54 protein-coding genes and 2 pseudogenes (2 of these 56 only partly in view) are annotated in these 57671 nt (G+C 46.5%); 15 read left to right on the forward strand and 41 right to left on the reverse strand.

From position 1 onward, the window contains the following. The 4 genes from BN6465_RS20580 to BN6465_RS18360 all read right to left on the reverse strand — a co-directional run. Window positions 1-422, reverse strand: the 5' portion of a protein-coding gene (locus tag BN6465_RS20580; protein ID WP_082891786.1) for a spore coat protein CotJB. It extends 40 nt beyond the left edge of the window; 422 of the gene's 462 nt are visible here — the first part of the coding sequence; it begins with the start codon at window positions 420-422; its stop codon lies off the left edge, out of view. Between the two features lie 102 nt (window positions 423-524). Next, a complete protein-coding gene (locus BN6465_RS18350; protein ID WP_066737931.1) occupies window positions 525-881 on the reverse strand; it encodes an MGMT family protein in 357 nt (118 codons plus the stop codon). A 32-nt stretch (window positions 882-913) separates the two neighbouring features. After that, window positions 914-2200 (reverse strand): MFS transporter, encoded by a 1287-nt coding sequence (locus tag BN6465_RS18355; protein ID WP_066737933.1) that lies wholly within the window; start codon window positions 2198-2200, stop codon window positions 914-916. 79 nt (window positions 2201-2279) lie between these two features. Then, window positions 2280-2936 carry a TetR/AcrR family transcriptional regulator gene (locus tag BN6465_RS18360; RefSeq protein ID WP_066737935.1) on the reverse strand — a complete coding sequence of 219 codons (657 nt, stop codon included), beginning with the start codon at window positions 2934-2936 and terminating at the stop codon, window positions 2280-2282. Window positions 2937-3102: 166 nt separating this feature from the next. On the opposite strand from BN6465_RS18360, the gene BN6465_RS18365 reads away from it, so the two are divergent. Further along, window positions 3103-4452 carry an MATE family efflux transporter gene (locus BN6465_RS18365; protein ID WP_066738784.1) on the forward strand — a complete coding sequence of 450 codons (1350 nt, stop codon included), beginning with the start codon at window positions 3103-3105 and terminating at the stop codon, window positions 4450-4452. Window positions 4453-4537: 85 nt separating this feature from the next. Here the strand turns inward: BN6465_RS18365 and BN6465_RS18370 are convergent, their stop codons facing one another. Continuing rightward, a complete protein-coding gene (locus BN6465_RS18370) occupies window positions 4538-5173 on the reverse strand; it encodes an endonuclease III domain-containing protein (protein WP_066737937.1) in 636 nt (211 codons plus the stop codon). Between the two features lie 231 nt (window positions 5174-5404). On the opposite strand from BN6465_RS18370, the gene BN6465_RS18375 reads away from it, so the two are divergent. From BN6465_RS18375 to BN6465_RS18405, 7 genes are all read left to right on the forward strand, one after another. Further along, the gene (locus BN6465_RS18375) at window positions 5405-5623 is read left to right on the forward strand and encodes a helix-turn-helix transcriptional regulator (protein WP_066737938.1); all 219 of its coding nucleotides are present in this window, start codon (window positions 5405-5407) and stop codon (window positions 5621-5623) included. Next, window positions 5604-6059, forward strand: a complete 456-nt coding sequence (locus BN6465_RS18380; RefSeq protein ID WP_066737940.1) for a DUF6773 family protein — start codon at window positions 5604-5606, stop codon at window positions 6057-6059. Before BN6465_RS18375 ends, BN6465_RS18380 begins: the two co-directional genes overlap by 20 nt. Before the next feature lie 47 nt (window positions 6060-6106). Continuing rightward, on the forward strand, window positions 6107-6499 hold the full coding sequence (locus tag BN6465_RS18385) for a DUF6483 family protein (RefSeq protein ID WP_066737942.1): 393 nt from the start codon (window positions 6107-6109) through the stop codon (window positions 6497-6499). A gap of 52 nt (window positions 6500-6551) precedes the next feature. Beyond that, a complete protein-coding gene (locus BN6465_RS18390; RefSeq protein WP_066737944.1) occupies window positions 6552-7238 on the forward strand; it encodes a response regulator transcription factor in 687 nt (228 codons plus the stop codon). After that, window positions 7225-8214, forward strand: coding sequence for a sensor histidine kinase (locus BN6465_RS18395; RefSeq protein ID WP_066737946.1), 990 nt, complete (start codon window positions 7225-7227; stop codon window positions 8212-8214). The genes BN6465_RS18390 and BN6465_RS18395 overlap by 14 nt, the downstream gene beginning before the upstream one ends. 127 nt (window positions 8215-8341) lie before the next feature. Beyond that, entirely contained in the window at window positions 8342-9031 is a 690-nt protein-coding gene (locus tag BN6465_RS18400; protein WP_066737948.1) for an ABC transporter ATP-binding protein, read from the forward strand. Beyond that, a complete protein-coding gene (locus BN6465_RS18405; protein WP_066737950.1) occupies window positions 9028-11613 on the forward strand; it encodes an ABC transporter permease in 2586 nt (861 codons plus the stop codon). Before BN6465_RS18400 ends, BN6465_RS18405 begins: the two co-directional genes overlap by 4 nt. Window positions 11614-11673: 60 nt before the next feature. Here BN6465_RS18405 and BN6465_RS18410 read toward each other — a convergent pair whose 3' ends face one another. Genes BN6465_RS18410 through BN6465_RS18425 form a run of 4 tightly spaced genes read right to left on the reverse strand, consistent with a single transcriptional unit; the run spans window position 11674 to window position 14298 of the window. Continuing rightward, a complete protein-coding gene (locus tag BN6465_RS18410; RefSeq protein WP_066737952.1) occupies window positions 11674-12129 on the reverse strand; it encodes a hypothetical protein in 456 nt (151 codons plus the stop codon). Window positions 12130-12152: 23 nt separating this feature from the next. Then, window positions 12153-12629, reverse strand: a complete 477-nt coding sequence (locus BN6465_RS18415; protein WP_066737954.1) for a peptide deformylase — start codon at window positions 12627-12629, stop codon at window positions 12153-12155. Between the two features lie 18 nt (window positions 12630-12647). Further along, window positions 12648-13523 carry an SPL family radical SAM protein gene (locus BN6465_RS18420; protein ID WP_066737956.1) on the reverse strand — a complete coding sequence of 292 codons (876 nt, stop codon included), beginning with the start codon at window positions 13521-13523 and terminating at the stop codon, window positions 12648-12650. A 4-nt stretch (window positions 13524-13527) separates the two neighbouring features. Next, the gene (locus tag BN6465_RS18425) at window positions 13528-14298 is read right to left on the reverse strand and encodes a GNAT family N-acetyltransferase (RefSeq protein WP_066737958.1); all 771 of its coding nucleotides are present in this window, start codon (window positions 14296-14298) and stop codon (window positions 13528-13530) included. A gap of 177 nt (window positions 14299-14475) precedes the next feature. Between BN6465_RS18425 and BN6465_RS18430 the strand changes: the two genes are divergently transcribed. The 4 genes from BN6465_RS18430 to BN6465_RS18445 all read left to right on the forward strand — a co-directional run bounded on the left by BN6465_RS18430 (window position 14476) and on the right by BN6465_RS18445 (window position 17830). Beyond that, the gene (locus tag BN6465_RS18430) at window positions 14476-14889 is read left to right on the forward strand and encodes a DUF4430 domain-containing protein (protein WP_066737960.1); all 414 of its coding nucleotides are present in this window, start codon (window positions 14476-14478) and stop codon (window positions 14887-14889) included. A gap of 16 nt (window positions 14890-14905) precedes the next feature. Next, the gene (locus BN6465_RS18435) at window positions 14906-15403 is read left to right on the forward strand and encodes a hypothetical protein (protein WP_066737962.1); all 498 of its coding nucleotides are present in this window, start codon (window positions 14906-14908) and stop codon (window positions 15401-15403) included. 22 nt (window positions 15404-15425) lie between these two features. Continuing rightward, on the forward strand, window positions 15426-16328 hold the full coding sequence (locus BN6465_RS18440) for a LysR family transcriptional regulator (RefSeq protein ID WP_066737964.1): 903 nt from the start codon (window positions 15426-15428) through the stop codon (window positions 16326-16328). A gap of 200 nt (window positions 16329-16528) precedes the next feature. Continuing rightward, window positions 16529-17830: an MFS transporter gene (locus BN6465_RS18445; RefSeq protein WP_066737965.1), complete on the forward strand. Its 1302-nt coding sequence runs from the start codon at window positions 16529-16531 to the stop codon at window positions 17828-17830. Between the two features lie 51 nt (window positions 17831-17881). Here BN6465_RS18445 and BN6465_RS18450 read toward each other — a convergent pair whose 3' ends face one another. The 8 genes and pseudogenes from BN6465_RS18450 to BN6465_RS18485 all read right to left on the reverse strand — a co-directional run bounded on the left by BN6465_RS18450 (window position 17882) and on the right by BN6465_RS18485 (window position 25461). After that, window positions 17882-18694, reverse strand: a complete 813-nt coding sequence (locus BN6465_RS18450; protein WP_066737966.1) for a DNA-3-methyladenine glycosylase family protein — start codon at window positions 18692-18694, stop codon at window positions 17882-17884. 9 nt (window positions 18695-18703) lie between these two features. After that, window positions 18704-19459 (reverse strand): peroxide stress protein YaaA, encoded by a 756-nt coding sequence (yaaA, locus tag BN6465_RS18455; RefSeq protein WP_066737968.1) that lies wholly within the window; start codon window positions 19457-19459, stop codon window positions 18704-18706. Between the two features lie 24 nt (window positions 19460-19483). Then, a pseudogene (locus tag BN6465_RS18460) lies at window positions 19484-19738 on the reverse strand (TfoX/Sxy family protein). A gap of 39 nt (window positions 19739-19777) precedes the next feature. Beyond that, complete coding sequence (locus tag BN6465_RS18465) at window positions 19778-20380, reverse strand: class I SAM-dependent DNA methyltransferase (RefSeq protein WP_066737973.1); 603 nt, start codon at window positions 20378-20380, stop codon at window positions 19778-19780. Between the two features lie 150 nt (window positions 20381-20530). Next, the gene (locus BN6465_RS18470) at window positions 20531-20962 is read right to left on the reverse strand and encodes a hypothetical protein (RefSeq protein WP_066737975.1); all 432 of its coding nucleotides are present in this window, start codon (window positions 20960-20962) and stop codon (window positions 20531-20533) included. Between the two features lie 79 nt (window positions 20963-21041). Continuing rightward, a complete protein-coding gene (locus BN6465_RS18475; RefSeq protein ID WP_066737977.1) occupies window positions 21042-21707 on the reverse strand; it encodes a YkgJ family cysteine cluster protein in 666 nt (221 codons plus the stop codon). Next, complete coding sequence (locus BN6465_RS18480; RefSeq protein ID WP_199882862.1) at window positions 21704-22156, reverse strand: NUDIX hydrolase; 453 nt, start codon at window positions 22154-22156, stop codon at window positions 21704-21706. The genes BN6465_RS18475 and BN6465_RS18480 overlap by 4 nt, the downstream gene beginning before the upstream one ends. An 11-nt stretch (window positions 22157-22167) precedes the next feature. After that, entirely contained in the window at window positions 22168-25461 is a 3294-nt protein-coding gene (locus BN6465_RS18485; RefSeq protein ID WP_066737979.1) for a DEAD/DEAH box helicase, read from the reverse strand. 468 nt (window positions 25462-25929) lie between these two features. Between BN6465_RS18485 and BN6465_RS18490 the strand changes: the two genes are divergently transcribed. Then, window positions 25930-27378: a 4Fe-4S dicluster domain-containing protein gene (locus BN6465_RS18490; RefSeq protein ID WP_066737981.1), complete on the forward strand. Its 1449-nt coding sequence runs from the start codon at window positions 25930-25932 to the stop codon at window positions 27376-27378. A gap of 58 nt (window positions 27379-27436) precedes the next feature. On the opposite strand, the gene BN6465_RS18495 is transcribed toward BN6465_RS18490, so the two are convergent. The 23 genes and pseudogenes from BN6465_RS18495 to BN6465_RS18600 form a co-directional block, all read right to left on the reverse strand. Further along, on the reverse strand, window positions 27437-27748 hold the full coding sequence (locus BN6465_RS18495) for a hypothetical protein (protein ID WP_066737983.1): 312 nt from the start codon (window positions 27746-27748) through the stop codon (window positions 27437-27439). Continuing rightward, window positions 27745-28221, reverse strand: a complete 477-nt coding sequence (locus BN6465_RS18500; protein WP_066737985.1) for a helix-turn-helix transcriptional regulator — start codon at window positions 28219-28221, stop codon at window positions 27745-27747. The genes BN6465_RS18495 and BN6465_RS18500 overlap by 4 nt, the downstream gene beginning before the upstream one ends. A gap of 120 nt (window positions 28222-28341) precedes the next feature. Continuing rightward, window positions 28342-28938 carry an HD domain-containing protein gene (locus BN6465_RS18505; RefSeq protein WP_066737987.1) on the reverse strand — a complete coding sequence of 199 codons (597 nt, stop codon included), beginning with the start codon at window positions 28936-28938 and terminating at the stop codon, window positions 28342-28344. Between the two features lie 43 nt (window positions 28939-28981). Beyond that, a complete protein-coding gene (locus BN6465_RS18510) occupies window positions 28982-29398 on the reverse strand; it encodes a YjdF family protein (RefSeq protein WP_066737989.1) in 417 nt (138 codons plus the stop codon). 302 nt (window positions 29399-29700) lie between these two features. Then, complete coding sequence (locus BN6465_RS18515; RefSeq protein WP_066737990.1) at window positions 29701-31707, reverse strand: amino acid permease; 2007 nt, start codon at window positions 31705-31707, stop codon at window positions 29701-29703. A gap of 114 nt (window positions 31708-31821) precedes the next feature. Beyond that, entirely contained in the window at window positions 31822-32586 is a 765-nt protein-coding gene (locus tag BN6465_RS18520) for a MerR family transcriptional regulator (RefSeq protein WP_066737992.1), read from the reverse strand. 197 nt (window positions 32587-32783) lie between these two features. Next, the gene (locus BN6465_RS18525; protein WP_066737994.1) at window positions 32784-33524 is read right to left on the reverse strand and encodes a peptidylprolyl isomerase; all 741 of its coding nucleotides are present in this window, start codon (window positions 33522-33524) and stop codon (window positions 32784-32786) included. A gap of 80 nt (window positions 33525-33604) precedes the next feature. Further along, complete coding sequence (locus BN6465_RS18530; RefSeq protein WP_066737995.1) at window positions 33605-34009, reverse strand: GtrA family protein; 405 nt, start codon at window positions 34007-34009, stop codon at window positions 33605-33607. Continuing rightward, a complete protein-coding gene (locus tag BN6465_RS21280) occupies window positions 33984-36440 on the reverse strand; it encodes a YfhO family protein (RefSeq protein WP_066737996.1) in 2457 nt (818 codons plus the stop codon). The genes BN6465_RS18530 and BN6465_RS21280 overlap by 26 nt, the downstream gene beginning before the upstream one ends. Next, the gene (locus BN6465_RS18540; RefSeq protein ID WP_066737997.1) at window positions 36382-37440 is read right to left on the reverse strand and encodes a glycosyltransferase family 2 protein; all 1059 of its coding nucleotides are present in this window, start codon (window positions 37438-37440) and stop codon (window positions 36382-36384) included. The genes BN6465_RS21280 and BN6465_RS18540 overlap by 59 nt, the downstream gene beginning before the upstream one ends. A 237-nt stretch (window positions 37441-37677) precedes the next feature. Beyond that, a complete protein-coding gene (locus BN6465_RS18545; protein ID WP_154670292.1) occupies window positions 37678-38115 on the reverse strand; it encodes a MazG family protein in 438 nt (145 codons plus the stop codon). A 5-nt stretch (window positions 38116-38120) separates the two neighbouring features. Further along, entirely contained in the window at window positions 38121-39119 is a 999-nt protein-coding gene (locus BN6465_RS18550) for a reverse transcriptase family protein (RefSeq protein WP_066738000.1), read from the reverse strand. A 293-nt stretch (window positions 39120-39412) separates the two neighbouring features. Beyond that, window positions 39413-40210 (reverse strand): 7alpha-hydroxysteroid dehydrogenase, encoded by a 798-nt coding sequence (hdhA, locus tag BN6465_RS18555; RefSeq protein ID WP_066738002.1) that lies wholly within the window; start codon window positions 40208-40210, stop codon window positions 39413-39415. A 56-nt stretch (window positions 40211-40266) separates the two neighbouring features. Then, entirely contained in the window at window positions 40267-41949 is a 1683-nt protein-coding gene (locus BN6465_RS18560) for an ABC transporter ATP-binding protein (RefSeq protein ID WP_227183772.1), read from the reverse strand. A gap of 269 nt (window positions 41950-42218) precedes the next feature. Beyond that, a complete protein-coding gene (locus BN6465_RS18565; RefSeq protein WP_066738791.1) occupies window positions 42219-42692 on the reverse strand; it encodes an LURP-one-related/scramblase family protein in 474 nt (157 codons plus the stop codon). A 167-nt stretch (window positions 42693-42859) separates the two neighbouring features. Then, window positions 42860-45112 (reverse strand): glycogen/starch/alpha-glucan phosphorylase, encoded by a 2253-nt coding sequence (locus BN6465_RS21655; RefSeq protein ID WP_066738795.1) that lies wholly within the window; start codon window positions 45110-45112, stop codon window positions 42860-42862. 45 nt (window positions 45113-45157) lie between these two features. Continuing rightward, window positions 45158-46630 (reverse strand): annotated as a pseudogene (malQ, locus tag BN6465_RS21660) (4-alpha-glucanotransferase); the annotation flags it as partial. Between the two features lie 27 nt (window positions 46631-46657). Beyond that, a complete protein-coding gene (locus tag BN6465_RS18575) occupies window positions 46658-47497 on the reverse strand; it encodes a carbohydrate ABC transporter permease (RefSeq protein WP_066738004.1) in 840 nt (279 codons plus the stop codon). Then, entirely contained in the window at window positions 47498-48340 is an 843-nt protein-coding gene (locus BN6465_RS18580) for a carbohydrate ABC transporter permease (protein ID WP_066738006.1), read from the reverse strand. 80 nt (window positions 48341-48420) lie between these two features. Beyond that, window positions 48421-49719 (reverse strand): ABC transporter substrate-binding protein, encoded by a 1299-nt coding sequence (locus BN6465_RS18585; RefSeq protein ID WP_066738008.1) that lies wholly within the window; start codon window positions 49717-49719, stop codon window positions 48421-48423. Window positions 49720-49849: 130 nt separating this feature from the next. Further along, on the reverse strand, window positions 49850-51133 hold the full coding sequence (locus BN6465_RS18590; protein ID WP_227201219.1) for an ABC transporter substrate-binding protein: 1284 nt from the start codon (window positions 51131-51133) through the stop codon (window positions 49850-49852). After that, window positions 51120-52895, reverse strand: a complete 1776-nt coding sequence (locus tag BN6465_RS18595) for a sensor histidine kinase (protein WP_066738012.1) — start codon at window positions 52893-52895, stop codon at window positions 51120-51122. Before BN6465_RS18595 ends, BN6465_RS18590 begins: the two co-directional genes overlap by 14 nt. Further along, complete coding sequence (locus tag BN6465_RS18600) at window positions 52892-54481, reverse strand: response regulator (protein WP_066738797.1); 1590 nt, start codon at window positions 54479-54481, stop codon at window positions 52892-52894. Before BN6465_RS18600 ends, BN6465_RS18595 begins: the two co-directional genes overlap by 4 nt. A 143-nt stretch (window positions 54482-54624) precedes the next feature. Here BN6465_RS18600 and BN6465_RS18605 point away from each other — a divergent pair, with 143 nt between their 5' ends. Beyond that, the gene (locus BN6465_RS18605) at window positions 54625-56286 is read left to right on the forward strand and encodes a DUF885 family protein (protein ID WP_066738014.1); all 1662 of its coding nucleotides are present in this window, start codon (window positions 54625-54627) and stop codon (window positions 56284-56286) included. 117 nt (window positions 56287-56403) lie between these two features. Next, window positions 56404-57105, forward strand: coding sequence for a helix-turn-helix domain-containing protein (locus BN6465_RS18610; protein ID WP_066738016.1), 702 nt, complete (start codon window positions 56404-56406; stop codon window positions 57103-57105). Window positions 57106-57195: 90 nt separating this feature from the next. Here BN6465_RS18610 and BN6465_RS18615 read toward each other — a convergent pair whose 3' ends face one another. Further along, window positions 57196-57671, reverse strand: partial view of an ABC transporter ATP-binding protein gene (locus BN6465_RS18615; protein ID WP_066738018.1) — the end only. The gene runs 496 nt beyond the window's last position; 476 of the gene's 972 nt are visible here — the last part of the coding sequence; its start codon lies off the right edge, out of view — the gene reads right to left on this strand; it ends in the stop codon at window positions 57196-57198.

Genomic DNA, 57671 nt, shown 5'->3' on the forward strand with positions numbered 1-57671 from the left:
CAACAGAAATGTTCTTCATTAGGACACTCACTGTAAAGGATACATGGACGTCCAAGTGGATAAAATTTTTCTGCGAATTCCTTTTTTAAGGCTTCCGCCTCCTGAAGTTTCTCCCGGTATAATTCTTTTGCCTTACTTTCTGTCTCATGTGTGTCCAGATAAAGCGTCAAATCATCCAGCGCAAAGCATGTCTGCGCGATTTTCCGCATCATATCTTCCCGCTCCTTCTGCTCGGCCGGTTCTTGTGTTAAAACAGAACTTTTTTCCCTTTCAGCAGGTTCTCCTAGCATACCGGAAGCCGCAAAAAACGGTTTATTCAAATCTTTAAAAATAGTGCCGGCATGGAGCGCTTCTTTGTCATCATAAATTTCTCCCCATTGCTGAAACGGGACAGAAGCAATGGCTAATTGTTGTTCTGACATAATTTTCTCCCTTCTTACATATACTAAAGTTACATCATTAGTATCTGCATTAAAGAGTGTTCTATTTTGTCAATAATTGTCGAATCTCCTAGAATTGCCAGTCTATTTTTTTAACATGGCATGGAAACGCACAGCGTCTTCCATTGTATGTTTCCACCCAAATTTTTTCAGATCTACACGCCATCCATCCTTCTCCCAAAAGACTTCGACTCCCTCCGATTCCAGAAGCTGCTTTTGCATGTCGGGAGTGTCAAACGATGCCGCCCCGCTCAGAATCCCTCTAGAGTTCACCACCCGGTGGGCCGGCGCGCCTTTTCCTGCCAGCCCGCGGTTCAGTGCATAACCGACCTGACGGGAATTCTTCGGTCTGCCGCACAAAAGAGCAATCTGCCCGTAGGTAGCCACTCTGCCCTCCGGAATCTCCGCTAAAATTATTTTAACCCGCTCATAAAAGTCCATACCTGCCTCCATCCAATAAAGCTCACATACCCTTAACCATTTTGTGGTACATCTGCAGCATAAACCTCTCCTACCGTTTCAATCTCACTGCAGATTCTGCGATTGAAGAAGGAAACTCCCACCGATACGAAAGCCGCTCCGTAGAAAATCCATTCCGCATGTGACTGCAGGGCCTCAAAAAGAAATCCGTAAATAATCTGGCCCGCCGGCTGTGCACATGTGGAGATTCCCAAAATCCAGGCAATGACTTTTCCAATCAGTTCCTTTGGCGTTACTATTTGAATATAAGACATTACTTGTATTGTGTAAAGGGAAGAACATATCATTAATAAAAAACTGCTGAATAAGAGAATGCCGTAAGCCAAATAAGGTGGAATCCCCTTCGTCAGTGCGGCTCCCATGGGAAGCAGCAATACAGTGCAGGCAAAAAATATTTTGTAGCTTTTCTGGATATCCAGCTTACCGCTCAGAACGCCAGCTAGCATGCCGCCTGTCAGACCGCCCACGGCCAGCGCCGCCTGAAGATATCCATACAGTTCGTTGGCCCTGTCTGCGGGCAGCTTGAGTATCTGCATCACAACGACCGGAAGTCCGATAACTATCAGTGCGGATAAGAACAGATTGATGCCTGCACAGCAAAGGGTAAGTTTGCCGATAGCCGGCTTTCTTTTTACGATAAAGGATAAACTTTCTTTCAAATCATTTTTTGCTTCCGAGAGGATAGAGCCTCCTGCTTCCCGCTCTATCATCGGTATCCGGATAAATATCTCCATGACCGCAGATACGAAAAAGCAGCCGATGCATGTATATAGAATCGGCATAATGCCCCACATACTGTAGGCAATGCCGCCCAACGCCGGCCCCAAAAGGGAAGATAATGAGGAGACTATATTGATGGCCGCGTTCCCTGCCATGACTTTTTCCGGTGCGACCAGAAGGGGAATACTGGACTGTACCGAGGGCTGGTACGCCCCGGAAATGCCATACAGCATAAAGAGCATCACCAAAATCAAAGTCACTAGATTCACCTTGCCATGCAGTATGGTGAATATAAGTACCAGCGCAGACGTGAAAAAATCCAGAACCACCATGATACTGCGCTTATTTACCCTGTCCGCTATCAGGCCCCCGATAGGCGACATGACCGCCAGCGGAAGAAATGCAAACCCACTTACTATCCCCAATAGTCTGGGAGAACCGGTGACATTGAGCAGATGAAGCGGCAGCGCGAACCTCATGACCGCATTCCCGAACAATGATATAATCTGTCCCAGCAGAACTAAAATAAAATCCCTTGAAAATCCTTGTTTTTCTTTCATAAAATCCTCCTTCGATACCGACCGTCGGTATGTATTAAGTTAAAATGATAGGCGCCGTGCTTTTTGCCGACGCCTTGTGTTAGCGCTCCCTGCGTTCCTCGTAGATTTCCGTATATTTCTTTAATTGTACAAAAATATCGTCCTCAACAATGTCCATCCCAAGCTGCTTCAGCACATGCTGATAATACTTCATCTTCCGCATAGTCTCCTCGGGGCTGCACTGGTAAATCATGGGGTTCAGCCAGATATTTCCCAGAAGCATAAATACTTCCGCCAGTTCTTTTGGATATTCCGTCTGGATAGAGCCGTCGGCTACCCCTTCCTCAATCAGCGGCTCTATGATTTCAGGAACCTCCTTCTGAAGCTGGAGCAAATATAATGACAAGAGCTTAGGGTTGTGCAGAATGTCCGGAGCCGCAGTGAAAACCATCTCCTGCGCCGGGGCAAAAAATGAGATATACAACATCTGCTTAATCTTTTCTCTGCCGTTGATATCTGTGCGTTTACAGATTTCCTCCATCTTCCTATCCGCTTCCTCAAAGAATTTGTCGGAGGCCGCATTCATTATGTCTTCCTTGGACTTAAAGTGATGATAAATAGCCCCCTTGCTAAGTCCGCCCAAATTGTCGATAATATCCTGCACTGACGTATTGTCATATCCTTTGTCTATGAATAGCTTCGCCGCCGTGTCTATGATTAAGTTCCGGGTTTCCTCCGGGTATTTGTTTCGTGCCATACTGTCCTCCCAGCGATACATACTATCGGTATGTTCATTATACATACCACCAGTATGTATGTCAACTATTATTTTATATGACATTTTTCGCTCTTGCCTGTTGATTTTCTGCGCTCTCGTACCTATACTATTTAATAGAGACTATGAAATGGGGGAAATTGTGCAAATGTCAAAAAAATTAGGGGCCACTTTAATGACGGAGGGGTCTATCTGGAAGCGCATCATCACCTTTGCGGTTCCTCTTTTTTGGGGTAATCTTTTTCAACAGCTATATAACACGGCCGACTCTTTGATTGTGGGAAACTTTCTGGGAAGCACCGCTCTTGCCGCCGTCAGCTCATCCGGCAATCTCATCTTTTTGCTCGTGGGATTCTTTAACGGTATCGCTATGGGTTCCGGTGTCGTCGTAGCCAAATATTACGGTGCAAGGGACACGGACAGACTGCAGAGGGTCATCCACACAACCATCGCCTTCGGCCTGATATCCGGCATCATACTTACGGTGGTCGGCGTGATTGCCGCACCTCAGATTCTGGTGCTGATGGGAACACCCGCAGAGGTTCTGCCGAACTCTCTTGTGTATTTCCGCATCTATTTTTCAGGCTCTTTATCCTTTGTAATGTACAATTTCTTTGTAGGAATCCTGCAGTCGGTAGGTGACAGCCGGCATCCGCTTATGTATCTGGTCATCTCCTCTGTCACCAACGTTATTTTAGACTTGGTGTTGATAGCCGGTTTCCACTTCGGTGTAGGCGCGGCGGCTTTAGCCACGGTAATCTCTCAGTTCCTCAGCGCTTTTCTCTGTCTGGCGCAGCTGATGAGGAGTCCGGAAGAGTTTCGCGTGCATCTTAAAAAAATCCGGCTCGACAAGGAGATGGTTGGTCAGATTGTATCCAACGGTGTCCCCACCGGTATACAGAATTCCATCATCTCTGTAGCCAATGTATTTGTCCAGACCAATATCAACAGTTTCGGTCAGATGGCGGTGGCTGGATGCGGCTCTTATTCTAAGATAGAGGGATTCGGGTTTCTGCCTGTGACGTGTTTTTCCATGGCTCTGGCCACCTTCATCAGCCAGAATCTGGGAGCCAAAAAATATGAGCGTGCCAAGAAAGGGGCTGTCTTCGGCGTGCTTTGCTCCATCACAACCGCAGAAGTTATCGGTATCTGCATCTACATACTTGCCCCCAAGCTAATCGCCGCATTCAACGGGACTGCGGAAGTCGTATCCTACGGGACGACCCATGCCAGAACCGTCACCCTCTTCTATTTTCTTCTGGCCTTCTCCCACTGTATGGCCGGTATCATGAGAGGAGCCGGAAAGGCGACTATCCCCATGCTCGTCATGATGGTGTGCTGGTGTGTCATCCGTGTAAGTTACATCACCATCATTGTCAAATTCATTCCGGTCATCAATGTAATTTTTTGGGCTTACCCCCTGACATGGACATTGAGCTCTATCGTGTTCGCCATTTACTATCTAAAATCGGATTGGATTCATGGATTGGAAAAATAAAACCGAAAATGTGCTTCATTAAAAAAGAAAGCTCGTGCATCGTATGGTCAGCACGGGCTTTCTCCTATTTTTCTATTATCGCCGGCTAGATACCGACTTTTTTACAGATATCTGCCAGACAGCATTTATCACAATACGGTTTTGTCCGTGCAGTACAGACGTCCCTTCCGTGAAATACTAACCGGTGGCAGAAATCGCTGCCCTCTTTGGGCGGTATGATTTTCCACAATGCCATCTCTACCTTTTTTGGCTCTTTTATTTTATCCACCAGACCGATTCGGTTCGTCAGGCGGATGCAGTGCGTGTCCGTGACGATAGCCGGTTCGCCGAACACATCGCCCATGATAAGGTTCGCACTCTTCCTGCCTACACCCGGCAGCTTCAGCAGGGCGTCAAAGTCCTTCGGTACATTTCCGCCATACTCATCCCGCAGAATCTTCATGCAGGCGCTGATATCTCTGGCCTTGCTTTTTCCCAGCCCGCAAGGTCTTACAATTTCTTCTATATCATCTACCTCAGCCTCTGCAAGCGCATCCACGCTGGGGTACTTTCCATACAAATCCTCCACGACCACATTCACTCTGGCATCTGTACACTGGGCGGCCAGACGGACGCTCACCAAAAGCTTCCATGCCTGATCATAGTCCAATGTACAGCCCGCATCCGGGTACTCCTTCTTTAGCCGCTCTATCACTTCTAATGCTAATTGTTTCTTTGTCATCTCAATCTTCCTTCCTTTGTAAATTCACTCATGCCCTTCCGAGACGGACACCCGCCGGCAAACCACACCTGCTCAGTATCCGCTGTCTTATATGGATTGTATCATATTTTTAACCGGTGTGGGGTGGAATAATTTGCAAATTATAATTGTCGAAATGCAAAATATAGTTGACATCAAAATTTCAATGAATTATACTGCAATCAAGAAACTAATTCTGATGTGGAGGTATGTATGAGGAATCAGAGGATGAGGATGGCGCGCCTGCGGCTGGATATGTCTCAGGAGGACTTGGCCCTGCAGGTAGACGTTACCCGGCAGACGATTGGTATGATTGAAACTGGCAAATTTAACCCTTCGCTGAGGCTCTGTATAGCGATATGCAGAGCATTGGAAGTGACGCTGAATGATATATTCTGGGAGGAGGATGAAGATGAAAAAAGTTGTAGATGAACGGCAAGAATTGGAGTTGATGAAGGTGGAGAGACTGGGCTTCTGGGTTCTCTATGCCGCAGTGGCCGTTGATATTATTTTGAAAGTTATTTTTGTAGGTTATTCCCACAGACTGCTTCTCGGCGAGACGGCCGCCTTTACTCTTGGCTCCCTTGTAGTCCTTGTCGGCTGTACCAGAAAGGGGCTTTGGAACTATCACGCGGTTCCCACACTGAGGGGACACCTTTTATACAGCACCATATTTTCTGTGATATTCGGTATCGTTTTTTACGTGGCAGTGTATTCTAAAAACAGTAAATATGCCTTGCCGGCTGCTCTTATATTCACGGTGTCTATGTTTGCCATTTTGTTTCTCACGCTGCTGCTTCTCGGCAGCTATACTCGGAAGCGGCAAGAGAAACTGAATCAGGTGTTCAGTGACGAAGATTCTCTTTAGCTCTGAGACAGGCGGTTTACCCGTCAAAAAATGTGGAGGTGACTGTTTTGGATTTTGAAAAAGACTATTTTATGCGGATGATACAGAATATGGTGCGTTTCCTTGTTCAGCTCATTACCGGCAAGACACAATTCGACTATGAAATAAAAGATACTGAGAATCCCACGGCCTGCGACGATACCTATGCCCGCATCATCGCTATGGCAGATTCCGGGCGCATCAACGAGGCCGAAAACCTGCTGTACCAAAACCTTGAACCCAACAATCAGGACTATCTTCTGATGGGAATTTCTTTTTACAATCATATCAATGGTTACACAGATGAATTTCTTGCAGAACATAATTATACCCGTGGGGAGATTGAGACGGGCATTCAGAACCTTGCCGGAGAATACGGAATTACCGGTCTGGAGCTTTTTGTCCAGTCATTTAGCGGATAGCCCCACAGTGTACTGCTGCACAAAAATAATAAAATCAGGGAGGTAAAAACAATTGAAACGGATATTTTTGGTTGAAGACGACCACGCAATCGCCAAGAACCTTATACTTTTGCTCCGCTCGGAGGGATTTACAGTCACGCACGCTTCCACACGGCGGGAAGCGCTTGCCGCGCTCGACGGGAATAGGTTCGACTTGGCACTGGTGGATATCTCTCTGCCCGACGGAAATGGATTTACCGTCTGTACGGAGGTCAAAGAAACTCAGGATATTCCCGTGATTTTCCTGACCGCCTCCGGTGACGAGGCAAGTGTGGTTACCGGTCTTAACATAGGGGCTGACGACTATATCACCAAGCCATTCCGTCCCCGGGAATTAATCGCCAGAATCAAAGCCGCCATGCGGAAAAACGGGCAGGCCCCGTCAGCTTTTGAAGTCTGTGGTCTCCATGTGGATACGGCAAGCGGCGTAGTGAAAAAGAATGGGAATGAAGTTTTTCTCTCCGCCTTAGAATACCGCCTTCTTCTGGTGTTTCTCGGCAATCCCAAAAGCGTCGTGACAAGGGGGCGTCTTCTCGACGAGTTGTGGGATGCTGCCGGGGAATTTGTCAATGACAATACTTTGACCGTATATATCAAGCGCCTGCGGGAGAAGATTGAGGACGATCCTGCAAATCCACAGATTATTCTGACGGTGCGGGGCACAGGCTATAGATTGGGGGACGCATATGCTTCGGAATAAAGAGTTCCGCTATTTTCTCATCTTATTTTCCCTGACAGCTGCCGCCTCAATAGCTGCTGGGTTCGCAATCAATATACGAGCCGGGATTCTTATCACCTTCTGCACTGCCGCCTTCGGGACATTATTTGTCCTGTTTACCAAGGCACGTTACAAAAGCATTGCCCGGATTTCGGAGCAGATCGACCTTGTACTTCACAACGCTGACCGGCTGTATATCGGGGAAGAGGAGGAGGGTGAGCTCTCGATACTCCACAGCGAAATCACAAAAATGACGCTTCGCATCCGTGAGCAGAATGATGCTTTAAAAAGGGACAAACAATATCTGGCCGATTCGCTGGCGGATATCGCCCATCAGCTTCGCACACCGCTCACCTCGGTAAATCTCATTCTGTCTTTGCTGGAGAACACTTCCGATGAGCGTGAGCGCAAAGAGCTGTTGAGGGAAACAGAAGACCTGCTCGTGCGGATGGACTGGCTGATCACCTCCCTATTAAAGTTATCCCGTTTGGACGCGGGAATCGTAACTTTCCAGACGGAACCACTTGAAGTGGAGCATCTGCTCCGAAGCGCTCTCCGGCCACTCTTAATCCCGCTGGAACTGCACAATATTACTTTAAAGCTGGACATCCCCCACGGGATTGTCATCCAAGGTGATTCCGGCTGGCTTTCGGAAGCGCTTCAAAACATCCTGAAAAACTGTATGGAGAGTGCGGGTGATAATGGGAAAATTATGATTGCCTGCGAAGATAACCCACTTTTTACCGAGATTATGATTCACGACAGCGGCTCCGGCTTTAAATCCGAAGACCTGCCCTATCTGTTCGACCGGTATTACCGCGGGAAAAATACGAGTACGGCCGGTTACGGCATCGGCCTATCCCTTGCCAAGATGATTATAACCCGTCAAGGCGGGACGATTAAGGCCAAGAACCACCTCCAAGGCGGTGCAGTCTTCCTTATCCGTTTTTCAAAGTGACGAATCTCTCACCTAAAAGTCACGGAAATGTAAGCTGAAGATTCTATTATATGGGTAAGTTCAGATACTGCCTAACAAGGCAGCCCGGACTGATTCTGAAAATTAATCAAGAAAGGAGACTCACATAATGGGGTTTTTAAAAATCGATGACTTGTGTAAAATCTACGGCAAAGGGGAGAATCAAGTCACTGCCCTCGACCATGTTTCACTGACAATTGAAAAAGGAGAATTTACCGCAATTACAGGTTCCTCTGGTTCCGGCAAGTCTACCTTGCTTCATATCATCGCGGGGGTGGATGTCCCTACGAGTGGAAAGGTATTTTTGAACGGTCAAGATATCTATGCCGGGAGCAATGAAAAGCTGGCTATTTTCCGCAGACGGCAAGTCGGCCTGATCTACCAGTTCCACAATCTCATACCTACTCTAAATGTAGTCGAAAACATAACGCTGCCTATATTGATGGACAAACGCAAGGTCAACAAGGAGCGTCTGAACGACCTGCTTGAACTTCTGGGACTGGAGGACCGCCGTACCCACCTTCCCAATCAGCTTTCCGGAGGCCAGCAGCAAAGAGTTTCCATCGGACGCGCCCTGATGAATGCACCGGCCGTCATGCTTGCCGATGAGCCTACGGGAAGTTTGGACAGCAAAAACGGCCATGAGATTATGAATCTGTTGAAATTGAGCCATGAAAGATACAACCAGACACTGGTTGTCGTCACCCACGATGAAAACATTGCCCTGCAGGCGGACCGCATTATCTGCATAGCGGACGGGAAGGTGACGCGGGACGAAAGAAGGGGGGCGCAGTTATGAACATCTTTAACAAGGTGTCCCTTCAGACCATGAAGAAGAGCCGTACCCGAACGCTGGTAACGATTATCGGGGTCGTTCTATCCTCGGCCATGATTACTGCGATCGCCACCTGTGCCGTCTCTCTGCAAAATTATATGATAAACGGTGCCATTCAAAAGTACGGGGACTGGCACGTGGCCTTTCTAGACGCGTCCCCTGACTTCGTACAAGAGCGGACTCAGGACAAAAAGGCCTCCCACACCGCATCATTCGAGAATATTGGCTACGCAGCGCTCAACGGCGGTGAGAACCCCGACAAGCCTTATCTTTTTATAGCCGGTTTCAACGAAGATACCTTTGACACTCTGCCTGTAAATTTAGTTTCCGGAAGGCTGCCCGAAAACAGCGGGGAGGTTCTTGTCCCCTCCCACGTCGCCACGAACGGAGGCGTCAGCTTTTCTGTGGGCGACACCCTCGCCCTCGCCGTAGGAGACAGGACAGACGCCGGAAAAACTCTGGGGCAGCACGATTCTTATATCTCCGGAGCTGACTCCGGCACGGACAAAGAAACGCTCACACCAAAAGTCATGAAAAATTATACCGTCGTCGGTATCTGTGACCGGCCTGCGTTTGAAGAATTTGCCGCCCCCGGCTACACATTGATAACAAAAGCAGAGCCTGACAGCGGCGCCCAAAGCTTCAGCACATTCGTAACTTTGAAAAACCCGAGAAACGTACACTCCTACGCCAGCGTCACAGCGGGAAACCAAGCTTATATATTTAACGATGACGTGCTGCGCTTCATGGGGCTTTCATCGGATACTGTGTTCAATGCCCTTCTCTACTCCATTGGAGGGCTTTTGATTGCCTTGATTGTGATCGGCTCTATTTTCTTAATCTATAATTCGTTCAACATTTCGCTGAACGAGCGCACCCGCCAGTTCGGTATCCTTGCATCCGTGGGGGCTACCGCCAAACAGCTGCGCAACTCCGTCTTGTTCGAAGGCTTCTGCATCGGCTTGATTGGGATTCCCATCGGCATGCTTATTGGAATCCCCAGTATTAAGCTTGTACTCGCCCTCGTAGAGAAGAATTTTATGAATATCCTTTACGACAATGTTCCCTTGACCTTGACAGTATCCGTCCCCGCTCTTTTGGGGGCAGCCATACTGAGCATGATTACGATTCTGGGCTCGGCCTACATCCCGGCCAGAAAAGCAGCCGCCACTCCCATTATGGAGTGTATACGCCAGACTAACGAAGTGAAAGTTCAAATGCGCACTGTAAAAACATCGAAGTTCGCCCAGCGCATTTACGGGCTGGAAGGCACCCTTGCCCTTAAAAATTTTAAGAGAAATAAACGTCGTTACCGGAGCATCGTGTTGTCCCTTACTCTAAGCGTGGTCTTGTTTATCTCCGCAAACGCGTTTGGAGCACACTTAAAACAGGCAACCGAGCTCTCGGTGGTCAGCACGGACTTTGACATCTGTTTTACCACGCAGGATATGGATTCCCAGAAAATGTTCCGGTTATATGACCAGCTGCAGACAGCCGACGGAGTTTATGACAGCTCTTATCAGGCCATGATGACCTATTTATGCTCTGTGAATACAAGTGATTTTTCAAAAGACTATCTCCAGACATCGGGCTACGACGACGGAGAAACGCTGAGCCTGCCCATGGATATTCAGTTTATTGAAGACCGGGAATATCTAAAGTTTCTTGACACTTTAGGCCTGCCAAAAGAAGAATATACCGGTTCAACCGGAAAAGTAATTGCCGTGGCCAAGGCCAAAAAAGAGGATGATACAGATAACAGAAGGCATGTTCTGATTAATATGTTTGAAGACAGCACCAAGGATTTTACAATCACCCCAAAAACCAGTGATGATACGGCGGCGGTACAATCCCAGAACGTTGACATAACGTTCGTGGACACGATTCCCCTCGATACCCTGCCCAAAAGTCCTTCCGAAAAGCGGCCCTACGTCTTTATGATAGTAGCCCCCTATCAGCTCATAGACCAGTTCAGGACTCCCGCTGCCCATACGGACATGGGCCTGACCTTTCTTTCCAAAAATCCCTCCAAATCGGTGGCTGAAATGGAAACTATCATTAAAAATGCGGGAATCACCTCTCAGTATACGCTTTACAATGTATATGAGATATTCGAGCAGAACCGCAACATCACCTTTGTTGTAGACCTGTTCACCTATGTTTTTGTTATCATGATAACCCTGATTGCAATTGCCAATGTATTCAACACCATCTCCACCAATATCCGGCTGCGCAGAAGAGAACTGGCCATGCTGCGCTCGATAGGGTTATCCGACCGGGCCTTTAATAAAATGATGCGGTTCGAATGTGCGTTTTATGGTATAAGGACATTGCTGTTCGGGCTTCCCATCGCCGCACTTTTGTCATGGCTGATTTATAAAGGCATGTATCTGGGCGGCAGCAGTATTGACTTCGAGTTCCCATGGAGCAGTGCTATCATCAGCGTAATCGGCGTATTCCTAGTCATATTTATCACCATGGTGTATGCCGTCAGCAAAGTAAAAAGAGAGAATATAATAGACGCTCTCCGGGATGATATGGCCTAATGCGAACATATTGACATCTTATATCAGCTCATAGAGAAAGAAATTGTACTGGCCTCTGAATTATAGGAGGCCAGTACAATTTTTCATAACTTCTGAAATATCCTTTTCAATCAGCGGTCTCATACTGTCTTTATATTTCGTCAAATCAGCGGTCTCAAGAGCCTGCTTTATCCTCGGCGCCAGCTCCGGTTTTGCCTCGAGAATATAATTCAAATTTTGTATACACTGCCTCGCAGTGATAGGTTTCTCATCCACAACATGCTCCAGATATTTATCCAGTGCACCGTCTATCTTCTTTTCCTCATCCCACTGCGCATTCGCAGCTATCAAAGAAATACCTCTACTTCTCACAAAAGAATTGTGAGAATCTAACATCTCAAAAAACTTATCCATAAAATTATATATCTCATCCGAGTCCTGAGATAGTTCGGCCAAATACTTCATTGCACTGTAACCCGCATTATTATCCTTCCCCGATAAAAGTGCGATTAATTTTTCAGGCGATTCAAAAATCATGTTGTTATCCTCCTCAAAAAGTTCTATACCATAGAAAAACTCTTATTATCAATAGCCCTCATCGTTGCCAAAATACCATCTAAATGGTCATATTCATGCTGAATCAGCTCCGCCAAATCCCCTTCTAGTGAAAGTTCACAATCCTCCCACCGTTCATTTTTATACTGGATAATACAACGTCTATAACGCTCCACCTTCACCTTCAGCCCCGGGAACGACATACAGTCATCCAGTACTTCCATCTTATCATCATCCGGGAACAGGAGCACAGGGTTATAAAATACCACCGGCTTCTCAATATGCATATAGAGCATCCGTTTAAAAACACCTATCTGCGGGGCTGCGACCGCCCTGCCTGCATGATATTTTGCCCGGAAGTCCAAAAGTGTATCATGCAAATCTTTTACAACTGGCTCCAGAACAGCAAGTTCCTCCTCCTTAACGGCTTCACTTTTCTCATACAATCTGTCGTCTCCCAGCAAAAGAATCTTCTTTACCATCCTCTTATCCTTTCTGTTCTACATGTGAAATAAATCGATTTGTTCTACCTTCTGCTTTTCTTCAAATTCTTGGAGATAGGCAAAAATTTTGCCCGGATCGCAGACAATATTATGCTCCCGGCAGCAAGCGCGGAATACCTGCATCAATTCCTTGTGGTTGGGGCTGTTCAGCTCATAGCTATATCCGTACGCCGTGTGATATTTTCCTTTCATCCCCGGAAAGTGGCGGTCCAGCTGGCTGTAAAAATACTCTCTGTTCCCTTCTCTCAATGTGACGCCCATTCCAAAGCACATAATGCCATAGACTTGTGCTTCCACACAGTAATCCAGAATCCCTTTGATGTTCTCCACCGTATCATTGATGAACGGTAAAATGGGCGACAGCCAGACTACGGTGGGTATGTTGTGCTCCCGCATGACCTTCAAGACTTCAAATCTTTCTTTTGTCGTTGAGACATTGGGCTCAAGGATTCTGCACAAATGCTCGTCGAAGGTCGTCATCGTCATCTGCACTACACACTTTGTCTTTTCATTGATCTTAACAAGCAAATCCAAATCCCGAAGAATGCGGGCAGACTTTGTCAGGATAGTGACTCCGTATTCATATTTTTCTATAAGCTCCAGACATTTCCGCATATATCCCAAATCAAGTTCCAGCGGAATGTAAGGGTCTGTCATGGCCCCCGTCCCTATCATGCACCTCTTACGCCTGTGTTTAAGCGCGGTTTCCAAAAGTTCCGGCGCATTCTGCTTGACTTCTATATCCTCAAATTCATGGTTGATCTGATAGCATTTACTGCGGGAATCACAGTATATGCAGCCGTGTGAGCATCCCCGGTAAAGATTCATCCCGTTGGACGCCGACAATATTCCCTTCGCGTTAACTTTATGCATGTGTTTATCCTCTTCCCCGGCATCTGTAAGCCGGATATTCATAGTCAAAATGATATCCCAGCTTCTCGGCCAGCTTTACCGAGCCCCAATTTTCAGCGTCCCAGCTTGGGTATAGGCCCCTGTCAAGACATTCTAAAATCAGTTTTGCCCCCGAGGCATAGGCTAACCCTCTTCTGCGGTACTCTTCCTTTGTGTCAATCTGAATCTCTATGCCCTCTCTGTAGCTTGTATAGGAAGACGCGCCCCCCACAAGCTCTCCGTCTTTCACCACGGCAACGCCCAGCCCCATCCTGTCATAAGCTTTATACTCCTCATACTGGGACACCAAATCACGGCTCCACTTGTTCGAACGGCAAACATGGTAAAGCTGCTCATCTATCCGTTTCAACACGAAACCTTCCGGCAGAGACTGCACCGCTCTCTCCAAACCTGCTCTGTCAAACACATGCGCCTCTTTTTTTATAGCGTAGCGGGTCACTCTCTCCGCCCTGCTCCCATATCTATCTTCAATCACTTGTCCCCACACTTCATTCTGAGGTATCATAATAACAAACTCTCTGCCACAGGAATCTTCATAATACTCGAGCAACTTTCCGTCAGGCTTTCCGGCGCAAAAGCAAAAATCTCCGATTACCGCAATGACCGACCGCGGCTCGGGGATATCCTCCCCGTAGACAGCTCCCATCACCCCTTGCAGGCAGGACCAAATCATGGTCTCCTGCCAATCCCCGAACAATCCCTCTACTGTTTCTGTATTTCTAATTCTGACTATCACACGCTTTTCTCCTTATCCGGCCTCTCATGTATTCCCTTTTATTCATTGTCTTCACAAATTGTAACACTTTTGCGGGTATTATAAAATATTTACTGGACGAAATTCTTTATTTGGTGCAAAATAATAATGTTCCGGCTTAAGTATTTTACAAATCCAGAAAGAAATGAGGAATAACAAATGGAAAAGAATAAGAAAAAAATTATTATAGGCATCGTCATATTTATAGCTGCCGCTGTCATACTCGGCAGTATTTATTACTTCTTCAAGCCACAGCCACAAACAGGCTCCAAAAATGTAGAAATCGTAGTGGTGAACAGCGCTGGGGAGGAAAAGGCTTACCACCTCCGCACGGACGCCGAATATCTGGAGGGCGTGATGGAGGAGGCCAAGGCGGAAGGGCTGACTTATGAGGGCACGGAAGGTGAATTCGGCCTGATGCTGGATACCGTAAACGGAGAAAAAGCGGTATTTGAAGAAGACGGCTCCTATTGGAGTATCTCGGTAAATGGAGCCTACGCAAATTATGGGGTCTCAGAACAGCCGGTGGCCGACGGTGATTCCTTTGAACTGCGCTATACCACCGGAGAATAGAAAGGCAGCGTCACTCATGAAAACCAAAGATATTGTCACCTGTTCATTCTTAGCGGCTATCCTATTAGTCGTGCAGATAATGCTGGGCTTCCTGCCGAATGTGGAGCTTGTCTCTCTGTTGATTATCATATACACGCTCACCCTAGGCCGAAAAACCCTTGCGGTCATTTACCTATTTGCGCTTTTTGAAGGTCTTTTGTATGGCTTCGGCATCTGGTGGGTCATGTATTTATATGTATGGACTATTCTCTACATGGTTGTCAGAATCCTGCGCAAAAACAACCATAAACTAATCTGGGCGGTCACAAGCGGTATCTTTGGTCTTTCCTTCGGCGCGCTCTGCTCCCTGCCCTATGCGGCTGCCGGAGGACTGGGCGCGGGTATCGCATGGTGGATCAGCGGCATCCCTTTTGACCTCCTGCATGGAATCAGTAACTTTTTGGTGGTGCTGCTTTTTTTCACCCCCATTCTCTCCATTGTCCAGCGTCTGATTCGGGGGGATACACAATCTTAAGCACAAGAAAGGAATCGATACTATGACACTGCAGCAGTTAAGATACGTGGTGGCCGTCGCGGAAAAGGGAACTATCAGTGAAGCCGCCAAAGAGCTATTCATCTCCCAGCCGAGTCTTACAAACGCAATCAAAGACTTGGAGAAAGAAATGCAGATTACGATATTCAACCGTACCAATAAAGGGGTGGTTATTTCCAGCGAGGGGGATGTATTTCTTGGATATGCCAGACAGGTTCTTGAACAAGCCGACTTGTTGGAAGAAAAATACCTGCATACAAAAGAGCCGAGCCCCCGCTTCGCTGTCTCCTGCCAGCATTACTCCTTCGCGGTAAACGCCTTTGTCGATGTAATCAGGGAATTCGGGGGAAATAAATATGATTTTACACTGAGAGAAACACAAACCTATGAGATTATAGAGGATGTGAGCCGGCTGAAAAGTGAAATCGGTATTTTATATACCTCCTCCAGCAATCAAGAAATTATTATGAAACTCATCCGGCAAAACGGGCTGAAATTTGAAGAATTGTTTCTGGCGAAACCACATGTATTTATCAGCTCAAGACACCCCCTTGCCTTTGAGGCCTGTCTCACCATGGAGGATTTGGAAGAATACCCGTATCTCTCTTTCGAGCAGGGAGAATACAATTCCTTCTATTTTTCGGAGGAGATTCTCAGCACACTGGACCGCCGCCGCAATATCAAGGTACGGGACCGGGCTACCCTATTTAATCTGGTAATCGGGCTCAACGGTTATACAGTCAGCTCCGGCGTTATCAGCCCGGAGCTAAACGGTGAGAACATCATAGCCAAGCCTCTTTTGGTGGATGAATATATGCGAATCGGAACGATAACCCAAAAAAACATGACGTTAAGCCGTTATGGTAAGGCTTATATGGAGGCGCTGCAAAAGCACTTGCATATTTAAGCATTTACATTATACGGAAATATTGTTTAAACTAGAATCAACATCGAGGAGGTGACTGAACGATGCTCTGTATTGGAACAGCTCCATGCAAAGTCTAAGGGACGATATTGCATGGAGGAATTCAGCTCTGAGCTGCTTCGTCCGAACAGACTTTGCATTTTGATATTTCACACAAAATATTAAAAAGGAGCAAAGTCAATATGAACAATTTAAAACAACTATTTCGGGGGTTACACACATTTATTCTTCTTTGGGCGACACAAGGGCTCTCTACGCTTGGGAGCTCCATGACCAGCTATGCTTTGATTATATGGGCGTATGAGCAGAAGGGCTCCGCCCTTACTACCGCTTTGTTGAGCGTTTCATCCTATGCCCCCTATGTACTGTTGAGTATATTTGCAGGAGCACTGAGCGACCGCTGGGATAAGAAGCGTACCATGCTCGTCTGCGACACTCTCGCCGCCCTCAGTACTGTCACTGTCCTTGTACTTCTCCTAAGCGGGAAACTGCAAGTGCGGCATCTTTACCTCATCAACGCCTTCAACGGATTGATGAATACGGTACAGCAGCCTGCCTCCGACGTGGCAGTCACCTTGCTGACTCCTAAAGAGCAGTACCAGCGCACCGCAGGGATGCGTGCTTTTTCTAATTCTCTTGTGACGCTGCTGACTCCGGTCATCGCCACCACAGTCCTGTCCTTTTGGGGACTGAGCGCTGTTATTATATTTGATTTGGCGACTTTCACCGCAGCCTTTATAACGCTGGCTTTTTTTATCCATATTCCCGATTGCGTCCAAAACCGCCAGTCGCGCCAACTCTCTGTCTGGAAGTCTGCACGGGAAGGGCTGGCTTATCTGCGAAACAGCCGGGGAATTTTTAACTTGATACTTTTTATGGCCGCGATCAACCTGACCGCTTCCATGTACGAAGCCGCGCTCCCCGCTCTTTTGCTTTCCCGCAGCGGAGGCGGAGAATCCATACTAGGATTAGTTACCGCCTGCACCGGGATTGCAAACATTCTCGGAAGCATCATCGTTTCCTTTATTCCTGCTCCTAAAAGCAGAGTGCGGGTCATTTTCAATGCCCTTCTCTTTTCCATGAGTACGGAAAACTTTCTTCTGGCCTTGGGGCGCACCCCCATAGTCTGGTGTACGGGAGCCATACTTGGCTGGATCACGCTCCCGCTGATGAACACAAACATGGACGCCTTGTTCCGGCTCCGTATCCCCGTGGAAATGCAGGGCCGTGTTTATTCCATGCGCAATACCTTTCAGTTCTTTACGATACCGCTAGGTTATCTCATGGGAGGTTTCCTGATAGACTATGTGATGGAGCCCTTTATGCAGTCCCGGCCGGAGCGCAGCTTACTGGTCACGCTGTTCGGGACAGGCAAAGGTTCCGGGGCCGCCGCCCTTTACTTTTTGCTGGGAGTTGCGGGGGCTCTTACGTGTATCTTCTTCCGAAAAAATAAACATATATGGGATTTAGAGAAAGATTCCTAAACAGAAAGGACAACGCGGCAGGATAATATTCCTCATGGCGTTGTCCTTTCTTTATTTTCCCATATGAAGTTCGTAATAAAATATGTATTGCTGCATGATTCCTTGAAAGCCTCGATACCGCCTCTTAGGAAATCCTCTTTTATAATGGTTCTTCAAGGCCTGATTGATATGGGTATCTACCGGAAATGCTTCTGTGTGATGCAGCGCGAACAGACAAATGCAGTCCGCCACCTTCTCGCCAACTCCAAAAATCTTAAGAAGCTCTGCCTTCGCCTCCGGATAAGAGAGCGTTTCTATCTCCCGCAGCTGTATTTCTCCACTCACAACGGCCCTTGCTGCCCGCACCACATATTTACTGCGGTATCCTAGATTACACGCTTTCAGTGCCTCCTCATGTAGCCCTGCCAATGCTTCCGGCCCCGGGAATGCATAGTAGCGCTTACCGCCCTCCACCTCTTTTTCTTCCCCATATTCTTCACATAGATTCTGAATGCAGCGCCGTATCCGCACGATATTATTTTGCTGTGATATGAGAAATGACACAATCATCTCCCACAAATCCTGCCTCAAGATGCGGATGCCGCTGCCCGCCTCGGCAGCCTTGATAAGATAATTATCCCGCGGGTCGATACACTCCAGATATGCATGGTAGTCTGTGTCTAAATCAAAATAGTTCTTCCAAAAGCTTTCGAACTCCTCCTCTTCACAGTAGAAGATTGTCTCCCCGCCGCACTGTGCAGCCTCCAAATATTTATCCTTCGCTATGACGGAATATGTATGTTCACCCTTTTGCTCCATACGGAAGCATTGTCCCGAAACGCATATCTGCTCCAAACTGAAGTGTTCTATCGTACGTCTAATCATCCTGCTCACTTACTCCTTTAAAAACACCAGTGTCTTCTCATCTGAATATTCTTCCTTGTACCGATATCCCAGCCTGTCAAAATTCTCAACCTGCTCTACGCTCTCCGCCCCGCATTCCGCAAGGTAGCGCACCATCTCCCCACGTGCCATCTTCGCAAAAGTACCTTTTTCCTTCACTTTTCCGTCAATCAATTCCCCGAAAACACAGGTAATCAGCTTCACCTCATCCGCTGCGTACTTAAAAATACACTTGCTGTACTCCTTGGAGGCCAGATTCAATATGAATTTGTCCTCCTGAAACAGTGCTTTAGCCAAGTCATCCCCCCAGTAATCATAAAGCGAATGCAGTTCTGACCGGCCATTGAAGCTCCCCATCTTTGCCTGCATTTCCAAACGGTAAGGCACGACTCCGTCAAAGGGCCTCAGCAGCCCATAAAATCCCGACAAAATCCGTAAATGCTCCTGCAGATATGTATAGGCCGGTTCCTCCATAATAATCGGCGCCATGTATTGATATTGGATTCCTTCATAGGAAAGCACCGCCGGAGTCAGGCCCGACTCCAAATTCATTTCCTGAAACCGGCGAAAGTTCTGCTCCGCAATTTTGTCGTTACACTTCCAAATTTCCTTGCACTGCTGATAAGTTAAGGACTGCATATACTCCATCAGTACTTGTGTCTTCTCTATGAACTGCGGCAGTCCCTCACACGCCAGTATATCGGTATTGTGAATCATTTTTTTCGCCGGTGAAATTATAATCTTCATTCGTTTATTCCTCTGTCAAATATGTCATTTGCATGCATAATAAAATTCCTTGAGTTCCGCCTTTTTGTCTGCGGAAAGTTCACTTTTTTTCACACCTTGAATGGCGCCTTCCAGGCCCATAAGCCTGTTGACTCATGCAGAGCTGTCATACGCTCTGATTTTCAGCCAAGCCTGCTTGCTCCCTATCTCTTGAAGTTCCTCGAAGGTGATAATTCCAATTTGATTTAACTGTTCTTCTAATTTAGCCCCGATATTCGGCAGCTTTGTCAATTCACTCATTTCATCGGCCTCCTATTGTCATTAGTATTCACTATTTTTTTACTCTATCGGTTGACAGAACTTTTTGAGGATAATATTAATCCACTGTCTTGTTCTTCCGGGGCATACATCCTCAGATAAGAAGAGCTCCTGCAGGCGCATACCTGCCTCTGCTTCCGCCAGCTCCCGAAGTTCATCCAACGTATAATGGCTGTAGAATCTTCCGCCCTCTATCTTTTCCTCATTTCCATTCTTAAAGGATGCATAGAGCACGCCGCCACATTTCAGGGCGGCAGCCAATTGGGGGAGCAGCTTTTTCATCTCTTCCTTACGGACATGCAGCAGCGACGAGCAGGCCCATATTCCGTCAAACTCATCCCGATAGTCGATTTCATCAAAACGGCAGCAGCGCACCTTCTGCCCAATATAGTCAGATGCCAATCTGCACATCTCTGAGGAGCCGTCCACGGACTCCACCTTGTATCCCCTGTCAATAAAATTTTTGCTGTCCCTGCCACTTCCACATCCAAGGTCCAGTATATGTCCCTCCTCGGGTATGTACTGCAAAAAACGCTCATAGAGTCCCGAGACATCCGCGTTCACCGTTGCTTTGAAAAATTCCTCCGCATACTGGTCGTAAAATTTGATGGTTCTGTCGTCCATTGTAACCTCCAGTCTTTTCTCACAAAATTCTCAGCCCAATGACTTGTTATTAATAGCTTAATCCGAACCATCGAATAATAGAACTTGAAGGTATATCTCTGAGAGGGTCAGGCACGGTTCTTCCTGCCCTTCCCCCTCATTTAATGAATTCTATAAAAACTGTTCCAGTTCCTTTACAAAATCTTTTTCTGTCTTCACCAGTTTTTTTGCGAGGGACATACTCTGGTGGGACGCCCCTTCATATTGGTTGACATATTTACAGAGGGATTGTATGCCCATGTTGCTGCCGTCAGTCATGACCTTGGCTATCTGGCTGCTGTCATCCTTCAGGCGCAGCTTCACCTCTGTCGTAAGCCATGAAAATGCACTGGCAGCCGCTCCCGGCTCCTTCTCATCACAGCCCGCATCCTCAAGCAGTTCACCAATCTCCATGTCCAGCTTACGGTTTTTTTCCAGATATTCATCCATCACCTTGCCAAGCTTTTCCTCCGTCACAAACTCCCTCGCCTGCTCCATGCTGTCTATCCCCATTTTACAGCCAGAACTGCATTCCTGTAATAATTTTCTGCTTTGTTCGTCCATATCCGTGCCTTCTTTCTACCTTTTTGACTAGTATCTGCAAAATAAGGCTTTCTATTCACGCACGGACGGCTTGCATTCTCTAAATGCCAATCCCCAGTGTATTCTGTACGGCGTTCATACGCTCATAGAATTGTGGATAAAAATCTGCCGCTTCATATGGCGTCTGATAAAAAACTTTCAAGACATATAGATTGAGAATACGCTTCTTCTCTTCGTCAAGGGTATGCAGTCCCTCTTCACAATTTAAAAGAAATTGATGCCAATCCGCTATAAAGGTTTCGTAAGATTTCAAATTGGGTGTATCCAGACATTTGTAAACCTTCACTTTCCCTCGGTCGGCTTTCCTGCATTCGTGAATCTGCAGGAAATACTTAAATCCTTTTTCTTCATAGTAACGCCCAAGAGGAAACATCCGGCAGATTCCGGGCCGCTCGGCATGCATCGTACATCTGCCATTTTCATCAAGGAACACGCAGGAATCCGAACTCTTCTGCATTTTAAGATTGGGCAGTATCATACCGTCCACAACATTCAACTCGATATACTGCTCCATAAGGCCTGCAAAATCAGTGTTCAACCCTTTGCATAACCGCTGGGTATCCAAAGGATCCAGCACAATAGAGCTTCCCATCCCCCGGCAGCAGTCCGAACACCCTTGGCATCCTCTGCAGTCTGCTCTCACCATGTCATTGGCCGTGTACAATTTCCCATCGGAAATATCCTTTAAATCTACTTCTCGTTTCATAGTTCGCTGTCCTCCACTATCCCCATTCTTTTTAAATACGTTACAAAATGGGGTTGAATATCCGGGTAAGTCAGCTTCTCCGGAATTGCGTCGAACAAATCGAACCGTTCAATTTCGCTGTGTATCTCCCCCAGCCGGCGTATCTCTGCATAGAATAGCTTTCCAAAGGTCTCCTCCCCGGAAGCGCACACCCTCGTCTTTCCGGTAACGGAATAGCAGGAGATTGGACGGATGTCGAACGCAAGAGCCCCAGTCTCCTCCTGAAGCTCACGCACCGCCGCCTGCTGTGCGGTCTCCCCCTCCTCCCGGTGTCCCCCGGGATTCTCGTAGGTGTCTCTCTCCCTATGCTTGACCCATAACCATTTGCCTTGGTATCTGCACACAATTACTACGAACTTCACAAGTTCTTCGTCCACGTCATTATAAAATTTCACTTCAATTTCTGCCATACCCTCTCCTCCTAATGAGCTTTCAACAGTTCAATAAGTTCTTCTCTGGAGAAGCTGCCCTCACTCAGACCTGCTCCCTCCAGTACCTGCTCCGTCAGCTCACGCTTGCGCTCCTGCAGCTTGACGATATTTTCTTCAATCGTACCTTTGACAATCAGCTTATATACCGTCACTACATTTTTCTGCCCTATGCGGTGCGCCCTGTCTGTCGCCTGATTCTGTACCGCCAGATTCCACCACGGGTCATAATGTATCACGATATCGGCCGCCGTAAGGTTAAGCCCCGTTCCTCCAGCCTTCAGCGAGATACAGAAAACAGAAGTCTCATCCTCCTCGAAGGCCTTGACCAGATGGCTCCTCATCTTCTTTCCGGTGGCTCCAGTCAAAGTATAGAAAGATATTCCTGCCTGCTGAAGCCGTTCCTGAATTACGGCGAGCATAGATGTAAATTGGGAAAACAACAGAATCTTGTGTCCTCCGCTCACCGCGTTTTCAATCAACTCCATGCACATATCTGTCTTTGCCGAATCGTATTTGTAATCCTCATATAAAAGACCCGGGTGGCAGCAGAGCTGCCGCAGCTTAGTAAGCTCGGACAATATTTGAATCTTTGATGTCTTGAACTCTTCCTCGCTCTGCTTGTCCAATATAGTCATGAGCCGTTTGACATGTGCGTCATATAGCTTTTCCTGTTCTCCCTCAAAACGGGCGTACATATGCTTTTCCAGCTTATCTGGCAAATCTTTCAGCACATCTTTTTTAAGTCTTCTCATGATGAAAGGCCGGAGCATCTTCTGCAGCCTTTCTACCGCCGCCTCATCTTGTTTCTGTACAATAGGAACCTCCAGCTCACTTCGAAACGTTTGATAAGAATATAAAAAGCCCGGCATCAAATAGTCGAAGATACTCCACAGCTCACTCAGCCGGTTCTCCATGGGCGTCCCCGTAAGCGCCAGCCTAAATCCTGCCGGAACTGCCTTGACGGCTCTGGCCGCTTTCGTGTTGTGATTCTTAATATACTGCGCCTCATCGATAATCTGACAATAAAACGAAATCCCTTGATAATACTCCACATCTCTCTTGAGCAGTTCATAGGAAGTGATTAAAATCTCCCGCTCCCCCGCATGCGCTATCTGCTCTTTCCTCTGGCCCGCACTTCCCGCTATTATCACCGTGTCCAGAGACGGCGCGAACTTTTCAATCTCATTCTGCCAGTTATATACTAAAGAGGCGGGCGTCACTATCAGGCTGCGCCTATTCTCCCCGGCTCCTGCCTCCTCGAATTCAGACAGTAGAAACGTGATAACCTGAAGCGTCTTGCCCAATCCCATATCATCCGCAAGTATCCCTCCGAATCCGTTGTTTCTCAAGGTCTTAATCCACAGAAATCCTTTTTTCTGATATTCCCGCAATATCTTGTCCAAGCTCTCGGGTACTTCAAAATCATTGTCCTCCACAGTCCTCATATTGCGCACCAATGCCTTGAACTCCTTGTTCTTAGCCACCGGAAGGGCCTGCTTCTCTTTCAAGGCTTCATCGAGATAGACTGCCCTGAATCTGGGAAGAAGAATATTTCCCTTCTGCAGCTCCTCGTCCTTCAGCTGAAGTGCTTCCCGAAGTTCATGGAGGACTTCGATTCCTTCATCATCCAAATCAATAAATTCACCGCTTTTCAGCCGGTAATATTTCTTCTTTTTATTGTACTTCGAAAGAATCTCCAAAAGTGCGTCCTGAGACATATTTTCCGACACTAGCTTAAGGGAAAGTAAGTCTCCTGACAGGGAAACACCCACCTGAATCTTGGGCACTGTCCGCACCTGCATCCCTCTCAAGCTCTCTGATACAAACACTTCCGCCAGCTCCTGCATCGCAGGAATTCCGTCTGACAGCAGTTCATACAGCATATCCTCCGATTCCGCCGCCACCAATTCCAGCGTATTGGGATTGAAGGCGTTGAAATAGGGCGAAATAATCTGCTCCATCCCTATTTCAGCCACCATATCTCTGGCATTCTTTTTTGTTTCCCTATCGTATATATTATATTTGTCGTCTCCGTAAACCGCCATGACCCTGCAGGTTATAAAATCCTTCTGGGGCGCGTCCAGATATATTTCAAATTCTGCCTGCGATATGTCATAATCCTCTTCGTCAAAGTTATCCGACAAACACACAAATCTCTTTTTCAATTCAGGAAGAATTTCCCTGCAGAACATGGGCAAGTCTTCTTTACGGATAAAAACGGTACGCCCGGGGGCTTTCTCCATGCTTCGTAGAAATTCTTCTGTCACAGGAGCCTGCTTGTTGGGCGCTTTATACAGAACACCGTCTTGAGCGTAAATAGTATACTGCTTTCCCCCATAGCAGAAAGCTAAATCTGCCGTAATCTCAATCCCATTCATGACCCCGGTGATTTTCATTGTCTGCCGAGGGGATTCTTCTATAATCTGATATAACTGACTGCGCTTTTCCCCTTTGCAGACCATTATCTGGCTCTTTGGAAATATGCTGAGAAAAGCTTCCAGCTCACGTCCATCCATAGGAATGCCTCTGAGCTTCTGGTGCGTCGTTCCATATCCGTATCCGGGATAGTATTGCGTCTGCTGGTAGTACTTCCCATTCCGCTCGGCCCACTCCGTAATATACTCCGCTATCTTTCTGCTCTCTCCCGAAAACATTTCCATATTATGAACCATCTGGAGCTTCTTCCCATAAGAATACAGCTCCTGCTTCCGCATGCGCTCTGCAAATTCAAAAATATCTTTCAGCACATACATCTGCCCCGAGCCTATCTTAAATTCTGCCGTCACATCCTTTTCATTACACAGGAGCAGCGGCTCCAGCTCTACCTTCCCGTATAGTTCCTTGTAGCGTATCGGCGCGGTCATGGCGGTCATTCTTCTGTCCAGAATCTGCCGGATCTCCCATGTAGTCTGACGCCCCCTATCTTCCGGCACCAGCTTCGTCTTGGGATTATTCTTTCTGTGCTCTTCTATTATAATCTGTCTGTTTAAATACTCCTCGTACTCAAGCAAAACAGCCACACAATGCTTGCACAGCCCCTCATAGCTGGAGAACGCAGGGCAGTCACAGTACACTTCCCCCACTTGGTCGTTCGCATCATCATACTCAATTTCGACTTGATACTCATTATCATAGCTTCCTGCCACCACCCCGCGTATGTCATGCTTATTCTCTTCCTTATCTACAGAGAAATCCTCGATCATCCAGCCGCTACGGTAAATGTCAAACCCTTTAAAATATGTCTTTGAACTCGATAACGCTTTAATCAAATCTCTAGTAATCATGTGACGTCCTCCGCCCCACAGGGCTATATTTTTCTTCTTTTTATTATACCACAAACGTAGAAAAGGAAGCGGCGCACCGCGCCATTTACTTTTCAAGTGGTGGCTCGCCGGTATAATGTGCCGCTACAAGCGGCATAAAGGCAATGCAATTGCCTTTCATTGCACGTATGTGCAATTATTATACCACAAACGCAGAAAAGGAAGCGGCGCACCGCGCCATTTACTTTTCAAGTGGTGGCTCGCCGATATAATGTGCCGCTACAAGCGGCATAAAGGCAATGCAATTGCCTTTCATTGCACGTATGTGCAATCATTATACCACAATAAGACTAACAGAACAAGTGTTCCTTCCGCCATATGTTCTTAATAAAAAACATCCTCTCCTCTTGCAATCCTGCACTGATACATTATAATAAACATATAGCAGTTAAAAAATTAACAATCAGAGATAAGAGAGGAAGAATCGCGATGTATGCTGACGAAAATGTAATTAAGATTAAGCACGAAGTACTTTATGAGGTAGCAAAGCTTGCATTTGCAGGCGAACTGGAGGAAAAGCGCGATCATATCGCTACGGAACTCATCCCCGGGCCTCTGCCTCAATTTCGCTGCTGTATTTATAAAGAGCGGGAAATCATCCGCCAGCGTGTCCGGCTTGCAGAAGGGAAAGCCCCCGGCGTTAGTGATGACGGCAATATCATTCAAGTCATCAGCTCCGCCTGTGAAGACTGTCCGATTTCCAGCTACACGGTAACGGAAAACTGCCAGAACTGTATCGGGAAAGCGTGTATCAATGCATGTAAGTTCGGCGCGATTGAATCGGGCAGACATCGCTCCCACATCGACGCGGCTAAATGTAAAGAATGTGGAAAATGTGCACAGGCCTGTCCTTACAATGCTATCGCACATCTGAAGCGTCCCTGCAAGTTCAGTTGTCCGGTAAATGCCATTACATACGATGAATATGGAATCTCTGTTATTGATAAAAAGAAATGTATCCGCTGTGGGAAATGTATCCACAGCTGCCCGTTCGGGGCCATCGGCTCTAAGACCTACATCGTTGATGTCATCCGTGCGCTCAAGGAAGGAAAGCTTGTCTATGCCATGGCTGCTCCTGCCACAGAAGGACAGTTCGGCCCGGATATCACGATGGCGAGCTGGAAGAAGGCCATGAAGGAAGTTGGCTTTACAGATTTTTATGATGTGGGGCTGGGCGGCGATATGACCGCAGCGTATGAGGCGGAAGAGTGGGCGGAAGCCTATAAGGAAGGGAAGAAAAAAGTGACTTCCTGCTGCCCTGCTTTTGTAAATATGGTTCGGCTTCATTACCCGCAGCTTGCGGACTGCGTGTCGACAACAGTTTCACCGATGTGCGCGGTCTCCCGCCTTATCAAGGCACAAGATCCGGATGCCGTAACCGTCTTTATCGGCCCATGTATTGCTAAAAAATCAGAAGTGGCAGACCAGCAGATTCCGGGAAATGCCGATTATGTACTGACTTACAGCGAAATCCGGGCTATCATGAAGGCAAAACAGGTGGTACTTGAGCCGTGCCCCAACGACGATCAGATTGCTTCTGTCTTCGGAAAGCGTTTCGCCAACTCCGGCGGTGTCACTGCAGCCGTACTGGAAAGCTTGAAAGAATCCGATGAAAATATCGAAGCTAAAGTATATAAGGCAAACGGGGCGGCGGAATGTAAAAAAGCCTTGCTCCTTCTCCGTGCCGCCAAACTTCCGGATGACTTTATCGAAGGCATGGCCTGTGAGGGCGGATGCGTCGGAGGGCCAAGCGCCTTCAACGATCAGTTCTCCTCTAAAAAGAACCGTGATGCCTTAATCAAAGAGGCCGATGAACGTGGTATCCATGAGAATCTGGGTAATTACAAGATGGACAGTATCTCTATGCACCGCGACTAAGCACTTGTTGCTTACATAGCAAAAATTTCCGCCCGGCTAATACTCTTAGCCGGGCATCCTAATGTTCCACTATCTCTTTTATGCCGGCAATGTTCTCGATTCTTAACATCTTCACTGCCGTTTTTTTCTTTCCCTCCTGTTCGAGCATCACCCATTCGTCATCCATATCTGCCAGTACCCCTTTTATGCTGTACATGATGTCAATGGACGGCATCGGCTTTTTGACCCTGATTTCACAGTTCTTCTGATAATATTCAGGCAGAAGTTCTCTGTATGAAATCCTCTTCTTTGTCTCCTTGTCCTCTTTCTTTAATTCCACTATCAAATAAACCACTAACCCGATTACTACCAAAACTAAAAATGTTGTCATATCTGCTCCTCCACTATCTCAAACCCTTGAATAGCCGACATTTCAATCAGATTGATAACACTCTCCTTCTGAAATAAACTGTTCTCTTTCGTTCTAGTGTATTCGATGCGAATCCACTCATCATTTACATCCAAAACTTTTACCTTTCCGCTGTTTCCCAGATCAGTGCCGGCCTCAAGAAGTAAATCGAAATCAGAGCATTCTAATCTCACTGTTTTTCCAATCAGCCCTCTCAGTACATGATTGTCCCGCTTTACTTTCTCTCTCGCCACAATCTCCACATTGTTCCCCGCCAAATCGTCCAGACTAATCTTATAAATCTGAGCAAGCTCCAATGCCTTGTCAAGAGCTGGCGCTCCCTGCCCACATTCCCAGTTGGAAATCGTCTGTCTCGTCACCGATATCATGTCCGCAAGCTCCTGCTGGCTGTATCCCTGCTTCTTCCGCAGCGCTGTCAATTTTTCACCAAGCATATTCATAACTCCTTCGCTTTATTTTGTATGTTTATTGTAGAAAAGATTCCCACAAAATACTAGCAAATCACTTTGGAACTTTGTCAAATTTCTTTGGCAGGCCTGCAAAACAAGGCTTTCTCAATTCTTTATCTTTCCGTTTTCAACATTGGGCTCCACAAAATTCCTTCGTGCATAGTCCCATAAAGCCTCCGATCCTTTGGCCGTATTCTTGTTCCGGTTCATTATCTGCTCCAGACAAACCCCGTGCTCTTCCCACGCCTTTCCGTCCGTGGCCGCATTGAGCATGACAGGCTGTATGTTATCCATCGTCCGGGCAAATTTCGCCTCCGCAGTCTCACCCGCCTCGAATTCTTCCCAAATTGCTTGAAACCTTTCCTTTTGGTCATCGGGCAGCAGACCGAAGATTCTTTCCGAAGCCCGCTCCTCCCGCTCCCTCTGCGTCTTCTTCGCGTCCTCGTCGTAAGCATAAGTATCGCCCGCATCAATCTCCACGATGTCGTGGAGCAGCAGCATCGTGACCGTCTTTAGCACATCGATTTTCTCATTTGCGTACTCACTCAGCAGAATCGTCATAATCGCCATATGCCACGCATGTTCCGCGTCATTTTCCTTCCTGACCCCATCGGTCAAATACGTCTGCCTCTGAATAAATTTTTCTTTGTCAATCTCACGGATGAAGTCAAATTGCTTTTCCAGTCTCTGTCTATCATTCATCAAGTTTTACCCTCTCTTTCTGCACGATGTCACAAAGGGGCAGTTACCTGCCCCGATGCTTCTCTTTCTTCTTCTGCTGTTTCAATTCAAACCTGCGCATCCTCTCAATTTCCTTCTGCTCTTTACTAAAGATTCTGCGCTCCGTCTTCATCTCTTCCTGCTGCAGTTTCAGAGCCTGCTGGGACTTCGTCCCAATGCCGGTATCCTTCACTTTCTTATGAACCTCACGCTGTCTCCGTTTTGGATTCATGTGAACTTCCTTTACAGCAGTTTCCACAGCCGGACTAAATCGCAGCCTGCAGTAATGGGTGAGAAGAAATTCCTGCACCTCATAATCTTTCGGCTCGGCTCCCACTGTCACCTTGCACACAGATAATTTGTTATCCTCTGTCCGTTCAAATACGAGCACCCAGAAAGGTTCTTCAAACATTACTGTCACCGCTACAAATACTCTGTCCATTTTATTCCCTCCTTAAAATACAATACACAGAGAATGGACGACCCAAGGAGGGAGGGTTACTTATATTCAATTGTGGGGCGACACCCGCTGTACTAAAATGCCATGGAGCCTCTCAATCCTATGAATACGGCCGGACTACCTACCGGCTCTATATACAGAATCTGTATACGTTGTGTTTTTATCTCTGCCACCTCATTTTATCATAATAAAATCTTTCTTTCTACTGATAGAAAAAAGAAAGCCATCCGAATATCGGATGGCTTTTGAATCTGCGCCCGCTCTGGCTAAATAAGAATAATCCTTTACTCTAATCCGCCAAGCTCCATCAAACTCTCAATATTAGATTCTGCTCCTACTACCCAGAGTACATCACCTTTTTGTACCACAGTATTGGCCTCCGGCATCATCATCGTCTCGCCTGCTCTCTTGATTCCAATAATCATACAGTGATGGTTCTCCTGTATACCAGTAGCTTTAATCGGCCTGCCGCAGTACGGCTCATTGCCCTTCACCGGAATCTCTGTACAGTTAAGAGGCACTTGCTTCTCCGTAGAGCCAAAGCCCATAAAATCTTTCATCGTACTCATTGTATACTTCTCGCCCACGTCCTGATTATCGCAGAACCTGCGGACCGCTCTTCTTGAGCCGACCGCGAAGACTCTGTCTCCGCCATAAATATTTGTCAATCCGGAGGGCAGCATGAGCATTTCTGTTCCACGCTCCACCTTTACGATAAAGACATTATGGTTCTTGCCCCAGCCAAGTTCTATCAGGTTCTTACCTGCATAAATCGCGTCCCTCGGAACAATGAAGGACAAAATACGATAATCGTCTTCAAAGAGATCCATAAATCCGGGAATATTCATATCCGCTGCCGCCATGCTGGCGAAAAGGAATGACGCTCTCTTCAACTTAGAGTATCTCTTTCTCTGTCTGTAATCTAAGACATAAAGAGCCACACCAATCATCATCCAGCCCAAGAACAGCCCGATTGCGGTATTGCCCATGAATACCGGCTGTCCCGGAATAAAGAGCAGAATCAGAAGCAAAGTCATAGTAAGACCCGCGAACCACGCCGTCTTCACGCCTCCCGGAATGCGGTATGGCCGCTTGAGCTCCGGCTCAATGCGTCTCAGCTTAATGAGGCAATATGCGGTGATCATCCAGCTTACAACATACCCCGCCGCGGAGAATGTTGTGAGGGAGCCAATCAAGCCGCTCCCTAAAAAAGGACCGATAATGGAAGCCGCAAGGCTGACCTTGAGTGCGTTGATCGGCGTACCATATTTACGGTTCTGTTTTGCCAGTACATCCGGTACGATGCTGACACGCGCCATAGCCATAAGTATCTGGGAAGACGCCATCATAAATCCATTCCAGGTCGTCAGCAGACCGCAGACCGCGCCACAAAGTATGAGCATATAAAGCGCCTGCCCGATTGGCCCGCTGTATATCTCCTTGAACATCAGCGCCGCGGACGGGCTTCCGAAACCTACAAATTCTCTCCAAGGCAATGCGCCGCCCAATGTGACAAGCAGCAGTGCATAGAAAATACAGGACAGTACTACGGTCAGTACCACCGTCTTACCGACGGACTTTACATCGCCCCCTGCACTCTCAATCCCTTGAGGTATGGTCTCAAATCCGGCAAGGAAGAATGGCACCGACGCCAAAATCGAGACGGCCCCACCCATGAACGAACTGTGGGAGCCTTGACCGATATTCTCGTACAGCGGATAGAAGTTATTGACATCCAGCTTTATCACGGCACAGATCATCGCTAAAATTCCAGAGCCGACGAGGGCAAAACACAGAATCCTCTGCAGCGACGCAGACGTCGACACCCCTCTCCTGTTAATCAAAAACAGTACAATAGAAATCAGTGTTCCCACAACAATGTGGCCTATGTAAATATCCGCACCGGCCAGCGTATAAAGCGGGCTGCCCATCTTTAACTGTGGAAACAAAATACTCAAAATATCGACAACATAAATCGCTTCCCACGGTATGATAGTAATAAATGCTCCGAAGGCCGCCCAGCCCGAAACAAAGGCAACACGGTCACCAAAAGCACGAAAAGCATAAGCCATACCACCGCCCGACACAGGAAGCATGGAGCAAAGCTCACAATAACAAAGGGCTACCGGAATCATCATTACCAGCGCAAGAATATAGCCGAACGCAGCCGGAAGCGGGCCGCCGCTTCCTCCCATCCAGCTATTGATAGATACAGCCCAACCCACTCCGACAATTGCACCAAAACCGATGCAGAAAAAGTCGAGTGCCGCAACTCTTTTTTTGTTCCCCATCATATCCTCCTTCAGCACACATTTAATCTGAAATCAGTATAACCTGCCGGGTTCTTGCGTGTCAATAAATTACCGATACTTTTGTTTCAAATAGTTTCAAAAAACTACAAAATATTACATACGTTCTGCCCAATACTCGACCGCCTTGGACAATAGTTCAGCACAACCGGAAATCTCCTCATTATAGTAGGCTTTAAAGCGCTCGTCAGCCATATACATCGCCGCAATTCCTTTATGTGCTTCCGCCGAATAATCCTTCCATGTCCTGCAGAGCCAGTCTTTATGGAGCCGCACTATCCTGCCTGCCTCCTCACTGTCCGGCTCGATTTCTTTCTGGACACCTTCTTTTAAACATTTCTTAATCTCAATCTCTAGCCACTTAAATTCATTCCATTCTTCTTCTGACATATTCATCATTTTCCGGTTAGACGCGTCTGCCTCCTCATCTCCGTACTTTTCACGTACCTCCTTACCATATCTCTCTTCGTTCTCCTCAACAAGATTCTTTTTAAATGCCTCAAATTTTTCTTTGTCTGTCATCTTATATTCTCCTTTCATTGACGCTATCGTCTGCTCTACTGTGTGAATCAGGAAATCCATATGTTTTCTCTGTTCTTCCAGTTCCCGGAGATGCTCTCTCAATGCCTTCATAATATCAAAATCATCCTGATAGATTATGTTTCGGATACTTTTTAAATCAAGCCCCCGCTGCCGGTAAAATAATATCTGTTGTAAAAGCGCCACTTCGTTTTGTCCATAGTAACGATATCCCGCCTCATTCACATACAGCGGTTTCAATAATCCGATTTCATCATAATAGCGCAACGTGCGTGCACTCACCCCCGCCATTTCCGATAATTCTCTGATACTATAATTCATTTTTCCACCTCCTACAGATAGAGCATATCTCTTTACGCAACGTCAAAGTCAAGAAAATTATAATAATTTATATGATGTCAGGGTCAAAAGGTTATACAATGCATGCTTGCATGCAATTGGATAACTTTGGGCCCCAGCATCATTTATATTTTATCATACGAAAAGCGGGCTTCTCCGCCCGCTTTCTTCTATTCCAGCTACTGCTGAACATATCTCTCTTTTAATTCTTTCACCTTATTTGTGTACACCTCATTCTGCTTCTGCTGTAGAAGTGTAGACTTAATGTTGGCCGCCACCTCTTCAAACGCCGCGGTCACAGGCTCATTTTTCTTTTCCACCTTAATCAAATGATAACCGAACTGGGTCTGAACAGGCCCCACTACATGTCCTACCTCGGCCGCAAATGCCGCGTCTTCAAATTCTTTGACCATCTGTCCTCTGCCAAATTCTCCTAAATCTCCGCCGTTCGCGCCGGAAGGACAGGTGGACTGCTCCTTGGCCGCCTCTTCAAACTGCACCTTACCATCAGCAATTGACTCTAAGATAGCGCTGCACTTTTCCTCGGAATCCGTAAGAATGTGTTTGGCATTCACAGTCTCTCCTTTGCAGAACTGCTGGCTGTTCGCCTCATAATAAGCTTTGGCCTCCTCGTCAGTTACTTTGATATCCTTCATCACACCTGCCATGGCCATCTGAGCCAAAATATCTTTCCTTGCATTTTCCATAATCTTTTTAAAGTCTTCCGTCTCGTCCAGCTTCTCATCTTCACCCAGCTGCGCGAAAGCCCGCAACGCGATCAACTGCTCTAAGTACTGCTGTCTGAACTGCGGATTGGAGGCGTATGCCTGCTGCTCCCTCGGTACATTCTTTAAAAACTCATTAAGCTGCTCCTCCGTAATCTCTTCTCCCGCAACAACGGCCAACACTTTTTTATCCATAAGTCATATTCTCCTTTTTGTCTAATATGTCCATTATAAATTGCTTTGTCTTGGACTGCAAGCGGTATTTTCTCCATTCATCAATCCGTTTGAAATATCCACTTCTTACTTATTACATAATTTAAAACAATAACAAGTACATTGGCGGCCGCTTTCATAAGAATCCCCGGAAAACCGAGCAGATCTACCGTTAAATACATGAGAACCAGCTCGACTGCTCCAGTCCCAAGCCTCCCGCCTGCAAACCGTATTCCTTCCCCAAGCGCTCCCCGCAAAGTCCATACGCCGCCGTCGAACACATACTGCTTATTTGTCACGAAAGCAAACACGACCGATACCAGCCATGCGGCGGCGGTGCTCCCGGTATTTGACATGTTTCCTCCTTGGTAACAGACATAATAGACCGTCATGTTGACAAGGGTAGTAAGCACCCCGAAAAACAAATACGATAACATCGTTTTATATTTTAAAATCAGCGTTCGCATACTTTTTCCTTCTCTTTCTTACCCAGTCCGCCAGAAGAACCGCTCCGGCTATTCCTGACACCAAAAGTCCCAGCTTCCATCCCGGAGCTTCATATACAATCCGCACCTCGTGCCGCCCTTCCGTTACCTGCGCGCCAAGAAATGCTTTATTGACCCTTCGGCTCTCTGTCTCCTTGCCATCTATATAAATGTGAAATCCCTTGTCATAAGGAATCGAGGTTATCAGCCAGCCGTCCGACAACGCATGGGCAGTGCCCTCATATCCGTCTCCCCGCTTTTCCAGCGACATATCCAGAATGTCCCGGTACAGACCCGCCTGTTTTTCCCCGTCTTCCCTTCCGAAGAAACACTGTATGTTTGAAATTTCATAGTGCCCTGCACCGTATTCTATCGTTATCTCCTCGGTTCCGGCAGGGACAGCGCAGGTATAGTGAAACACTTCGTTAGCGTTATAATAGACCCGCCCTGCGCCACTCAATTTATTCTTCTGTCCATTCACCGTGACACTGACGTCTTTCTTCTTGTCCAGATTGTGTATGGAAAATGACAAAAACAAGTACGTATCCTGACTTGCCGCCTGACTCAGTGGAATCGTCTTTGTCACTGTCTCCTTGGAATCCACTGTTATTTTTTGTTCTTCGTCATCTCCCGCATAGACCAAACTCACCGGTTCCAGCCGGGCTACAAGTTCACCATCCTCATCTCCCGCAACTGCATTTTCCAGCAGCGTCAACTGCTTTTGGGGCCATGATAAGCTCTCGAACTGTTTTTCTGTTATTGTCTGGCCGGTCAAGTAGAACATAGGCGCCGCCTGCCCGTTTTTGTAAACAGAACCCTCTTTTTCATATCCACCCGTGTCCGTCTGCCCGACCAAGTATTTTACACCCATAAAGCGGAGAAATACCGGATTGTCCACCGTATCTTCCATCAAGTTGTTGCGGGTAGACTTACTAAGCCCCAGCTCATTTCGAAAACTGTGATAAAAAGCGTTATTGACGGAAGAATAACTGGTGGTAAGGTTCTGGCCTGCTGCCAGCACCCGGTTCTGGTTAGCCTTATTATACTCATCGTCTCCCCGCACTTCCATGCGGTAAAGGCTATCATCCTCCTCTAAGATTCGCTCCACCGTCCGGGCAGTCTGTGCATGATTGAGTTCCCCCGCAAAATCCTCGGTGACCAGACCGTCTTTCATTTCTGAAAACTGAACCAAACAACCCGCAGCCATTATCACTGTCATCACCAGCGCCGATGCATTTCGCGCCGCGCGTCCTTTTAAACTAATGAAAAGCGCCGCACCACAGACCACCAGCTCCGTGTAAAGAACGAGACGTTCACCTGCCGCCACATCCCCGGCACCCAGACATAATACGAGCGCTCCTAGCACAGTCCCGCTAAGCACCGTCATGCCTCGCATGTTCTTCTCTCCGATTCGCTGAAAAAATCCGGCAGACAAATAACAGACAAGAGGAATCAAGGGAATCAATGCCTTATCCCTGACATACAGTCCTCCGTTCAACACCCAGACAAACAGAGGGAATATGACCACTACAGCCAACATCATGCCAAGCCATTTCTCTCTGCATTTTTTATAGAATACACTGGTGCACACCGCAATCACTGCCATGCATCCAACGCCCAGACCATAGGGGCTATACAAGAATTTGTGAAGTGATACATCCGGTACTAAGAGTTTCTTCATGGCTGTCGCAGCTCCGCCGCTCCGCCCCTGCATCATTGCGAAGAAAACCGGCACCAGATAGAACATGGACAGAAATCCCCCCAATATCATAGGATAAAACTGATGCCAAACGCATTTCACAAATACCCCCAGTGATGATGCCTGTTCTTTCCTCCAGCCACTGGCCGCATATAGGCACAATGCGGCTAAGCCTCCTACCGCAAAGTAAAAGCTAATGAGAATCATCATGACGATACTGCCTGTCAGCAGACCGTATTTGGATGTACGGCAATATCTGTCATAACCAATAAATGCCAGAATCAGAAAAGGTATATAGTTGACAAACATAATCTGTGCGGAAGAATGGTAAGTGACGGGGAGCGCCAAGACTAAAACAAGCGCCCCAAAAAAGCTATATTTTTTATCGTAATGTCTCCCCAGCCATAGATAACAGAGTACGCCGTCCGCCATCCCACTCAAGAGGGACAGCACTTGCACGTAATCTGTCATGTTCACAAAGGGAAGCAGATAAGCTATCCAGTACAATGGATTGCAGAGTCCATAGTATGCGTAATTGTAAATATTCTGTCCGCCGCCGATTTCGGCCGCGAACTGGGGGAATATATTCCCCGTCTTATAAAACAGCTCCCTAAAATATTCGGGAAACACCACATGCTGGCTTATCCAGTCGACTTTAGCGCCTGCCAGATACCCTCCGCTTCTTTGCAAGATAAAGAGTACGGTCGGTATCATCAAAAGTATTATGATATACAGCCACTCTGTCTTCCTGTTCCTCCATGCTTTTCTGCTTGTCCATATCATCTTCATCGCTCGTTTCCTTTAATAAATATATTGGCCTGTTCTTTACTTCCACATAAGTTCTCGCCAGATACTGCCCGAGAATTCCGATACACAGAAGCTGAACCCCGCCGATAAGAAATATGACGCACATCATGGCAGGCCAGCCGGCAACGGGGTCATGCCAAATCAGATTCTTGACAACCAGAACAATAATCATCAGAAACGCAAATCCACAGAACAAAATGCCGCCATAAGAAGCCAAGGAAAGCGGCACGGTAGAAAATCCCATGATTCCGTCAAAAGAATACTTCAAAAGTTTTCCAAAAGACCATTTCGTCTCGCCTGCCGCACGCTCCACATTGTGGTATTCCAGCCATTTCGTGCGGAATCCTACCCAGCCGAATATCCCTTTGGAAAAACGGTTGTACTCCCCAAGTTTGAGCAGCGCATCCGTCATCTTGCGGGTCATCATCCGGAAGTCTCTGGCCCCTTCCACAATCTGTGTCTTTGACATCTTGTTAATTACTTTATAAAATGAAGCAGAAAAGAAAGAACGGATCTTCTTCTCTCCGGTGCGGTCCATCCTCCGTGTGGCTACACAGTCATAGGGCTCTTCTGATAAAACCCGGAACATTTCCGGAATGTATGAGGGTGGATCCTGCAGATCGGCGTCCATCACTGCCACATAATCGCCGGATGCCTCTTTGAGCCCGGCGTATAAGGCCGCTTCCTTTCCAAAATTTCTTGAAAAAGAAAGATATTTGCATCTCTTATCCTTTTCATGAAGCTCTTTCAAAATCGCAAGTGTATCGTCGGCTGAACCATCGTCAACAAAAAGAAGTTCGAATTCTGCTTCCTTCATCTGATTCATGATTTTATCCATCTCTTCATAATATAAGTGCAGCACTTCCTGTTCATTAAAACAAGGAACTACAACGGTAATTTTTTTCATAATGAAGCCTCCTGTCTTTCTGCTGCCTGAAAATTATATTTCCAAGCATAGCACTCCCTTATTAAAATAGTGTGAGAATAACCTTAAGAAATTATAAAGAAAATCCGTACATTTTCCCTTCACCGACAATTTCCTGTCCTTAGAATCTGCACGAACCCCTCTATTTATCCCTTAGGATAAGCATATTATTAAAAAATCACAAACTATTCACAGAAGACAACATTCACAAAACTGTGATTATTTCTTATTCTCTTTTTCCTTTCGTTTTATTTCCTGCCATAAGGCCCGCCCCTCTTCCGGGGTGTGAATCACCGTGTCCCCAAACACATGCGGGTGCCTGCGTATCATCTTATCCGCAACTCCTTGAATCACATCGTCCAGAGTGAATGCTCCCCGCTCTGCCGCTATATCGCTGTGAAACACGACCTGCAGCAGTACATCCCCCAATTCCTCGCACAGATTGTCATCATCTCTGTTATCGATGGCCTGAATCACCTCGTCACACTCGTCTGTAAGACACTTCTTCAATGACTCATGGGTCTGGGCACGGTCCCACTTGCAGCCATGCTCTCCCCTGAGCGCCGATACGATTTTTCTCAGCTCCTCTAAATCATGGGGCTCATGCTCAACAAACTCTTCCTTTTCCGCGGCCTGTCCAATCTTTTTATTTTCCATATCCATCACTCCTGCTCTTTCATAAGCCTTTCTATCTCTTCCTTCGCCCGCCGAAACTCTTCATCCTCCGGGCTGGCCTGAAGAATAAAATGTACCTTCCCCAGCAGATGCTGTAGATAATGCATCACATCCCGGCTGTCTCCGTAACTTTCTCCCTTATTCCCCAGATGCCTGAGATGCGCTTCCACTCCATATTTCGTGCAATAATAAACCTCCGAGCGCACCTGCCTGCGGTAACTCCTTGCCGTCTGCAGTCTGTCATTCACCACGATGCCTGTCACCGTCTGCCGTACATGTGGTTTCAGTATCCGGGTCTTTTTTTCATTCAATTCAAATCCAAGCACTCTTAGGTAGCCCGCCACCTTATGCTTCACTTCTCTCCAGTCAAAAGAACCGGAAAATGTCAAATCATCACAATAGCGGGTATAACAGATTCCCCGCTCCCCGCACCAGCTTCCCATATATTCGTCAAAGGGCTTCATCACAAGATTCGACACGGCTGGCGATGTGGGCGCCCCCTGCGGAAGATAGTCCTCATAGCAGCAAAGCTCCGCCAACAGCTTTCTCACGGCCGGCGGAAAATAGACAGCCGGAAACGCAGATTGGTACACCATGAGAAATGTGATATTTTCAAAAAACTCTTTGATATCCAGCTTCAAAATCAACGCCTGCCCCACATGGGGCGCTGCATTATCTACCACAGACATCCGTTTTCTATAAGCGGTGGCATATGTAGAAACAGGAAGGCCATCCAGCACATGATGAAGCAGATTGCGCTGTATTTTATTCAAGAGTGCGTCAGGAACAAGAAGGCGGCGCACTCCCCCGCCTCTTTTTTGTATCTGCGCCGTCCGATAATGGCGCCCTGTATGATTGCTCACTGCATAGAGACACGCAAGTGCAGCCTCCGGTTTCACTCCAGTCCCCTCAAGGAGCCCAAGCGACAGCAGCATCTCATTGCTCTGCTCCCGTGTACAGTATTTCCACAAATTCTGATCGGTCATGACATTCCCCCGCCTTCCTTGGTACGGAATCCATCAGTTACAGGGACAATACAATATGGTGATTCTGTAAGATGCGAAGGGGTACTCAGGCGCAGGCCGACATGCACACGCAGTGTGCTGAAGTACCTAGCAGCATCTGAAAGTCTCATACTTTCCCTTGTTCTGCAGGACGGCGACTCGCCGCCCCGCCGGATATGCCGTACTCGTACAAACATGCCCGGATGTGCTATTGTCCCTGTTTTTTCATTGTATCATCTGCCTGTCAGGCAGGCAATACGAATAAACCATTTACATTAACGCCGGTTCTTCATCTCAATCATATCACCGTACACCGGAGTCGGAAGCCCAAAGCCTCCAGATACATCCACAATCTGCCCTGTCGTATAGGCTGAGTCATCGCTGGCAAAGTAAAGTACAGTTCCGGCGATTTCTTCCGGCTTGCCCATGCGTTTGATTGGTGTGTGCTTGAGGAAAAAGTCCCGGAATGCGTCCGTAAGATTGTCATTTACTGCATCCGTGGCAGTCATTCCCGGAAGCACCGCGTTACAACGGATATTATCACGGGCGCACTGTACGGCAATCAGTTTAGTCAGATAATTAATAGCCGCCTTACTGGTACCGTAAGCGATCTGTGAAATGTCAGGGCGCAGGCCGCCGATGGAAGAAATATTGATGATACTACCACCGCCGTTTGCCGCCATATGCGGAATCACCGCCTGTGCCGTCAGAAAAACGCTGGCAAGGTTCATATCGATGGTGCGGATGTACTCCTCGTACTCCGTGCTCTTAATATCCAAATCCTTCTGAGGGTTGGATGTGCCGAAATTATTTACTAAAATATCTATCCGGCCTTCTTTCTCCATGACCTCATTGACCATGGCGGCATATGTTTCCTTCTTGGAAGCATCGTTGTACACCGTCCTCACGGTACACCCCTGCTCGTTCAGCTCTTTCGCTCTCTCCTCGGCACGCTCTAAGTTCCGGGCTCCCATATAGACAACCGCGCCCTCTTTTGCCAGCCGCTGCACACAAGCCAGACCAATTCCCCTTGTAGACGCCGTCACAAGCGCCACTTTGTTCTCCAGTTTCATGTAAAAACCTCCTTTTTCATTTATAATTTAGCTTCAGCAAAATGCCCCTGCTTTATTCATATAACCTTGATGCCACTCTCATATAATTGTCTAAAATAACTATTTGTCTCCAACAGCTCCTCATAGCTGCCCTCTCCTACAATCTTTCCCCGGTTAAACACAACAATTCTGTTAAACTTCCTCACAGAGCTTAACCTGTGGGCGACAGCAATCACAGTCCTGCCCTCCAGCACCCGGAGCAGCTCCTCCATGGCCTTTTCCTCGGTCAGATTATCTATGGCAGAGGTGGCCTCATCCAGAATCACGATTTGCTTTGGGAAAAGCCATAGCCTTGCCAGTGCCAGACGCTGTTTCTCTCCTCCCGAAAGCATCATGCCCCGCTCCCCCACATCTGTATCAAGTCCTTGTTCTGCCTGTCTTAAAAGAAAGTCCAGTCCCATCTTTTCCAGCGCCTCACAGAGCCTATTCTCCTCAACATTCTTATAAAACACAAGGTTAGTCCTCAGCGTGCCGTCAAATACGGGTGCTTCCTGCGAGATATAATTCATATGGGCATACAGACTATCCAAGCATAATTCTTTTACTTCCGTCCCATCTATGCAGATACTGCCTTCTTCGTATTTCAAAAGTCCTCCGATTATTTTAACCAGCGTAGACTTCCCCGAACCGCTCTCTCCTACAAAGGCAACTTTTTCGCCCGGCCGCAAAGACAGATTAAGGCCGTCGAAGAGCAGCCTTTCTCCATAGGAAAACCTAAGATTTCTAATTTGAATGCATCCGCTCACCCTTTTCGCCGTTACTCCCTGATACAGACCTTCATCTTCTTTGGCTTTCAAAAAGGCTTCGAACCGTTTAAAAGCTGTCTTGTCCAGCTTATATTGTACGAACAATACGTTAAAAACCGCAATCGGTGTATAAGCGTTATGTATCAGCCCAATTAACGCTACTGCTGCCCCCGCACTTAGCCCCCCTGTCTTCCATGTGTACAGCAGCACTCCAATCTCCAGAGCCGCCTCCATCAACGCGAACATTGTAAAAAATGCTTCATGGACAAGATTCATTTTAACCTTTGCCCCGACAATCTGCTCCCTTGCTTCAGATGCTTTCTCGATTTCCATTGGAAACTGACGCTCGAAGCGAAAAAGTACCATCTCCATAAATCCACGAACCAGATAGTGATTCATCTGTTCTTCGCCTGTCAGAATCTTTTCCTTAATACGATAAAGGACTTTTAGGAGCATCGCTGTTATCATAAATACAAGCAGATAACCCCCTATAATCAGACAGGTAATCCGGGCGCTTATTCTCCAGATAAAGTAAACACTGAAGCATACGGTCGGTATGAGCTGCCTCACAAGACAAAAATAGAAGTCAAACAGTACCCCCTTTCCTGCCTCAGCGCCATTTTCAATACGGTTAGCCAGCTTACCTGTGCCAAGCTTCTGATACTCCAGATAATCTATTTTACTTATCTTCTTTAACGCAAGCAGCTTAAAATCTAGGTAGATTCCGTTCTCCAGCTTTTTAGCCGGATATTCATCCAGATAGCTCAGACAGTAATCTGCAGCGATTACTGCGCCATATATCACTATCCCTGACAACGCAAGTGTATCACCTGCCAGCCCATCTATGATTCTCTGGAAATAATCAGCTTTATAATTAGCCAGAAACGAGCACGCTATGCCCGAAGCAATGTAAACTATTATCATTGCTTTATTCGTTTGTAATATTTCTTTCATATACCGCATCTCTGTATCCCTTCCTAATCTGCCGGCACACGGAAATTTTCCGCCTGTGCCGCCGTTTTTTGTAATCTCTGTTAGGAACAGTACAGTTGCGACTGTCAGCATATTCAAATAAAAATCATGCTGCTGTAACCTCAGTACAATCTGCTGACAGATTATCTCAACTGTACTGAGTAGTTACCTCGGATTATCCTCATAATGAGTTCACCCCTTTCTTACGATATATATTGTCCACGATTTAAAATGATGTACTTAACACACACTTAATTTCCCTGTGTACAGTTTGCCGCATCGATTGCAATCACAAGCATCAATCCCATAAGCTCATCAGCCGGATCAGCAAAATCGAGCACATAAGTATCGCCCCAATGAAAAACCTCCTTAGAAATGTGAAGTACCGGACTGCAGGCATCGCAGACATCATATTCCCAGCCAAGGAAATCCCCCTCCACATGCCATCCGTTAAAGTCCACTTCATATTTCGGGCGGAAAAGTGTGAATTTCTTCTGAATCCTCCCCTGCGCATACCCATTCATCTCAATCTCAAACTCCGGCATCAAAGTCAGAAGCTTCTGTCTGACTGCCCCCACCTCATTTCCCTGCCGGTCATACACATGAATCTGATGTGCAAGCGCAAGAAACTCTGCCTTTACAAAATATTTGGCGTCTCCACTCTCATCATATACATCATAAGAATCCGTCCATGAAAAGACCCTTTGCTTAATCAATAAACGCATCTGTTTTCTCCTTTCCGTATTGAATAGTTCTCTGGTAAATAGAAAATAACTACCGATGGATTTCCCATAAAATCCGTCGGTAGTTTGTGTACCTCCATTTAAACGGCTTATCTTTACTGCTATAATAACAGAAAACAGATTGGGTATGCAAGATATTCTCATTGAGCTTACAAGTCCCATATCTCCTTATTATACTCCGCAATTGTTCGATCCGAAGAAAAGAACCCTGCCTTTGCAATATTGACAAGCATCTTCCCTGCCCAGTTCTTTCGGTCCTTGTAATCTTCCAACATCCGCTCTTTTTCAGCAATATACGCTTTTAGGTCCAGAAGGGTCATAAACCAGTCCTTACTGATTAACTCCTTATACAATCTGCACAGATTCTCCGGATCCCCAATCTTTATCATATCTTTGCTGATAATAAAATCTACCAGCTCTCCGATTGCCGGGTCCGACTCATAATATTTCCTTGGCTGATAACCGTTGGTCTCATACAGCCGGATGACTTCCTCACTTCTTTTACCAAAAATGTAGATATTATCGCTGCCAACCAAATCGTGAATCTCCACATTCGCGCCATCCATGGTGCCAAGAGTCACCGCCCCATTCAGCATGAACTTCATATTTCCGGTACCGCTTGCCTCCTTGGACGCCAGAGATATCTGTTCGGAAATATCACAGGCCGGGATGAGCTTTTCTGCTTTCGTCACGTTATAATTCTCCACCATGACAATTTTCAGATATGGCGCCACATCCGGGTCTTGATTAATCAGTTCCTGAAGGCAGAGAATCAAATGGATAATATCCTTTGCAAGCGTATATGCCGGCGCCGCTTTTGCTCCAAATATAATCGTAACCGGTATATCCGGCAAACGTCCTGCCTTAATTTCTTTATATTTATAAATCACATACAACGCGTTCATCTGCTGCCGCTTATACTCATGGAGCCGCTTAATCTGTATGTCGAATACCGATTCTTCAGAAATATCCACTCCCTGAGATGTCTGCAAATACTCTTTCAGTTCTCTTTTATTTTTCTGCTTAATACAAAGCAGCTCTTCCAGCGCCTCCTCATCTTCGGTGTAAGCAAGCAGCTTTTCAAGCTGGGACGCATCCTTTTTCCACCCTTCCCCAATGAGTTTCGTAATATAACTGCTAAGAGCCGGATTGCAGTGCATCAGCCACCGGCGGAAGGTAATCCCATTGGTTTTGTTGTTGAACTTCTCCGGGTAAATCTCATAAAACGATTTCAGCTCTGCATTTTTCAAAATCTCCGTGTGAAGAGCCGCCACACCATTAACACTGAATCCGTAATGTATATCCATGTGAGCCATATGCACCCGGTCATTCTCGTCAATAATTGCCACCTTCTCATCTGCGTATTTTTCTTTCACCCGTGCATCCAGTTTCTCAATAATGGGAATCAGATGAGGCACCACCTGCTCCAAATAAGCGAGAGGCCATTTCTCCAACGCCTCCGCCAGTATGGTGTGATTGGTATAGGCGCAAGTCTTTGTGACAATCTCTGCCGCCTCGTCAAAAGATATCCCTCGTTCTGTCAGAAGCCGAATCAGCTCCGGAATCACCATAGATGGATGGGTGTCATTAATCTGAATCACGACGTGTTCATAGAGTCTTCGAATATCGTACCCCTTCTCATCCATTTCCTTCAGGATAAGCTGCGCGCCACTGCTCACCATAAAATACTGCTGGTAAATCCGCAAAAGCTGTCCCGCTTCATCACTGTCATCCGGATACAGAAATAGGGTCAGGTTTCTTCGTATATCCTCTTTGTCAAAGGTAATTCCCTCGTCAACCATTCCTTCATCAACAGACTCTGTATCGAAAAGATGAAGCTTGTTAATTCCACTTTCATACCCCGGAATATCTATATCATACATAACCGATGTCAGCGTAAAGTTCTTGAATATTACTGGAAAATGAATTCCTGTGTCTGTAAGCCAGCTTTCCTTCTCGATCCATGGATTTTTCACTTCTTTCTGCTTGTAAGATTCAAGCACCTGACGGAACAAACCATAATGATAATTCAACCCGATTCCGGCTCCGTTAAGTCCCAGCGTCGCTATGGAATCCATGAAACATGCTGCCAGCCTACCAAGTCCGCCATTTCCAAGAGATGGCTCTGGCTCTATCTCCTCAATTTCCACAAGGCTCTTTCCGTTTTCTTCAAGAAGCTCTCGGACTTCGTCATAAATCCCCAGATTAATCAGATTATTGGACAATAATTTGCCAATCAGGAATTCTGCCGATATATAATAGACCTTCTTATCTCCCTGATTCTCTTCCTTACCAGAGCTGATTTCCTTTGTTAATCCTAAAAGAGCATAGTACAATGCCCCCTCATCTGCCTGTGCAATGGTTTCGCCTAATCGTTCTTCCAGTTTCTGCCTCAAATTCATATTTCTGTCTGTCTCCTTCTGTGTTAAGGGCTTCCGTCCGTATACTTCCGTAAGTTTGCGCATTTTTCGGGCAAGTTCCTCCGTAAAAGCGCCTCTTTTCATCCTCCATACCCAGTTACCGCCAAGGGTAGACGGAATATTGATTCTTCCTTCTTTCCCAATCCCAAGGATATCCTGCATAGGGATAATACACGTATCCGCCACGCTTCGCATGGCAAGGCAGATACAATCCCAATATATCTCTTCCTCATCTTTCCCCGTGTTATTGAGATACGTAAGCGCCATCTCCTGATCCTCCGGTGTAAGCTCCTTATACCAGCCTCTTAACGTATCATTATCATGTGTGCCTGTATAAACTACACAGTTTTTATCATAATTGTGAGGAAGATAATCGCTTTCTTCTCTGGAATCAAATGCGAACTGAAGCACCTTCATCCCCGGGTAACCGCTTGCATGTAGTAACTCCCTCACACTGTCCGTTAAAAATCCTAAATCCTCAGCAATAATCGGAAGGTCACCCAGCTCGCTTTTCACTGCATCAAATAATTCCATACCGGGTCCCTTCTTCCAGCAGCCATTCACCGCATCCGCATCTTTATAGGGGATGGAATAATATGCGTCGAACCCTCTAAAATGGTCAATCCGCATAATATCATACAGTCCAAAGCAATGGCGGATACGCTGTATCCACCATGCATATCCGGTTTTCTTATGGTAAGCCCAGTCATACAAAGGATTCCCCCAGAGCTGTCCTGTCGCAGAGAACCCGTCCGGCGGGCAGCCAGCCACTGCCACTGGCAATTGCTCTTCGTCCAGTTGAAACAGCTTCGGCTCCGCCCACGTATCGGCGCTGTCGTATGCTACATAGATAGGGATATCCCCGATAATCCGGATTCCCTTTTTATTCGCATATGCTTTCAGCCGCCTCCACTGCCTGTAAAATTCATATTGCAGAAATTCGTAGAATTTCACATCCTCATTCAAAACTTCCCGGTACTTTAGGAGCGCCTCCGGCCTTCGAAACCGGATATCATTCTCCCAGTTGTCAAAGCTTTGCCCGCCAAATTTATCTTTCACAGCCATATAAAGGGCATAATCAAAAAGCCACCAGCCTTCCTCCTCTAAAAATGCCCGATACTCTGCCGTCTCTTGAATCCCCTGTTCTGCAGCACATTCAAAGGCTTTCCGCAGCACCCGGAATCTTGTCGCATAGAGCTTTCCGTAATCTATCCTATCTTCACTGCCTTCAAGGTCCGCGCTTTCACATTGCTCTTTCACCAAAAGCCCTTCTTTAACCAGTGTCTTCAAGTCTATAAAATATGGATTGCCCGCAAAAGTCGAAAAGGACTGGTACGGGGAATCCCCATAACTAGTAGGACCCAGCGGCAGAATCTGCCACAGGGTCTGTCCGGCTTCATTTAACCGATCCACAAAATCATAAGCCTCTTCGGAAAAACAACCGATTCCATAAGGGGAAGGTAGTGCCGACACCGGCATTAATATTCCATTCTGTCTCATTTGGTCTCTCCCTGTTATTATCGTTTTCTAGCCTTTTACCGCTCCAGCAGCCACACCCTTAATAATGTGCTTCTGACAAGACAGGTAGAAGATGATAACCGGAATAACCGCAAGTATCAGTGCCGCCATGACCGCACCCATATCTACTCGTCCGTAGCTTCCCTTCATATACTGGATTGCAATGGAAATGGTTTTATATTTGTTCAAATCCAGCACTAGATACGGAAGCAGGAAGTCATTCCAGATCCACATGGTTTCTAGTATCCCCACCGAAATGTACGTAGGCTTCATAATAGGAAGCACCACACTGAAAAATGTCCGCAGCGGAGTACAGCCGTCAATCATCGCCGCCTCCTCAATCTCAAGAGGAATGGATTTTACAAAGCCGCAGAACATAAAGACCGCAAGCCCTGCCCCAAATCCCAGATAAATAATGATAATCCCCCACGGCGTCCGAAGTCCGGTGCGGTCCGCCACCAGTGAAAGGGTGAACATGACCATCTGGAAAGGCACGACCATAGAAAATACGCACAGTAAATAAAGCATTTTTGTAAATTTGGATGTAATTCTTGTAATATACCATGCACACATAGAAGTGCAAATAAGAATGACAAGTACCGAACCAATCGTAATAAAGACGGTCCAGCCAACCGCACTCAAAAGGTCGTATTTATCAATAGCAGTTACGTAATTGTCGAGCCCTGCCAGCGTCTTGGAATCCGGCATGGTAAAGGGCTGTTTATTAATAAACACCTTTTTCTTAAATGAATTCATAAGGACAATAAGAATCGGCAGAATATACACAATACCAATAATTGTAAATGCACCTGTTCCGGCCAGACTTAACGGGCTTTTCTTTGTTTTCATCTACTGTTGCACCTCCTTTGAACGTGTTGCGCGAAGCTGTATCATTCCAATCGTTACCACTAGCAGGAAGAACAGTACCGCTTTCGCCTGCCCAACGCCTTCCCATCCGGTACGGCCGTAGAATGTATTAAAGATATTTAAGGCCATCATCTCCGACATCTTGGAAGGCTCGCCTGCTGTCAGTGACAGGTTCTGGTCAAAGAGCTTAAATCCATTGGTGATGGATAAGAACATACAGATAGTAATAGACGGCATCATCATGGGAATGGTAACCTTCCAAAGTCTCTGCCACCCGGTTGCACCGTCAATCTGCGCGGCCTCAATTACATCCCCCGGTATAGACTGCAGGCCCGCGATGTAGATAATCATCATATACCCAATCTGCTGCCAGCTTACAAGAATAATCAGGCCCCAGAATCCATACCACTCATTTAACCCAAGGGCTGTGCTGTATCTTGCCAGAATACCATTAAAAATCAACTGCCAGATATATCCCAGAACGATACCGCCAATCAAATTCGGCATAAAGAAAATCGTACGGAATATATTGGTTCCGTGCATCTCCTTCGTCAGTGCCATCGCAAGGGCAAAGGCAATCACATTAATCACAATCAGAGATACAATCGCAAAAAGTGCAGTGTACCAAAAAGAATGTCTGAACACGGTATCCTTCAGTGCATCCAGATAATTAGAAATTCCGTTGAACTTCGCATCGGTAACGGTTGTAAACTTACAGAACGACAGCCAGATTCCCATGAGAAACGGGACAATAAAGCCGATGATAAACGCACAAAAAGTAGGAAGTACGAATATCGGCATATAACGTTTTATGGATTTTTCCATAAGGACCCTCCTTCCAAAAAGCGGCGTGAGGACTTTCATACCCCCGCCGCTTTTGCTCCTCTATTTACCTTTTGTTCTCTCTATTTTGCTGCCGCTGCCTCTTGGGCCCATCCGTCAACAAATGCTGTGACAACCTTATCCCAGTTTGCATCGTTCTGGTCTGCCGCATAACCGGTAAGCGCAGAGCCCACTCCATTTTTCCACTCCTCGGAAGGCATGGTAGAGAAGTTCCATGACACCGGAGTTTTTCCTTCGTCCAAATATTTGTTGGCTTCATTTACAAGTACGTTATCAGAATCAAGATTGGAGCCAAACGGAATTACAAATCCCATATCCTTACACATTGCTTCCACACCTGTGTCGGAAGTTACACACCAGTTTATAAAGTCTAGTGTGGCTTTAATGTCATCCTCAGATGCCTTGGAGCTTACGCACCAGTAGTTCTCTGTTCCCGTGCACACACCCTGTTTCTCTTCGCCTTCTACGCCGATGTAAATCGGAAGAATCCCAAGGTTCTCATCTCCAACGTCTGCGATGTTGTTATATTCCCATGTACCATTCTGGTAAAATACTGCTTCCTCTGTTACAAAATCTGCCGTCGCATCGTCTGCTGTCTTTGTGGAAATCTCAGACGGTGCACAGGTAGCGTTATTAATGTACAGATCCCAAATCTGACGGTAGTTGTCAAGATATGTCCCTTTGATTGCATCTGTGGTGTCGATTCCCTCATCTTTGTACTCATAGTAGATTGGAAGATTGGCCAGATGCGTCTTGAATCTCCAGTCAGAAGAACCGTCCATGCCTGCGGATGTAAATGCTGAAAATCCAAGCTCATCCTTTCTTGCTGTGATGTCTTCCACTATCTTCTTAAAGCTCTCAAAATTTGTAATATCTTTCGCAGAATATCCTGCTTTTTCGAGCAGCGCCTTGTTGTAAATAATGCCGTAATTCTCTACTACATAAGCGATGCCGGCCATCTTATCCCCATCCATCAGGGCAAAGCTGTCGTCTGTAAGCTCACCTGCAATATCGGAATCCTTCAAGTCATAGCAGTAATCCTTCCAGCTTGCAAGCCCAACCGGACCATTCACCTGAAACAGCGTCGGGGCGTCAGTCTTTGCCATCTCGGATTTCAATGTCTTCTCATACTCACCGGCTGCCGCGGTAAGAACTGTAACCGGAACTCCTGTCTCCTCTGTGTAGGCTTTTGCAAGAGCCTGCCACTGCTCATCCGCCTCCGGTTTGAAGTTCAGATAGTAGACCTTTCCTTTGGCATCTCCCTCAGCCTTCTTATCGCTGGAAGAAGAGCTGCAGCCAGCCAAAAGTGTAGCTGCCATTGCACCGGCCAATAATACGGATACAACTTTTTTCATTTTCATAATATGTTCCCTCACCTTTCTTAAAAAACTTTCGTTTCTTTTATGATGGCTTTATGATATCAGAAAATGTAATGAAAGCTGTAACAATTTAAAAACCTCATATGCAAAAAAATAAACCTATCTTTTTATACTATCTTTCTTCCTCAAACTGCCGTATACTGTCATCCTCCATCCGGGTAAATTCTTCCGAACCTATCTGCCCTTTAGAAAGTTTGGGAAGATATTCCCCCAGCGTTTCCTCTTGTAATACGGAGTTCCATTTCACCTGATAGTTGGGCACCATCTGGGGGCCGCTGTTATAAGCCGCAATGTAATCTGCCAACATCTGATTATCCTTATCTGTATTCCCTTCCAGAAATGCTTCCTTCTCCTGTTGATTAAACATTGTGCGGAACTTTAAAAATTGTACCGCGCCCTTTTTCACCTCGTCACTGTAGCTTGATACAACCGCCCATCCAAAGGTCTCCGGGGAGGAGATTAATTTATTTCCCGGAAATACCGAAAAGCGTACATTGCCTGCGAAGTCCTCCGGAATCTGTTCAATCATCCAATATCCGTTGGGAAGCATTGCCGATTTCCCGGACGCAAAGTTCCGGTAAGCCACATCAAAGTCCGTGTGTAGGGCATCTTCCGTGGTATAGGCGAACAGCCTCTTTAACGTATCTGCCATCCGGAGTCCATTCTTATTTTGGTAACTGTCCGGAAAAAGTTCATTCATAAAAGCTGCCCCTTCTTTTGAATCGGCAAGCTCTGCCGTGGCAAGCAGCATGGGCGCCCATGCAGTGCCTTCCGTATGCAGGGCAAGGGGCGTGATTCCACTGTCTTTTAGTTGCTCGCAGCAGGCCCAGAAATCTTCCCAGGTAGCAGGGAATTCCCGGATTCCAGCCTCTTCAAACAATTGACGGTTCCAGAATACCCCGGAGCATGAAAACATGGCAGTGCTGATCGGCGCAAGATAGACACTGCCATCCGGCTCACTGCAGGCTTCCATTACCGCTGGTTCCACCATATCCTGCCAGTCTTTGTCTGCTTTCATATAAGGGGACAGATTCTCAAGCCGTCCCTCCTGTACCATCATCTCATAGAAGGAGGGAAGCATACGAAGATCTGTAATGATGGCCGGAAGTTTATCCGTCACATTCAGTCGCTTTAAATTCTTCCGATACTCCTCCTCCGTCTCCATAATCCATTCCACATCCATGTGATAGATACCCTTGTATGCCTCATTAAATGCGTTTACCAGCTCTTCCTCATTCTTCTTTCCGGTGGTAGGGTTGACTGTCAGTATCATGGGAATCTCAATCTCCGCTTTTGTCTTACTGTCTGTATTCTCTTTATTCTCCTTACATCCGGTGAGGCCGAGCAGAAGGATGATTAAAAGGCCTGCCAAAATCGGTTTCTTATAATTCATCATTCTTCCTCCCATCTCCCGGAAGCAGAATCCGGCATTTTGTCCCGTCTCCCTGCACTTCATATTCAAACTTCACATCCTCCCCATATTTCAACCGAAGCCTTGTCATAATATTAATAATTCCATAACCATGCTTTTGATCTGCAAAACAATTTTTCAATTCTACAATCGGCGTCTTTCCAAGAGCATTGATTTTATCCACCATTTCCTGCTCCATAGCAGTCCCGTTATTGTAAACCGTCAGGGAAAGCCTGTCCGATACTTCCTTTACCTCAATGCGGATAAGGCCCCCCTCGAAGATGTCGTCAAACCCATGCTTAATTGCATTTTCCACGAGAGGCTGCAAAATCAGTTTTAAAATCCACCGCTTCGATGCTTCCACCTGACAATCAATCTCATAATGAAAAAGGTCTGCATTTCGAATCTGCTGAATCTCCATATAGCTCTTTACATTCTCAAGCTCATCGGCCACCGTTACAATATCGCTTCCTTTACTTAAAGACAGGCGCAGGTAGCTGGACAGCGCCTGTATCATTTTCATGGTCTTCTCTTCCCCGTTAATTCTGGCCAGCATGTAAATGGTGTCCAGTGTATTATACAGAAAATGCGGGTTAATCTGGTTGATCAGCACATGCAGCTCACTGCTCCGAAGCTCCTTCTCCTGCTTCTTGATTTCCCCTACAAGCTGTTCAATATTAGCAAGCATCTCATTATAAGAATGACCGATCTTGTCAAGCTCCGTATCTGTATGAATATCCAGCTTATGGCTGAAATCTTTCCCGTCAAAGTTCTCCATTTCCCGGCTGATTTTCTGAATGGGCCGCGTGAATACACGTGAGAAATACAAGCTGATTCCTACTGCAATCAGCATAACCAATACGTATATGCCTATCAACACCAGCAGAATTTGATTTAACCCGCTCGTCAACACCGAATTGGGGACAATGGTGAAGATGGTAAGTCCGCTCTCCCTCTGTCGGTAAGCCTGCAGAATTCCTGTTTCCAGCCTCTGTCCCTGCGAGATGATTCCCGATTTCCCGCTCTCCGCCAGACTTTTGAGTTTCTTTTCGTCCTCCCCGCTCAAAGAAAAATGGGACGGGAAATTCTGCATGCAGAATCTTCCGCTGCTATCCATAATCCCCACCGCGGTTTCTTCCATGGCCTCCTTATTCTCCATCAGCTTCTTTAAAAACTGGTCATTCATCTTAAAGAAAATCATCCCCGGCTCATGGGCATAGTCCATGCTCCGCACCATTCTTCCCACAAACAGGGCGCTCTCCCCGGTTCCAAACAGGGTATCTTCTGTAAAGAACCACTCCGTTCCGGCATAACTTCCGGAAAGCCGCTCTCCAAAACCGCTTTCTTTGAACTCTTCATAGGTGATATTAGAATAAGACTTTGTGTAGACATTTCTTTTATTATCCACATAACAATATTCCGCAACGTCATCCAAATCTATATAAGCAAAATATTTGCTGAGCGCATTTTTTTCTACATTTTCCAATCCTTTAGCCTTAAGGCTTTGCTGTACGCTGTCATCCGTAATACACTCTGCTGTCACCTCGTCACTTTTCTCATACAGATTATCCAGTGAAATGCCCATCTTCTCATTCATGAACTCATACTTATCCACAATAACACTGGTCATATTTTTGCGTACATATACCCACACTCCCATACTCGACAATAACAACGCCAGTGTCAATAACACCAGCGTGTGCTGCAGATATTTCTTTTGGATTCCTGAAGATTTTTTTATGCTCATACCTCATATTCCTTCTTATACTCACTGGGCAGCTTCCCTGTGTATTCCTTGAACAAATGGGAGAAATAAGACGGGTTATTGATGCCCACCAGCTCGCAAATGGCTCCGATGCTGGTTTTCCCCTCCTCCAGAAGCTGTTTCGCCTTCTCCATCCGCCGCTTCATCAGATACTTCTTAAACGTCATGTGAAACGTGTTCTTAAATGCTCTCCCGAAATAAACCGGATTCAGGTAGACATGTCCCGCCACCGATACAATGGACAGCTCCTCATCACTTAAATGCTCTTCAATATAAGCCACAGCCTCCGACATGTATTCTTTAAAATACTTTGTCTCATTACTGTATGCATTGTCTTTTCTCTTCTCAATAACGCTGCACAAAATCTTATAGCAGACATCTACTGCTCTGGCCCCGTTGAGATTCTGGATATTGGCATAATAGTTCTTAAACTGCTCCCGAATCTCCTCCGTCATCCCGTAGGAATCCTCAATCATTAGCTCCGTTTTCAACATAACCTTGTGCATAAGCCGGCACTGCTGCTCTTCCTCCGGCGGAAGTCCGTAGATGAAATAGACGAATGCCTCTTTCAACTCCCTCTCATCATTCCTTCTCACCGCATTCACAATTAGAATCTCCGTATCCGCCCTATCGGTTTCCTCCACCTTCTTCTCCATATCCGCCGGTATGGTAAATGCACTGGCTCCCGCCATGCTTGCCAGTTCAAACAGCTTCTGTGCCTCCTCATAGCTCCTCTTAATTCCGCCAATGCCCTTATAAGGCTTAGAGATAGCTGCAACTACCGGATGCGCTCTTTCCTTTACTGTCTCAAGAACCTCTTTTAATTCACCGACGGCCTTATTTTCTCTAGCCCTAATAATGAAAATATAAGTTCCTTCTTCATTTTCCAGCTTCCAATAAGAAAACTGAGTCCCAATGAGCTCTTCTAACATTTGCATCATGGCAAAACGTGCGGCTTCGTAATTCAAGGAATTAGTTATCTTATATGCCAAATCTACATCCACATATACGGTAATAAATCTGTCCTCTTTTTCAAGCCCGGCCTCCAATGTATCAAATACCTGCTCCGCCTTCTCAGCCGGAATCCGGTTCTGCACGTATTTCTGCACCACAACTTGAAGAAAGCTGTCCGAATCTTTCACAAGCAGTTTCTCCCAGTTCTCGTATTTTTCTTCATTTTTAATCTGCTCCATGCACACCTTCCAAGCGCCCTGCATGGTCTCCGTCAGCTTTTCCTCTGTGATTGGCTTTAGCAGATAAGCGTACGCCCCCAGATCACACGCCTGCTGCGCATACTCAAAATCCCGGTAAGCACTGAGCACCACAAATAGACAGTCTATACCCAGATTCTCAATCTCTTCCATCACCATCAGTCCGGATATCTTCTTCATCCGGATATCCGTCAGCACCACATGGGGCCGCTTTTCTTTAATCACCTCAATGGCCTGTTCCCCGTTTCTGGCGCTTCCCACTACCTGAAACCCCATGGCGTTCCAGTCGAAGGTTTTGATGAGTCCTTCCAAAAGGATTGGCTCATCGTCTACAATTACCAATTTTAATAATTTCATAGGCATCTCCGCTTTCGTCACTTATGCTCCTATCATACCATATATAAGGAAAGCGTTCACAATAAATTAATCAATATCCTCATCTTTCTTTTATCATGATTTTGATGTAAGATGAGATAAGAAATGATGTGAGGTGATTAAAAATGGATAACAGTAAATTAACTATGCGTTATCGAGAGGCGGATCTGGATTGTGCACTGCTCCACTACCGTCTTCAAAGCCATGCTCCCTATGAAAAGGATTTGTTTCTTCCTACTCCGGAGGCCCTAGATGAGGTGTGGAAGGAATGGAAACGGCTTAAGGTGCAGGTAACGGAATTAGAAGCTCCGGATAAGGTCTTCGCTCTTGTCAAAAACCATCTGGAGGACTTTCTGGACTCTCTAAAGTTCTCTATAGAAGACATAGAAAAGCATCCGGAAGATATCCTTCTCGGCTTTCAATATCTTCTTCAGGAAGTGGTGCGCTGTGACTGCCGTTCAGATGAAACGCGCTGCGAACTTCTTGCCCACCGCCTGCAGCAGATCTATGAGAACGAGCCGCTCCTGCTGCAGTTGATACGGACAGGCTGTTCCGATGCGGAGCTGCCAGAACTGGCCCGTTCTTTCCGGCGGGCGGGCTTGAATATGCAAGGCGAAATCAAGAATTTACCAGAATATTTCCCGCAGCTTACGCAATCCCTTCAGGACGGCATAAAAACATCAATGGAGAGATTCTGCGGACAGCTCGAAAATATGGCTGATTCTCTCAGCACAGAGGTGATTTCCTCCGAGGAGCTTTTAAAAGATGACTTGAGCAAAACAGTGAAAATGGATTCCGAGGCGTATCGGAACCTTCTCAAGAATAAACTGGGTGTTTCACTGGACGAGCTTCTTAGCTGGCACAAATCCGAGATGGAGAAAACACGGGCAGAAGTGTTCAAACTGGCATCCGAACTGGATATCCCAGAAGAAGCGCCCAAGACAATGGAACAGGTGAGCGACATCCTTTTCCGCTATGCCGGGCCATGCGCTTCTGCCGAAGAAATGTTTTCCAAGGCCGCTCAGTATCTGAAGCGTACCCGGGCCATAGCCCATGAATATACTTGGCTTCCGGAAGATGAGACTTGTGTCTGTGTCCCCATCCCGGAATGCTACAAAGACTCCTATCCTTGGGGCGGATATGAAGGAGGCGACTTCACCCGGCGCCCATTCCGTGGCCAAATGTTCTTGAATCAATATAATTATCAAAATATTACAGACGGCTGGATCAAGATGAACACCATGCATGAGGCCTACCCCGGCCATCATGTGCAGTATGTGCGCGCCGCCACGGATACCATGCCCGAGACGGTGAAAATCGGCGCCAAAAACATTCCGATTGACGAGGGAACCTGTCTGCGCACCGAGCGGGCTTTTACATTTATGTTTGCAGAAGATCCATTTTTCCCTCTATTTATAGCGTTCCGCAGACATCATACTTCTGTGCGTATCTTTGTGGATTTAATGCTCTTCTACTTTGGCGCTACACTGGAAGAGGCCGTGCAGATTTATGAGAAAGAACTGGGATTTGACCGGGTGACGGCCCGGGCTCAGGTGCAGGCCCATCAGAATTCCCCCGGATATTTTACCTGCTACTATTATGGCATGAAAAAAATATGCGACTGGGAACAGAAATACGGCTACAGTAAGTGGGATTACACAGAGCTTCTATTCGCTGCTGGCCGCGTCAGCATGAAGAGTCTGGGAGAGCTTGTGAGCCTCGAACCGGCGGACAAGCAGCGTTATTTCAACGATTTCTGCAGTCTGCTCATGGATTCTGGTAAATAGCATCATTTTCGTGCAACTTCAGGTAGCAGACAGTTAGAAAAGGGAAACTGGAAAGTGGTGTATTTTCTGTTCTCATTTTACTATAATGAGTCTATCAATCGATAAGGAGATTATGAAATGAGCTTTGGACAAAATCTACAGTTTCTCAGAAAAATGCACAGAGGCATGACACAGGATGAACTGGCCGAGAAGATGGGCGTATCACGGCAGACAATCTCAAAATGGGAGATGGATTCTGCCTTTCCAGAGATGGAAAAAGCTATCGCACTCTGCGATGTCTTTTCCTGCTCCCTTGACGCACTGCTGCGTGAAAATATGAATTCAGACAATGAGGCTTACACAGACATACGGATAGAAAAAGTCCCTTCATTCCGGTACGTGATGTATGCGGTAATCAGCGGGGCACCTGAGGAAGACGCCACAAACCATATCAAGGCTTGGGCTGCGTCGTGCGGTTTGGAACAGGCGGAAATCATCGGCTGGGATTTTCCGGCCGTATCGCAGGAACAAATCAACGTATACCATATGCACGGGTATACGGCCGCATGCATTGTACCGGAACATTTTGTTTCCGACTGCCGCCAGATGGAAATCCTGTCGCAGGGCGAGCATCCGTACGCTGTCCTTACAATCAAGAATCCTTTTTCAGCGCCTTTTGCCTTGATACCTAACGCCTATAAGACACTTTTACGTTATATGGAGGTCAACGGCTTTGAGCACAAGTTGTCTAAGGAAGTTCTGCCCTGTTGGGAAAAATGCTATGAAAAAGACGGAGATTCTTTTATGGACATTTACATCGCAATAAAAAGCTCCAAATAAACATTTGATCGCATCTCTACTTATACAAAAAGCTCCGGCTACACGATGAAGAGTAGTCCGGAGCTTTTTCTTTTCTATCATTTTTTGTCTCTATAATTCACTATTATGAAGTGGGAAGTGGCATGCGACCATTCTTCCTTCCACCATTCTTGGCAGGGGTTCTTCCTTCCCACAGATCTCTTTTGCATAAGGGCACCTAGTATGAAAACGGCATCCCTCCGGCAGGTTCATGGGACTTGGAGCTTCCCCCGAAAGTATCTCCTTATCCTCCTTCCGTTGCAGCGGATCTGGCTTCGGCGTGGATGATAATAAGAAATATGTATATGGATGCTTGGGATTACTATAAATATCTTCTGTATTCCCAATCTCACATATTTTCCCTAAAAACATGACGCACACTCTGTTCGAGATATATCTTACAACCGCAAGGTCATGCGAGATGAAGAGATACGTAAGATTAAATTCCTGCTGTAAGTCATGCAAGAGATTTAATGTCTGTGCCTGAATACTAACATCCAAAGCCGAAACCGGTTCATCGCATACAATAAGCTGGGGATTCAGTGCCA

It is taken from the genome of Bariatricus massiliensis (genome assembly GCF_900086725.1).
GTDB lineage: Bacteria > Bacillota > Clostridia > Lachnospirales > Lachnospiraceae > Allocoprococcus > Allocoprococcus massiliensis.

Bases quoted from the DNA above. Each gene is read 5' to 3' on its own strand.
- BN6465_RS18350 (WP_066737931.1), bottom strand. From the start codon at position 881: ATGGACTTTTATGAGCGGGTTAAAATAATTTTAGCGGAGATTCCGGAG.
- BN6465_RS18355 (WP_066737933.1), bottom strand. From the start codon at position 2,200: ATGAAAGAAAAACAAGGATTTTCAAGGGATTTTATTTTAGTTCTGCTG.
- BN6465_RS18360 (WP_066737935.1), bottom strand. From the start codon at position 2,936: ATGGCACGAAACAAATACCCGGAGGAAACCCGGAACTTAATCATAGAC.
- BN6465_RS18365 (WP_066738784.1), top strand. From the start codon at position 3,103: ATGTCAAAAAAATTAGGGGCCACTTTAATGACGGAGGGGTCTATCTGG.
- BN6465_RS18370 (WP_066737937.1), bottom strand. From the start codon at position 5,173: ATGACAAAGAAACAATTAGCATTAGAAGTGATAGAGCGGCTAAAGAAG.
- BN6465_RS18375 (WP_066737938.1), top strand. From the start codon at position 5,405: ATGAGGAATCAGAGGATGAGGATGGCGCGCCTGCGGCTGGATATGTCT.
- BN6465_RS18380 (WP_066737940.1), top strand. From the start codon at position 5,604: ATGAAAAAAGTTGTAGATGAACGGCAAGAATTGGAGTTGATGAAGGTG.
- BN6465_RS18395 (WP_066737946.1), top strand. From the start codon at position 7,225: ATGCTTCGGAATAAAGAGTTCCGCTATTTTCTCATCTTATTTTCCCTG.
- BN6465_RS18400 (WP_066737948.1), top strand. From the start codon at position 8,342: ATGGGGTTTTTAAAAATCGATGACTTGTGTAAAATCTACGGCAAAGGG.
- BN6465_RS18405 (WP_066737950.1), top strand. From the start codon at position 9,028: ATGAACATCTTTAACAAGGTGTCCCTTCAGACCATGAAGAAGAGCCGT.
- BN6465_RS18410 (WP_066737952.1), bottom strand. From the start codon at position 12,129: ATGATTTTTGAATCGCCTGAAAAATTAATCGCACTTTTATCGGGGAAG.
- BN6465_RS18415 (WP_066737954.1), bottom strand. From the start codon at position 12,629: ATGGTAAAGAAGATTCTTTTGCTGGGAGACGACAGATTGTATGAGAAA.
- BN6465_RS18420 (WP_066737956.1), bottom strand. From the start codon at position 13,523: ATGCATAAAGTTAACGCGAAGGGAATATTGTCGGCGTCCAACGGGATG.
- BN6465_RS18430 (WP_066737960.1), top strand. From the start codon at position 14,476: ATGGAAAAGAATAAGAAAAAAATTATTATAGGCATCGTCATATTTATA.
- BN6465_RS18435 (WP_066737962.1), top strand. From the start codon at position 14,906: ATGAAAACCAAAGATATTGTCACCTGTTCATTCTTAGCGGCTATCCTA.
- BN6465_RS18440 (WP_066737964.1), top strand. From the start codon at position 15,426: ATGACACTGCAGCAGTTAAGATACGTGGTGGCCGTCGCGGAAAAGGGA.
- BN6465_RS18445 (WP_066737965.1), top strand. From the start codon at position 16,529: ATGAACAATTTAAAACAACTATTTCGGGGGTTACACACATTTATTCTT.
- BN6465_RS18450 (WP_066737966.1), bottom strand. From the start codon at position 18,694: ATGATTAGACGTACGATAGAACACTTCAGTTTGGAGCAGATATGCGTT.
- yaaA (WP_066737968.1), bottom strand. From the start codon at position 19,459: ATGAAGATTATAATTTCACCGGCGAAAAAAATGATTCACAATACCGAT.
- BN6465_RS18465 (WP_066737973.1), bottom strand. From the start codon at position 20,380: ATGGACGACAGAACCATCAAATTTTACGACCAGTATGCGGAGGAATTT.
- BN6465_RS18470 (WP_066737975.1), bottom strand. From the start codon at position 20,962: ATGGACGAACAAAGCAGAAAATTATTACAGGAATGCAGTTCTGGCTGT.
- BN6465_RS18475 (WP_066737977.1), bottom strand. From the start codon at position 21,707: ATGAAACGAGAAGTAGATTTAAAGGATATTTCCGATGGGAAATTGTAC.
- BN6465_RS18480 (WP_199882862.1), bottom strand. From the start codon at position 22,156: ATGGCAGAAATTGAAGTGAAATTTTATAATGACGTGGACGAAGAACTT.
- BN6465_RS18485 (WP_066737979.1), bottom strand. From the start codon at position 25,461: ATGATTACTAGAGATTTGATTAAAGCGTTATCGAGTTCAAAGACATAT.
- BN6465_RS18490 (WP_066737981.1), top strand. From the start codon at position 25,930: ATGTATGCTGACGAAAATGTAATTAAGATTAAGCACGAAGTACTTTAT.
- BN6465_RS18495 (WP_066737983.1), bottom strand. From the start codon at position 27,748: ATGACAACATTTTTAGTTTTGGTAGTAATCGGGTTAGTGGTTTATTTG.
- BN6465_RS18500 (WP_066737985.1), bottom strand. From the start codon at position 28,221: ATGCTTGGTGAAAAATTGACAGCGCTGCGGAAGAAGCAGGGATACAGC.
- BN6465_RS18505 (WP_066737987.1), bottom strand. From the start codon at position 28,938: ATGAATGATAGACAGAGACTGGAAAAGCAATTTGACTTCATCCGTGAG.
- BN6465_RS18510 (WP_066737989.1), bottom strand. From the start codon at position 29,398: ATGGACAGAGTATTTGTAGCGGTGACAGTAATGTTTGAAGAACCTTTC.
- BN6465_RS18515 (WP_066737990.1), bottom strand. From the start codon at position 31,707: ATGGGGAACAAAAAAAGAGTTGCGGCACTCGACTTTTTCTGCATCGGT.
- BN6465_RS18520 (WP_066737992.1), bottom strand. From the start codon at position 32,586: ATGAATTATAGTATCAGAGAATTATCGGAAATGGCGGGGGTGAGTGCA.
- BN6465_RS18525 (WP_066737994.1), bottom strand. From the start codon at position 33,524: ATGGATAAAAAAGTGTTGGCCGTTGTTGCGGGAGAAGAGATTACGGAG.
- BN6465_RS18530 (WP_066737995.1), bottom strand. From the start codon at position 34,009: ATGCGAACGCTGATTTTAAAATATAAAACGATGTTATCGTATTTGTTT.
- BN6465_RS21280 (WP_066737996.1), bottom strand. From the start codon at position 36,440: ATGATACCGACCGTACTCTTTATCTTGCAAAGAAGCGGAGGGTATCTG.
- BN6465_RS18540 (WP_066737997.1), bottom strand. From the start codon at position 37,440: ATGAAAAAAATTACCGTTGTAGTTCCTTGTTTTAATGAACAGGAAGTG.
- BN6465_RS18545 (WP_154670292.1), bottom strand. From the start codon at position 38,115: ATGGAAAATAAAAAGATTGGACAGGCCGCGGAAAAGGAAGAGTTTGTT.
- BN6465_RS18550 (WP_066738000.1), bottom strand. From the start codon at position 39,119: ATGACCGATCAGAATTTGTGGAAATACTGTACACGGGAGCAGAGCAAT.
- hdhA (WP_066738002.1), bottom strand. From the start codon at position 40,210: ATGAAACTGGAGAACAAAGTGGCGCTTGTGACGGCGTCTACAAGGGGA.
- BN6465_RS18560 (WP_227183772.1), bottom strand. From the start codon at position 41,949: ATGAAAGAAATATTACAAACGAATAAAGCAATGATAATAGTTTACATT.
- BN6465_RS18565 (WP_066738791.1), bottom strand. From the start codon at position 42,692: ATGCGTTTATTGATTAAGCAAAGGGTCTTTTCATGGACGGATTCTTAT.
- BN6465_RS21655 (WP_066738795.1), bottom strand. From the start codon at position 45,112: ATGAATTTGAGGCAGAAACTGGAAGAACGATTAGGCGAAACCATTGCA.
- BN6465_RS18575 (WP_066738004.1), bottom strand. From the start codon at position 47,497: ATGAAAACAAAGAAAAGCCCGTTAAGTCTGGCCGGAACAGGTGCATTT.
- BN6465_RS18580 (WP_066738006.1), bottom strand. From the start codon at position 48,340: ATGGAAAAATCCATAAAACGTTATATGCCGATATTCGTACTTCCTACT.
- BN6465_RS18585 (WP_066738008.1), bottom strand. From the start codon at position 49,719: ATGAAAATGAAAAAAGTTGTATCCGTATTATTGGCCGGTGCAATGGCA.
- BN6465_RS18590 (WP_227201219.1), bottom strand. From the start codon at position 51,133: ATGATGAATTATAAGAAACCGATTTTGGCAGGCCTTTTAATCATCCTT.
- BN6465_RS18595 (WP_066738012.1), bottom strand. From the start codon at position 52,895: ATGAGCATAAAAAAATCTTCAGGAATCCAAAAGAAATATCTGCAGCAC.
- BN6465_RS18600 (WP_066738797.1), bottom strand. From the start codon at position 54,481: ATGAAATTATTAAAATTGGTAATTGTAGACGATGAGCCAATCCTTTTG.
- BN6465_RS18605 (WP_066738014.1), top strand. From the start codon at position 54,625: ATGGATAACAGTAAATTAACTATGCGTTATCGAGAGGCGGATCTGGAT.
- BN6465_RS18610 (WP_066738016.1), top strand. From the start codon at position 56,404: ATGAGCTTTGGACAAAATCTACAGTTTCTCAGAAAAATGCACAGAGGC.